Origin of the sequence: Streptomyces sp. NPDC055966 (genome assembly GCF_042269865.1) — a bacterium.
Classification (GTDB): domain Bacteria; phylum Actinomycetota; class Actinomycetes; order Streptomycetales; family Streptomycetaceae; genus Streptomyces.
In genome coordinates this window covers 225949-281962 of sequence record NZ_JBHJYK010000011.1, presented here as the reverse complement: position 1 = coordinate 281962, position 56014 = coordinate 225949, and the positions used below count along the sequence as shown (strand labels likewise).

Genomic DNA, 56014 nt, shown 5'->3' with positions numbered 1-56014 from the left:
CCATGAGCGTCTCGCCGACCTTCTCGGCGTCGAACACCCTGGAATCCGGGATCAGTTGCTGGACGAGTGCACTGGTCGTCGTCTTGCCCACACCGTGGGTGCCGTTGATCCATACGATCATGGGTCCCGACGCTAGCGCTGTCCGGGCCGTGAGGCCAGGCGGAGCAGCGGGTCGCCCACGGCTGCTCGGACTGTCCCTTCTCGGCGCCGGTCAGCAGCATGGTCACCAGCCGGGTTAGCCGGGGCGCGAACTCGGAGGCCGCGTGGACGAGGAGCGGGTCCTCGGCGTGGCGGCGACCAGGGCTCCCGGCGGGTTCGACGTCTGCCTGCCGCTGCTGGGCGTCCATCGCGGTCGTACCGGCTATGACGTCGACGGCTTGTCCGGGGGTCATCCCCTGGCGGGGCTGTAGCAGGTCGTAGAGCAGATCGGGGTGGGCAGACCAAGGGGATCATTCGCCTCACGAAGGGAGCTTTGCGATGTCTGCACAGACCATCGTCATCACCGGCTCCGCCGGCGGCCTTGAGGAGCTCTTCGAAATGGGCGGGAGCACCGACGACATGACGCTGGCCGCACACGAACGCGTCGTAGGCGCGATATTGCCCCGCAAACCCGACCGCGCCGAGGAGGCGATGGCGGAGCACCTTACTGAGTGGGCACCGTTGAGGGTCGACTGGAGCAGATGCGCGAGCGGCACTTCGGCGCGGCCGACGATGGCCAACCGGGAAGCCACCTGCGGCCGAGACGTCGTAGCGCCATGAGGCGGGCGCCCATGTTTCCGGCGACCAGAGCGGTCACCGGATCGACACCGTGCAGTGCCGTGTTCAGCGCCGTGACCACCCGTACGGAAAAGATTTGAGCGAGGCAGAGCCTCGCTGCTACTTTCGGGGTGGACCGTGAAGTCGTCGTATGGAGGTGAGACCCGTGAACACAGTTACCCATGGGTGCTCCCTCAACCCGTCACGGTCCGGCGGCTGACATTCGGTGTCGCCAGGAGCGCCTGAGATCGAGGCACTCCTGGGAGGAGACTCCGATGAACACGAAGCCTTTCACATCTGGTCCGGGCGAGAACGCGGTGATGATCACGCGCGTCGCGGACAGGCAATGGCACGCACTGGATGACGACCTGGTGGTCGGCCGCGGGCTTGCGGTGCGCCGGCCAGACGGACGCTTGTTCGTCAGTATCGACGCCTGGCACGACGCCACCTTCGACCGGCTCGCCGAGGCGATGCTGCCGGAGCTGCCGGCGCCGCTGTACACGGTGGTCGACGAATCCGACGTCGAGCTGACGGCCGCCTGGCAGCGAGCCGGTTTCACGATCCGGCGCCGCGAGTGGGAGTACGTTGTCCCGACCGACCCGCAGATCACAGGGCTCGAAGCAGTCCTGCCGCCTTCGGGCGTGACGATCGTGCCCGCCGGTCAGGCGGACGAGACTCTGCTGCGGGCGGTGGACCGCGCGATCCGTGACGAAGTCGAGGCGACCGACGGGTGGTGGCAGTCGATGCCCGCGGAGGTAATTCCCCGCCCCGAAGGCGACACCATCGTCGACCCGTCGAAGTACGCGGTGGCCGCGGCGCCGGACCGCTACCTGGGTCTGATCCGGGTGGTGACGGTGAACCGGCCGCGCATCGGGCTGGTCGCGGTCCGGGCCGGCGAGCAGCGCCGCGGCATCGCGCGGGCGCTGCTGGCCCACGCGCTGGGGACGCTGCACCGCTCAGGGTTCGCCGCGGCCTGGACCGAAGTCCACGAGTCCAACCAAGCAGCCTCGACGCTGTTCGAGGGCATCGGCGCCCGGCCGATGAGCAGCAACCTGGAGCTGGTGCGATGACCAAGAACAAGAACGTCATCGAAGTCGAGGGCAAGGTCGTCGAGTGCCTGCGCAGCGCCATGTTCACCGTGGAGCTGGAGAACGGCCACCAGGTGCTCGCGCACATCAGCGGGAAGATCCGCAAGAACTACATCAAGATCATGCTGGAAGACCGGGTGCTGGTGGAACTCCCGCCGTATGACCTGACGCGCGGCCGGATCGTGTTCCGGTACCGGAACTAGCGGCGGTCGGCGGCTCGGCCCCTTTGTCGGCGGCCGTTGCACCCGCTCCATACTCGTGCGGCAGCCGGGCTGGTTCCCGAATCCCTTGGGAACCAGCCCGGTTCGATGCTTCCGGGCGTGGGCGATGGCGGCTGAGGACCGCTCGGTCACTCGGCTGATCTTGGTGGCAGTAGGCGTCCTCTGCCGCCGAACCGTTGTCGCTGGGGCTGCGAAGCGCACCGGCATCCTCTGCGGCGTCCACCTCAGGCTGTTGGGGCTGGAGGGCTCCGAGCCGGGAGGATGCGGATGACGCGGAAGACGCGGGAGTGCGCGACGGCCGGGGCGCGGCGGTGGTGTTGCCGAAGTGTCCGGCCGCCTTGACGGCTTCGGCGCCGAGTTGGTGCCAGGTCGCGGCGCTGGACCAGGCCGCCGACTTGGAGGTGAGCTGAACGGGACGCCGACGAGGCGCAACCCCCGGTACGCCGAGTCCAGCCACCGGCATCGACGCCGGTTCCGTCGCTGAGCAGGAGGAGGGCCTCAAGCCGCACCGGGTGGCTGCACGGGCGATGTGCTCGGCGGCTGGGGAAACTCACGCACGGCGTTGTGATGCGGGGGAACTCTCGTCCTGGACCGGACGAATGAAAGAGGCAGTAGAAAGGGGGCGGTCTTCTCGGAGAGGGGGGAAGCAGCCGCGTAGCAATTGCCTGTCGTGATCGCTGTTCGGATTCCACTCTGCGGATGAATCCCAGCCGTTGCCCGGCATCGGCGGCGTATTCCGTGCAGCGGCTGTGGCTGTGGCTGTGGCCGTGGCCGTGGGCGAGTGCGAGTGCGACGGGTCGACTCGACGTCGCAGGCGCTTTCGGTCCGGGGTCGTCCTCGGCAGCACGCGCCACAAGCTCGGCGACGCCTCCGTCCGGCTCCAGGTCCGCGCCGTCTACGACACCGTGACCTTCCTGCTGGAGAGCGTCGTCTTCGCCCTGATCGGCCTTGAGCTCCCCTCGGCCGTCCGTCATCTCGCGCGCGACGAGCACGGCTGGCCGCTGTGGGTGCCGGTGATCGCCTTCACCCTGCTGGCGATCCGCCTGCTGTGGATCTTCCCGCTGTCCGCCCTGATCCACCACCGGCACGGGCAGGGCGACAACCGCCTGTCGTGGCGGGTCCCGGCCGTCCTGTCCTGGGCGGGCACCCGAGGCGTCATGCCGCTGGCAGCCGCGCTGTCCATCCCGCTGGCCACGCACACGGGGGCGCCGCTGCCGCACCGGGCGCTCATCCTCACGCTCACCACGGGGACCGTCGCGGTCACTCTCGTCTTCCAGGGCTTCACCCTGGCCCCCGTCGTCCGCCGCTCCGGCATCGCGCTGGAACCCGAGCACACCGCCCGCGAGGAGGCCCGGACCCGCCGGCACATCGCCCGCGCCGCTCTCGACGAGCTCAAACTGCTCGGCGATCCGGAACACCTCGCCGATCTGGGTACCAATCGATCCTCGCGCGATGCCGCACCCCCACGCCAGGTGCCGGGCGAGTACGCCTCGGCGTCGTTCTTCGTCTTCTTCGAGCAGAAGCCCGAACCCGGCCCACTGATCCGTGGAGTCCACCCTCGGCACACGAGTGGTCGGAGGCTTCAGCCGCCGCCCCACTCTGTCGTCGGTGTAGCGCTGCGGATCTGATGGAGTCCCAGGGGACTTTCAGGGGCGGGATCTGCTCTGACAGCGAGGGCCGTGTGGTGACCTGTCCGTGCTCGACCGATCGCAACGGGTACGTCCTGGTAGGCGCAGGCCGCCTGACCGGCCGGGGCGAGTCCCGCGGCGCGTCGTCCGTATGGCCTTGAGCAGCCAATCGTCGCTGAACCCGGCGGCTGCGAGAGCGCGCAACGTGATCGTCCGCTTCCTGGGGACGGAGTTCAGGCGCTGGTTCACCGTGCCACCAGGCCGGGCAGCCGCGCACGTCGGGAGGGCCGACCACAGCTCTTCGGCCCTGGGGATGGACGGTTCAGGCTCGCGACGGCCTACGGTGGAGACATGAGCGAGATCGTCGTCTACGAACTCGAAAAGCCTGCGGCACCACGCTCCTCCGCCGGACCGCCGACTGGCACGGAGCGGCACGTGCGCAAGGTGCACGCGGCGCCCGTCGCCCCGGGGACGCGCACCGCCACCGGACCGAGGACCCTGTGCGGCAAGGACACCTTCGCCATGGAGGCGGCCGACTGGAACCCCTCCGAGCACCCCGGAGCACCGTGGTACCCGGCGGAATACGCATCCGTGGTCTGCCCCGACTGCGATGCCGTGATCGAAACCTGACCGCGGCGAACGGCCGACCGACTGCCTGACGTCGCCGCGCTCACCGTCTTCCTGCCGCTACCTCCGTTCCACGTACTCCTTGAAGTGCTCCAGGTCGCCGCGGGCGAGCCGTTCGATCGCGTTCGTCTGGGCGAACCCCTTGGGCCCGCCGAAGGTGTCCCGGACGGTGTCGGGGTCGTACTCCACGCGTGCCTGGATCCGGGTGTGGTTCTGGTCGATCGGCTCAAGGGAGAAGGAACCCGTCAGCTCGGGGGCGCCCACGCTCAGCCACTCCATCACGCGCTCGCCGCGGTCGGAAACCTCAGCCTCGACCTCCCGGGCTCCGCCCCTTGTCTCGACCTCCAGAAGCGCTCGGCCTCCGGCCCCCGTGCGCGCGCTCCGCACTCCTTGCACGAAGCGTGGATAGTTCTCCACCTGGTGAATGTTCTGCCAGGCCGTATCGATCGGAACGTCGACATCGACGTGCAGTTCGAGGGTGCTCATGGCTCACCTCCACGTGCAGTTCATGACGCACGGCCTTCTGCTCACAGTGTGCGCCCCGCAGGAACCGGGAGGGAAAGGTGGGGAGCTGGAATGGGGTGTCCCGCGTCCGTACTACTTGCACTGGCACTCGACATCGTTGTCTGCAGATCCTTGGAACGGGCCGGTCGGACATCACAGCATGACGTGCTTGATCTGCGTGTCGTCCAGCAGGCCGGTGAGGGAGATCTGACGGCCGTAGCCGGCAGCAGGTGTCGCAACGGATCCGACCCACGTGAAGCACAGCAGTGATGCCCGTTCGGAGTCGTCGAAGGTCCTGTCGACCCTCGGTGGTAGGCGACTCGACGGCCACCGGTACACCTGGCGTGATGGACCGGGGCAACGCGGTTCGCAAGCTCGTCACACGCGACGCCGACGGCTTCGTACCCGTGCATACGAACAGCTCGCGGTCTCGTACCGACGCGTCGGCGATGACGCCGAGGCCTGCACAGTCCAACTCGCCAAGCAGCGCCATCGGCGGATCACTCTGCCCTGGTAGGGCCAAGCGGTGGGGCCGGCGCATGGGCGGACGGTGGCGCAGCGCCCGCCGCACCGTCTATGACCGCATGGTCTCGACCATCGATCCCGAAGCCCGGCACGTGCCGTTCGGGGAGAGGCTGCAGGCTGAGCAGGGTTGCCTCGCCGGGTTCGCAGATTGGGGAGCAGTCCGCGATCACCGTTGTGACGGGACGAGTTGTCCGGTACACGCGTGAGGTGGCTGTGTTGCGGCTCGTGATCCGGGTCGACCCGCCCGTCGTGCCGGGGATCCTGGGCACTGATCCCATCGAACGGGTGCTGGTTCTTGAGTATTTGGACGATCAACCGGGGGCTGACGACTAGGTCATCGGCTATGCCGCCGAGGCGCTGGGCCGTCTCCACGCTGCCTCCGACACCGACGACGTCGTTGCCGGGGTCGTACAGCCGAGCGTCCATGCGTGTGCGGGATGGGTGCCTCAGGGCGATGGGCTGGTGGGGCGAGCTCGGGAATCTGGGACGGCTCGCCCTGTCGCCCTGACCATGCGCGACGCGATGCTCACCCGCCGGCCCCACGCTTGAGTCAGTGCCCCGGGTCGGTGCCGTCGTCCCGGCCTGCTTGCCTGTGGTGGCCTCGTCCCGGGGGAGCGTGGTTCGGGCGTCGCAGCGACCGGTCTACGCCTTGGCGGGTCGTAGGGAGGCCGGTGTACGCCCGATGAAGTCCCGTGCCGTCCGGGTGAGATGGGCCTGGTCGGCGAAGCCCGCGGTGGCTGCGGCCAGGGCGGCAGGTCCGGCCGGCAGGCCCGTGATCGCGGCACGGAGTCGGCCCCACCTCCGCAAGCCGGCGAGCGCGATCCCCACGTCCCGCCGGACCAACGCGCGCAACCGCGCTGCCGACCCGTCCCTTGGCGCCGTGCCGACGTACCCGAGACGCTTGGAGTGGTGGAGGATGGTGCGAGGTACTCGCCGCATCCAACGTCGGCCCGAGCGTGCTGGCCCGGCGGGTGACGGTGTTCATCGGGACGTCGGAGCGGAGGCATGGTGGGCGTGAATCGGCCGATGCCCGAGTCAGGTGAAGCGGACGACCGGCAGGCGAGGATGGGGCCGTGGCGGTTCGTCGTCTGGTTCGGCACGGTCAGCCTGCTCGCGGACGCCGTGTACGAGGGCGCCCGCTCGATCACCGGGCCCCTGCTGGCCTCACTGGGCGCATCCGCCCTGGTAGTCGGCGTCGTCACCGGTGCCGGAGAAGCGGCGGCGCTGGGGCTGCGGCTGGTCTCCGGCCCGCTGGCGGACCGCACCCGCCGCTTCTGGGGCCTGGCGATCGCCGGGTACGCCCTGACGGTCGTCTCGGTCCCGCTGCTGGGCGTGGCCGGGGTGCTGTGGGCCGCGTGCGTGCTGGTCGTCGCCGAGCGCGTCGGCAAGGCCGTGCGCTCACCCGCGAAGGACACCATGCTCTCGCACGCCACCGCCGCCACCGGACGGGGCCGCGGCTTCGCCGTGCACGAGGCGCTGGACCAGATCGGCGCCATCTCCGGCCCGCTGCTGGTGGCAGGCGTGCTCGCGCTCACCGGCAACGACTACGGCCCCGCACTCGGCGTCCTCGCCGCCCCCGGGATCGCCGTCCTGCTGCTGCTCTTCTGGCTGCGGGCCCGGGTACCGGACCCGGAGGCCTACGAACGCGAGGTGACCGCTTCGGTACCCGCGGAACCCAGTGCACCGGACGTGCAGGGCGGGCGGTTGCCGCGGACGTTCTGGACGTACGCCGCCTTCACGGCGGCCACCACGACCGGCTTCGCCACCTTCGGCGTGCTCTCCTACCACCTGGTTCAGCGCCACCTGCTGACCCCTGCCTGGGTGCCGGTGCTCTACGCGGCGGCGATGGCGGTGGACGCCGTCTCGGCGCTGGCCACGGGGTGGCTCTACGACCGGTACGGTCCGCGTGTGCTCGTCGCCCTGCCGGTGCTGACCGCGGGCGTGGTGGCACTGGCGTTCACGAGTACGGTCGCGATCGCCGTGGCCGGTTCGCTGCTGTGGGGCGCGGCCATGGGCATCCAGGAGTCCACCCTGCGCGCCACGGTCGCCGACCTGGTGCCCAGCGGGCGGCGGGCGACCGCGTACGGCCTCTTCGCCGGGGTGGTCGGCGTGGCGAGCCTGGCCGGCGGCGCACTGATCGGCGGGCTGTACGGCTACTCGATCCCCGTCCTGATCACGGTCGTCGTCGCCATCCAGGTGCTGGCCGGGGTGTTGCTGGCCGTCACAGGGGTCGGCCGACGCTGAGACCAGGCGCGCCGTCGGCCGGACTGGGGGGCAGGCCAGTTCAGTGCATCCCGACTCAGCTTGACGTGGGGTCGCACTACGGTGTGCGCCATGGGGAGAGAGCCCGGACGCGCGGCTCCCGGACCGCCGTAGGGGTGGCGCTGTTGTGGCGGCTCGATCTGAATGTCCGCACCGCGTCGATCGCGGATGACCGGCACGACGACGCGGGGAATCCGGTGGCGCTTGCCCGTGCAGACGCGGCCACGGGCTCTTCGGCCTGCGCCCCACCGTCGTCACCCCGCTGTCCGAAACACCGGCCTGCACACTCGCGCAACTGCGAGCCCGCTTCCGTTACATGACGGCGGCCCGGCAGATGACCTCTGACAGCTGCCGAAATGCCACAGTGCGGCACCCCGGGCTCAGGAGGACGGTGTGGGGCCCTCCATCTGCTCGCTGATCCATTGCGTGGGTCCCTCCATCTGCTTCAGGTAGGTGGCGCCGTTGTGGGTGCCGTTCGGTATCTCCCACAGTCTGGTGTGGACCGGGCCCTTTCCGTAGGTGGTCATGAAGTTCTTGATGGCGTTGATGGTCGCGGGGTTCTCCCTCGTGCCGACCTGGAACGCGACGTAGACGTCCGGTCCCTTGGCGGCCGTCAGCCGTTTGGCCAGCACCTTGGGGTTGTTCTCCCGCATCTCCTTCTCGTGGCCTCGCCACAGCGGGGAGTCAGGGACGATGTCAGGGCCGTTGGCGATGGCGGTCTTGAACTTGTCGGGGTGCTTCAGGACGGCCTTCAGGCTCGCGAAGCCACCGGTGGAGGAACCCATGTAACTCCAGCCCGCACGATCCTTGATGGTGCGGAAGTTGGCCTTCATCAGGTCCGGGACGTCCTCCGTCAGCCATGTGCCCATCTTCGGCTGGTTGGGTATGTCACTGGCGTCCCAGTAGATGCCGTGGGTGTCCGGTCCCGGATTGAGGATCGGCATGGCCAGCAGGAAGGGCTTGCTCCTGCCCTCTTCGTACCACTTGGAGATGCTCTTCTCCAGGGAGAGCCGGTCCGGGCCGAACTCGCCCACCGACCAGTAATTGCTGTCGTTGCCGGGGCCGCCGGGCAGGGCGATCATGACAGGGAAGCCGCTCGTGGCGAACTTCGCGTCCTGGTACTCCTTGGGCGCCCAGACCCACACCTTGCCCTTGAACCCGGACTTGGGTCCGTCCAGGGTGACGACGCTGACGTGGGTGCCGTCGCTGAGGGTCTTGACGTTCCTGAACTCGGCCTTGGGGCCTGTCGGCATCAGCGTCTTGGAGTCGGCGGCCTTGGCGCTCCTCCCGTGCTTCGCGCTGCCGGCCTGGTCGTAGTTGACGGGGTCGCCCTTGTCCGTGAACGGCGGGATCTCGTAGTGGCTCATCACCTGCCAGGCGACCAGTCCGAGCGTGGCCACGGACACCGCCGCGACGATCCAACGGCGGGCACGGGACGCGCGGCGCCGGCCACGGGACCGGTGGGCTCCGGCGGGTCGGTTTCTCATCTTGCGGCTCCGGCTGGTACTGCCCCAAAGGGGGCAAGAAGGTCAGTTCCGTCCCAGCTAGATGGGCGTCCCGGGCCAGAGGTTGCTCCATCAAGCCGTCCAGCAGGTCTTTGATACGAAACTACGACAACCGGACCGAGGTGTGATCGAGACGCTCCGCCCTATTCGTGGACGGACGTCGCCGAGTTCGCGCCGGGGGCCGGGTCCGGGGCCGGGGTTGAAGGAGCGGCCTGCCCGGAGTCGCACAACTCGGCGACGAGGCCACGTGCGTAGTCCTCGTTCGTTTCCGGAATCGAGAACACGACCCGGAAATAGAGGGGCGCGACCACGCGGTCCAGCACCCGCTCCAGCGGGGGTGTTCCCTCGCCCCGTCGGGCCGCGGCCTCCAGGGCGGCGTGGAACCGGGTGCTGACCCGTTCCAGGCACTCGCGCAATCCGGCTCGTCGCTCATCCACGTCCGGTGCCACTTCGGCACGGAAGAACGCCACGCCTCCCGGGCGGGACAGGTCGGTGAGCGTCCACACGGCGGCCCGTTCGAGGTCCTTGCGTAGATCACCGAGCAGCTCCGGCGTCCCCTCGTCCTGGTGCTGGGCGGCCACGTCCGCCAGGAGGGCGGAAGTTGTCCCCCAGCGGCGGTAGACGGAGCTGGGGTTGACGCCGGCGCGGCGCGCCACCGCTGGGATGGTCACCTTCTCGGTTCCGAGTTCCTGCACCAGTTCCACCGTCGCCCGGTGCACGGCGGCGCGTACACGGGCGCTCCGGCCTCCTGGGCGGCTGTCTTTGCTTTTGGCGGGCATTCCCTCATCTTAAAGCAATGAATTGCGCTTTAGTGGCCGGTCTGCCTAGAGTGCTTAAAGCGGAGATCACCGCTTTAAGCGTCTACCTGAGGAGAGCCCAATGCCCCGGTACGAGGTTCAGCACCAGCTCGGCAGGACGTTCCACGCCTGTCTCGCCGCCCGTGACTGGGAGGGCATCCGGGCCCTGCTCACCGACGACGTCACCTGGACACTCCCCGGCGACAACGCCGTCTCCGGTACGGCGGACGGCGCCGAGGCGGTCGTGGAACGGGCGAAGAAGATCGCCTCCTACGGTCTCGACTTCGAACTGCTGCACATCCTGGTCAGTCCCGAGAACATGGCCCTGTCCCTGCACAACACCGCCCGCCGGGGCGAGGTCCGGTTGGATGAGTACCTCTCCACCGTCTGCCGCCTTCGCGATGGCAAGATCGCGAGCATCGAGACCTACCTGTCCGACGTTCCCGGCATGGACGCATTCTTCGTCTTGGGTACACCGAACGGCAAGTAGCCCTTTCAGGCGGCGGCTCCCGCCGCCTGAAAGGTGGGGGGCCGTCGGGGCTTCCTGTGCGTGCGGCACGAGGCATTGGACTGCCGACCTGTTGACGCTGTGTCAGGGCCTGGCTGGGGTCGTGGTGCGGCGGGCGTGGAAGAGGCCCCAGCGCAGTAGCCGACGGCGGGTGATGTCTGTCCACAGGGGCAGGTTGGCCAGGAGATCGTCGAGGTAGGCGGGGCTGATGGTGCCGCGCAGCTCGGGTGTGCGGCGGCGCATCTCTTCCTCAAGGCGTGCGTAGTGAGTGGCCAGGTCCGGGGTGCGGTCTTCGAAGTCCGCTGGCAGGCCGAGTCTGGACAGACTCTGTCGGTAGAACGACGGCGTTGCCAGACTCTGCACGCCGAGGCGGGACAGCGCGGGCCGCAGGGCCTGGGCCGGTGCCTTCTCGTCCGCCATGATGTCCGAGAAGACGAGCGCTCCGCCCGGTCTGAGCACCCGCACCGCTTCGCCCAGAGCGCCGTCGCGGTCCGCCACATGGCAGAGGACTTCCAGGGACCAGACCACGTCGAAGCGTCCTGCCTCGTAGGGCAGATGGTTGAGCGAGCCTGTGACGACCTCGATCAGGCCGTCCAGGCCGCGTCGGGCGTTGGCCGCGCGATGGCGCCGGTTGTGCGCCTCGCTGAGGTCGAGGGCCACCACCCGGCAGCCGAAGCGCTCGGCGAGCGCGCGGGCTGAGCCGCCGTACCCGGAGCCGAGGTCGAGTACGGTGGCATCCGAGCCGAGCAGGTCCGAGACCTGGTCGGCTGCGTGCTCCACGGTGCGGTGCGAGGCGTCGGCGATCGCCTCCTGCGCGTCGGCGTACACACCGACGTGGATGTCCTCGCCGCCCCAGACAGCGTCGTAGAAGGCGTCGACGTCACTGCTCTCGTAGTAGTGGCGGGTCGATTCCTCGTGGTCCGGTGTGCTGCTGTCACCCTTGGCGGTATCGCTCATGGCGGCTGGATTCCCTGCATCGACAAGGGCGATGCGCACTGCTTGTAAATCGCCGGTGATTATCCGTCATCCGTGTGTCAGTGGTGCAGCAGCGCAGGGATGGAAGCCCAGGAGCTCACGTCTCACTCATACCCTGGCCGCCTACGGTGCGACCTCCTCCAGGCTGCGCCCGCTCGTCTCCTTAGCCCCGGCCGCTGCCGTCAGCGAGCCGACCAGGGCGAGGGCGGCCAGCGTCACGAAGACCGTGCCGATCGCATCGCCCGCGTACACGGCTCCCACCACGATCGGGCCGAGGACGATACCCAGGCGGTTCATGGCGCCGCCCACGCTGGTGCCCAACGCCCTGATCCGTGTGGGGAAGAGTTCCGGTGTGCAGAGGTAGAGACAGATGTTGCAGCCGAAGACGAAGACTGCCGCCAGGGACGTCCAGACCAGGACGCCGACCGACGTGCCGGCGGCCGACAGGCCGAGGAGGAGCAGGCAGAGGGCCGCGGCTGCGAGGCACCGGACCACCGTGTTGCGGCGGCCGACCCGGTCGACGGTGAGGGCGACGATCAGGCAGCCGAGCAGGCCCGCGCAGCTCGTCACCGTCGAGTAGAGGAGGGCGGTCGACAGGCCGAGGTGGAAGCGGGTTCCGTAGACGGTCGGAAGCCAGGACGTGATGCCGTAGTTCACGAAATGGCCGGTGAACCAGAGGAGCCCGACGACGAGCATCCGCTTGCGCTACCTGCCGCTGAGCAGCTCACGCAGACCGCCCTTGCCCTGGTGCGGCGTCACGGACGGGGCAGGGGTCGGTTCCGGCAGCGGGGCGCCGGTGAGCTTCTCGACCGCGGCCTCGATGGACGCCATCGTGGCAAGAGCCTGCTCGTGCCTGCCGTGGTCGGCGAGCCAGCGTGGTGATTCCGGTACGTAGCGGACGACGGCGAGGCACACGACGGCGGGCAGGGCCGCGAGGCCGAACATCCAGCGCCGGCCGAGCGTCGGCACCAGCCAGTAGGCGACGAGCGCACCGGCGGTGAGGCCGGCCGGGAAGACCAGTTCGAAGAGGAGCACGAAGCGGCCGCGCTGGTGGGCACGGGTGATCTCCGCGATGAAGGTGGCGGCGATCGGCACCTCACCGCCGGTGGCCATGCCCTGGACGAAGCGGATCGCCATGAACGGTTCGGGCGAGGTGCAGAGCGTCAGTGCCAGATTGCAGAGGCTGGCCAGCGCGATGCAGCCCGCGATGACCTTGACCCGGCCGATCCGGTCGGCGAGCCGGCCCGACACCAGCGCACCGACGAGCATGCCGACCGAGCCGACGGTCATCAGGGCGGTGGCGTGATCGGTGTCGAGGCTCCACTCGGTGCGCAGTTGGGGGAGTGCGTACGCGATCAGGAGCTGGTCGAAGGCCTCGAAGAAGGCGGCGGTGCCGACGATGAGCCGGACCATCACCTGCCAGCGGCACAGCGGCAGGCGTTCGAAGCGGGCGCCGATGTCTGCTGCCGGCGCGGATGCGTCGCCGTCGCCTGGTCGATCTGTGGCGGCGCGGTGTGCGTCGATCGTCATGGATGGCCTCCGGATCCGTACGGCGGTCGGGGGACGGGACCGTACGGGAGGGTTCGGGCCGCGAGGGCACGACGGTGTCCGTGCGCCGGGGCGGCTGTGAGAGCGGGGACGGGGGACGGCGGGCCGGGACGAGGGCCGTGCGGGCTGCGAGGTGCTGGTGTGCCGATCACGGCCGCCCCGCCGCCCCGCGCCCTCATCCCGGTCCGCCTCGTCCCCGCCATGCGACGGCGCCCGGCTGCGAAGGTCCGCACGACTTTGCCGATCCTTTACAACCTGGGTTGATCCTGTCTCGTCTCTCCGCTCGATCCGTCACGCAGCCCGCCCGGCCACCCGCCGGGCCGGCCGACGAAAGAGAGCGATTCATGCGCCGAACAGTCCTCAGCGCCACCGCAGCCGCGGGCGTCGCCGTGCTGGCGAGCACGGTGCCCGCGTTCGCCCACGGGACGAGCGCGTCCCCGACGCCGCGTCCCTCCGCCACCTCCGTGCCGTCGCCCCGGCCGAGCGTGCCGGGCAGCGCGGAGCCGAGCGCGGTACCCACCCGGGAGCCGAGCCGGGCGGCCACCCCCGTGCCGAGCGTCGTGCCGAGCTCCGTGCCGAGCGAGGGACGCGGCCAGGTCGGCGTCGTACCGAGTGGTGCTCCCGACACCGGCGTGACCACCGGCTCCAACGGCTCCGGTTCCAACGGCATGCTGATCGGCGGCGGTGCCGCCGGCGCCCTCGCGGTGGGCGGCGCGGCGGTCTTCCTCGTGCGCCGCCGACGGGCGACCGGGGCATGACTGACCTCTCCAGGCGCGCGTTCGTCACCGCGGTACTCGCCGCGCTGCTCGTGAGCTGTGCCGGCCACGGCGGCGAGGGGGTGCGGGCCGGCCGCCCCACCGGCACGCACGTGTCCGCCGGGTCCTTTGCGGACCCGGCGAACGCGCCGCACCCGCTGGGCCGTTCGGTCCCGGTGCGGCTGCGGATCCCCGGGATCGGCGTCGACACCCCGGTCATGCGACTCGGGCTGGCGCAGGACGGCAGCGTGCAGGTGCCCCCGGTCACCGCGCACGACCGGGCGGGCTGGTACCAGCACTCCCCGACGCCGGGCCAGACCGGTCCGTCGGTGATCCTCGGCCATGTCACGGTCGGCGCCCACGGGGACGGCGTCTTCCGCCACCTCGACCGGCTGCGCCGGGGCGACGGGATCACGGTGCGCCTGGAGAACGGCAGATCGGCCGGGTTCACCGTCACCTCCGTACGGACCGTCGCCAAGGCCGACTTTCCGACGAAGGCGGTCTACGGCGACGTCGACCGGCCCGAGCTGCGGCTCATCACGTGCGGCGGACCCCGCACCGGCAACGGCTATCTCGACAACGTGATCGTCTTCGCCGCGCTGAGCACCACGAGCCACTGACCGGCCGCCGCCCGCCCCGATCCCGGGCCGATGGAACGTACGCCGTCGGTCCGGGGTCTTTCCCCACGGGCGCCCCGCCCCGGGCGCGACGAGGGCCCTCACCCCCTATGGAGAGCGTTGAAACGGTCCCGCGAGAAGGCGGCAGCAGAGCTGTTCGCCGCTCTCTACCCGCGCCTGGCCGGCTGGTGCCGCCGTCTGGTCGACGACGACGAGACCGCCCACGAGATCGCCTCGGAGGCGTTCACCCGCCTCTGGGCCCGCTGGACGTCCGTGTCAGAGCCCCGGGGGTTCCTCTACGTCACGGCCGCCAACATCGTCCGGGACCACTGGCGCCGCCTGGAGCGCGAGCGCAAGGCCATGCGCCGCGCCACCGTCGAGGAATCCGTCCGCCCGCCCACCGAGCAGACCGACCCCTCGGTCCGCCTGCTCGTCCAGGCGCTCCCCGAACGACTGCGCATACCGACCCTTCTGCACTACTACGCTGACTTGCCGATCCGGGAGGTGGCCGTGCTGACCGGGCGCAAGGAAGGAACCGTCAAGGCCGACCTGCACGCGGCCCGCGAACTGCTCCGCGCCCACCTGAGGAGAAGCCTTGATCACATTCAATGACGACGGGCCGGACTCCGAACCCGACGACCCCCTCGCCCTCATCATGCGCCCGCCCTCCGAGCACCTCGCCCCGCCCCCCGGCCGGTACGAGGAGATCCGCCGTGGCGCCGCCCGCCGCCGCATCCTGCGCGCAGCCGTCACAACCGGCGTCACCTGCACGGTCGCCGCCCTCCTCGCCCTACCCCTGCTGCACACCACCCACCAGGCCCCCGCCTCCCCGACGGCCCCCCTCGCCCCGCCCCCCGCGACCAGCCCCACGGCCCCGCCGACTCCGGCCGAGTCGGGTCCCGTGAGTGCCACCCCTCGCCCCAGCCCCCGCCCCTCGACGGATACGACGGCTATTCCCACCCGCCCCCCGGCCACCACCGCCACGCCCTCAGCCGCCCCCTCCACAACCCTGACAGAACACCGGCCCTCGACCCCCACCCCACCCTCGCGCACGGTGGAGCCGTCGGCCGACCCGGCGCGTTCCGCGACCCCCTCCGCGGCCGGTACCCGCCCGTGACCCCGGGGACCTGCCCCTGCTGCGGTCCCTGCGGCGGCTGAGCGCGCGGCCGTGCCCGGCGTCGACGCGGCCCTCGCCACGCTCGACGATCGACGCAACAGGGGGACTGACGGACATGAGCGTGCACATCGGCGTGTGATGGGGCTCGGTGCATGGGCGGCGAAGCGGTCAGGGAAGCCCCGGCATCCGCCGACAGCCGCGGTGCACCGGACACGTCACCGGGCGGGCACCCCGCCGCCCGCATGTCCGTAGCCGCCCCCTCCGGGAGTGCGGATGACCAGGACGTCGCCGTCGGTGACGTCCGCGGTGTCGCAGCCGCGCAGCCGCTCGGTGCGGCCGTCGGCGCGTTCGATCAGGTTCTCGCCGAGGGCGCCGGGTGCGCCGCCGGCCATGCCGTAGGGCGGGACGCGACGGTGGCCGGAGACGACCGCCACCGTCATCGGCTCGGCGAACCGGATCCGGCGCTCCACTCCGCGGCCGCCGTGCCAGTGGCCCGCGCCGCCGCTGCCCTCGCGGATGCGGAACTCCTCCACGCGCACGGGGTAGCGCCACTCCAGGATCTCGGGGTCGGTGAGGCGGGAGTTGGTCATGTGGGTCTGCACGGCGTCCGCCCCGTCGAAGCCCTCGCCCGCGCCGGAGCCGGAGGCGACGGTTTCGTAGTACTGGACGCGGTCGTTGCCGAAGGAGACGTTGTTCATCGTGCCGGAGCCCTCGGCCTGGGTGCCCAGGACGGCGTACAGGGCGCCGGTGACGGCCTGAGAGGTTTCGACGTTCCCGGCGACGGTGGCGGCCGGGAAGGCGGGGGAGAGCATGGAACCGGCGGGGATGCGCACGTCGAGGGGCTTCAGGCAGCCGCTGTTGAGCGGGATGTCGTCGGCGACCAGGGTGCGGAAGACATACAGCACCGCCGCCATGACGACCGAGGTGGGCGCGTTCAGATTGCCGGGCTGTTGGGGTGAGGTACCGGTGAAGTCCAGGACGGCGCACCGCCGTTCACGGTCGACGCGCAGGGTGACCTGGATGACGGCGCCGTTGTCGGTCTCGTAGCGGTGTTCGCCGTCGTCGAGGGTCGCGATGATGCGCCGTACGCATTCCTCGGCGTTGTCCTGGACGTGCCGCATGTAGGCGTGGACGACGTCGAGGCCGAACTGGTCGATGACACGCCGCAGTTCGTGGATGCCCTTCTCGTTGGCGGCGATCTGGGCGCGCAGGTCGGCGAGGTTGGTGTCCGGGTCACGGGAGGGGTATCGGGCGCCGGTGAGGTGGCGACGGGTCTCGTCCTCGCGGAAGTGTCCGTCGCTGACCAGCGGCCAGTTGTCGAAGAGCACACCTTCCTCGTCGATGGTGGTGCTGAACGCGGGCATGGATCCGGGGCTGATGCCACCGATCTCGGCGTGGTGGCCGCGCGAGGCGACCAGGAAGAGGAGTGTGTCGCCGGCGTCGTCGAAGACCGGGGTGACCACGGTGATGTCGGGCAGATGGGTGCCGCCGTGGTACGGGTCGTTGACGGCGTAGACGTCGCCGGGCCGCAGTGAGCCTTCGTTACGACGTAGGATCTCCTTGATGGACTCGCCCATCGAGCCCAGATGCACCGGGATGTGCGGCGCGTTGGCGATGAGGTTGGCGTCCGGATCGAAGAGCGCGCAGGAGAAGTCGAGGCGCTCCTTGATGTTGACCGAGTGGGCGGTGCTCTCCAGCCGTACGCCCATCTGTTCGGCGACGGACATGAACAGGTTGTTGAAGACCTCCAGCAGCACCGGGTCGACGCTGGTGCCGGCCGCCGTCCGGGTCGGGCGGGGCCGGGAGCGGGTGAGGACGAGGTCGCCGTGCTCGTCGGCCGTGGCCTGCCAGCCGGGATCGACGACCGTGGTCCCGTCCGCCTCGGCGACGATCGCCGGGCCCTCGATCACGGCCTCCTCGCGGATGTCCTCGCGCCGGTACAGCCGCGTGGACTGCCGGCGGCCCTCCGTGAACATCAGTACCGTGGCGGCCGGTTGGAGTTGGCCGCTCCGCGGCGGCAGCACCGGCGCGGCGGGGGTGCGGGGGCCGGAGGAGCCGGTGGCCTCCACTGCGACGGCCTCCACCACCAGGGGCTTGGCCATGGTGAAGCCGTAACGGTCGCGGTGTTCGCGGGCGAAGTCGGCCCGCATGTCGTCCGCCGCGCCCAGCGGCACGGGCAGCGAAAAGTCGGTGCCCTCGTACCGCAGCAGGGCGCGTGCGGTGGTCCGTACGGTGTCCTCCGGTACGCCGTCCTCGTGCAGTTGGGTGCGTGCCTGCTCGGCCAGCTCGGCACGGACGGCCTCGACACGAGCCGCTGTGTCCGGGCGGTCGAGGGCGGCTTCGAGGGAGCGTTCGCGCAGGGCGACCGCGTCCGCCGTCCCGATGCCGTACGCGGAGAGCACCCCGGCGAGCGGCGGGATCAGGACGGTGTCGATGCCGAGCCGGTCGGCGACCGCGCAGCCGTGCTGGCCGCCCGCGCCGCCGAAGGCGACGAGCGCGTAGCGGGTGATGTCCCGGCCGCGCTGGACGGAGATCTTCTTCACCGCGTTCGCGATGTTGAGTACGGCGATGTCGAGGAAGCCCGCCGCGACCTCCTCCGGGGCACGGCGCCGCCCGGTCGCGGCGGCGGTCTCCTCGGCGAGCTCGGTGAAGCGGGCTCGGACCGCGCCCGCGTCCAGCGGCTGGTCGCCGGTCTCGCCGAACACCCGGGGGAAGAAGGCGGGTTGGATCCGGCCGAGCATGACGTTGGCGTCGGTGACGGTCAGTGGCCCGCCGCGCCGGTAACAGACGGGTCCGGGGTCGGCACCGGCCGAGTCGGGGCCGACGCGGTAGCGCATGCCGTCGAAGTGCAGGACCGAGCCGCCGCCCGCGGCGACGGTGTGGATGTCGGTCATCGGCGCCCGCATCCGCACCCCGGCCACCTGGGTGCCCAGGATCCGTTCGATCTCGCCCGCGTAGTGGGACACGTCGGTCGAGGTGCCGCCCATGTCGAAGCCGATGGCCCGGGTGTGCCCGGCCCGGCTCGCGGCGCGGGCCATGCCGACGACGCCGCCCGCCGGGCCGGAGAGCACGGCGTCCTTGCCGCGGAAGTGGCCCGCCTCGCGCAGCCCGCCCCCGGACTGCATGAACATCAGCCGCACGCCGCTCAGTTCGGCAGCCACCTGGTCGACGTAGCGGCGCAGGATGGGCGAGAGGTAGGCGTCGACCACGGTTGTGTCGCCCCGAGGCACCAGCTTGATCAGCGGGCTCACCTCGTGCGAGCAGCTGACCTGTGAGAAGCCGGTCGTGCGGGCCGCCTCGGCGACGGCGGCCTCGTGCTCCGGGTAGCGGTAGCCGTGCAGGAAGACGATCGCGGCGCACCGGAAACCGTCCGCGTACGCCGACTCCAGGGCTTCCCGCGCGGCGTCCGCGTCGAGCGGGCGGACGGGTTCACCGCGCGCACCGACCCGCTCGTCCACCTCGATCACCCGCTCGTACAGGGCCTCCGGGAGCAGGATGCGACGGTCGAAGATGCGCGGGCGGTTCTGGTAAGCGATGCGCAGGGCGTCCCGGAAGCCCCGGGTGGTGACCAGGACGGTCGGCTCGCCGTTGTGCGTCAGCAGCGCGTTGGTGGCGACGGTGGTGCCCATCTTCACGACCTCGATCCGGCCGGCCGGAATCGGCTCGTCCGCCTCCAGGCCCAGCACCAGCCGGATCCCGGCGACCGCCGCGTCCCGGTACACCTCCGGCCGCTCCGAGAGCAGCTTGCGGCTGACCACCTCGGAGTCCGGCGTCACCGCCACGACGTCGGTGAAGGTGCCGCCTCGGTCGATCCAGAACTGCCAGCGACCAGTCACAGTCATGCCTCCATTGTGGGCGTCCGGCCGCCCACCGGCCGGTCGGGTGACGTGCCGCCGCCCCGTGCGAGCCGTGGGTCGAGCGAGCATGCCGGGACGAACGGGTGAGACACGGATGCCTGCCTCGGTACGCACCCGAGGGTGGCATCCGGCCACGGTGGACACCGATCACGGCGGCAACACCAGGGCCGGTCCCTCAAGGGCGGTGAACAGCGGCGCTGTGGGTGGTGTGGAGACATGGGCGGCCTGCGGAGTCGGCGTCCGCAGGGGTGCTGCCGAGTTCCTGACGAGTGCGGCTCTCGGCACACCGGAGTCGCACGACGGCGTCGAGCCCGCCGCCGGGGGCTGCCTCCAGGGTGACCTCACCGCCGCTGGCGCGGCTGAGTTGCCGGACCATCGGCAGGCCGAGGCCGGTGCCGTCGTGGTCGGCGTCGGGGGCCCGCCAGAACCGGTCGAAGGCTCTGTGCCGTTCTGTCTCCGTCATGCCGGGGCCCTGGTCGACCACATGCAGTTCGGCCATGGCAGGGGTGCGGCTGCCTTCCCTCGCGGTCGTGGCGGCTGCGAGCGTGATGGAGGTGTCCGGCGGGGACACGCGCAGCGCGTTGGAGAGCAGGTTGTCGATGATCTGCTCCAGTGCTCCCGGGACGGCCCACACCCATACGGCTTCCGTCCCGGAGGCGATGATGTCGACGTGCTGTTCATCGGCGAAGGCCGCCCAGATGGCCGCGCGATCCGCGACGACGGCGTTGACGTCGACGGCCTCCGGCCTGGTCGCGGAGTTCTCCAGCCGGGCGAGCGCGAGCAGCCCCTGCACCATACGGCTGAGCCGCTCCAGCTCCCCGAGTGCTTTGTCGAGGCTGTCCTGGGCGCAAGGGGCGAGGTGCGGCTCGAAGTTCTCCAGGCGCAGACGGAGTGAGGTCAGGGGAGTCTTCAGCTGGTGGGAGGCTTCGGAGGCGAACGCCTGCTGGGCCTGGAGCAGGTGCTGGAGCCGGGTCGCGGTTCTCGTGAACGACGCGGCGAGCCTGCGCAGTTCCGGCGGCCCGTGATCGGCGGCCGGCGGATCGGTGATGCGGCCTTCCGCGAGTTGTGCGGTGGCGCGTTCCAGGGCCTGGACGGGACGGGTGATCGAGCGGGCGAGCGCGAAGCCGATCAGGGCGACGGCGGCCAGGACCCCGAGCCCGACGGCGGCGAGGACCAGCCAGGTGGCGTGGACCCTCGCCGTGAGCGGGCCCAGCGCATACACCGTGCGCACCACGCAGGCCACGGTGGCGTCGGAACCACCCGGCACGGTGACGATGAGGACCCCGCGGCCTGTGGACGGCTCGCTTCGGGTGCTGACGGCGGGTTGGTCGCGCAGTGCGGTGGAGATGTCCGGCTCGGCGGACAGGTCCCTGCCGACCGGGGCACGGGCAGCGGTGTCGGTCAGGACGGTGCCCCTGTTCCCGGCGACGAGCACCCGGCTGCCGGTGCGCTGCCCGTACGCGCGGGCCAGTTCGGGCAGGTCGGCCGTCAGCCCGTGCTCCATCTTGTCCTCGCAGACCTCGGCGAGCGTCATCGCCCCCTGCTGCGCCGCATGGGAGAAGCGGGACAGCTCGCTGCGGGCGTAGAGGATGCCGAAGGGAACTTCGAGCGCGAGCAGGACGAACAGCATGAGGCTCAGATGGCTGAGCAGCAGGCGACGGGTCACCGGGGCTCTCCGCCGCGCGCCGGTTCCGCAGAGGACGTGGCGTCGGTGTGCGCCGGGGGGACCAGGCGGAAGCCGATTCCGCGGATGTTCTCGATCCAGGCCGCGTCACCGAGTTTGCGGCGCAGCGCGGCGATGTGGACGTCGAGGGTCTTGGTGGGGCCGAAGAAGTTGGGTTCCCATGCCGTGTCGAGGATCTGCCGGCGGGAGCAGACCGCTCCGGGGTCCTCGGCGAGGCAGACGAGCAGGTCGAACTCCTTGGGCGCGAGGGCGATGGGCGCCTCGTGCAGGCGTACCTGACGGGTGCGATGGTCGATGGTCAGCGGGCCGATCCGGTGGATGCGGGACGTCCATGGTTGCCGTACCAGGTCAGCTGAGGGCGGCGGCTCCTCGCGCGGGGTGGCCGGCACGAGGGGCCGGGCGCGGCGTGTCACGGCACGGATCCGGGCGACGAGTTCCCGTACGCCGAACGGCTTGGAGACGTAGTCGTCCGCGCCCAGCTCAAGACCGAGTACCCGGTCCACCTCGTCGTCTCTGGCAGTGATCATGATGATCGGCACGGACGAGCGGGAGCGGAGGGCACGGCAGACGTCGATGCCGTCCATGTCGGGGAGCCCCAGGTCGAGCAGCACCATCTCCGCCTCCGGCACGGCGAGGCCGTCGGCCCCGTTTCTGGCGTGTTCGACGGTGAATCCGAAACGGCGCAGTCCCTCCGCCAACGGTCCGGCCACCCGGTCGTCGTCCTCGATCAGCAAGACATGCATGGCGAAAGGCTCACAGACCTGGGCCCATGGGTGTGGCGCAAACGCCGTAGTCTCCCTCAAGCCGGTGATCCTCCACGGTCGGCGTAACCGCCGAAGCGCGGCACGACGACGACATCCAGGACATGGACAGCGGAGAGTAAGCCCGGAGTTAAGGCCGCGAGTGGCAGCGTCTCATTCCCCCAGGTGACAGCCGAAAGACGGGGAAGGGCCGGGCCGCACGACGGGGAATCCCTCTCGGCGGAATCGGCTGGAGGTGAGGAAGGAAAAACGCCTCATCGGAGGATTCCGGGATCCCCGCTGCATGTGTCCTGGCAATGCGCTTGATCGTCTTCCCATAGTGTCGGTTGCCCGGCCGGTGCCACCGGAGCACCGCACGCCGAGCGCCCCGACCACCAGCACCTGGGATATCCATGTCCATGCCCCTTGATGAACTACGCCGCACACACCCGGACCTGGTGGCACCCTTCACGACCGCGCTGCCGGGAGCACGTGCCACCGTGCTCGCCCGCCTGTGGGGCGCTTTCGTACGGGAGCCGCTGCCCGGCGTGACCGGGCATCGCCGGGAGTCCGGCGCCCTCGTGGTCGAGTTGCGGCGGGGCGGTGCACTCTCGGCGGCCGAATCCAGCGCGCGGCCGTTCGCCGAGGTGCCCGACGACTTCGCCGTATCGGGTCCGAAGGGGCCGATCCATGGGCCGGCGGAGCTGCTGGCGCAACTGGGCCTGCGTACCCCCGCCGCGGAGCGACTGGCGGCCGAACTCGACAACAGCGTGGTCAACCTGGCCCTGGCCAGGGCCGCGAACGCCGGCGAAAGGATCCCGCCGAAGGACTCGGCGGATGCCGAGCAGACGGTGGTCGACGGTCACCCGCAGCATCCCTGCTGCCGGACACGCACCGGCATGTCGATCGACGACGTGCTGGCGTACGCTCCCGAGCACCACCCCGTCGTCCGGCTGGCGCTGCTCCGTGTCCCGGCCGACCGCTGGCAGGGGTCCGGCGACTGGCCGTGGCGACTGCGGGACGGCGACACGATCCTCCTCCCGCTGCACCCCTGGCAGCGGGACCACATGCTCGCGCACCATCCCGACCTGGCCGTCGTGGAGGAGACGATCCCAGCCCGGCCGTTGCTGTCGCTGCGTACCCTCGCCCCGCTGGACGTCCTGCCGGGCTGCCACATCAAGACGGCACTCGACGTGCAGGTCACCAACTACCGGCGCACCATCTCCCCGGCCGAGGTCGCCGACGGGCCCCTGCTGTCCGACCTGGTCGCGGCCGTCATCGACAAGGCCGGGTATCGCGGCAGCCTGCGCATCCTGCGGGAGCTGGGCGGCGGCGCGGTGCGCGTGGACGGACAGCCCTGCGAGAGCCTGGCCGCGATGATCCGGGAGTCGACCGAGTGCTACCTCGACGCCGGAGAGATCGCGGTTCCGCTCACCGCCGTCCACGCGACCGGAGCCGCTGTCGTGTCGGGTGACCCCGTGCGCTGGCTGGCGGACTTCGCTGGGCTCGTGTTGCCGCCCGCGCTGACGCTGCTGTCCATGGGCGTGGCGCTGGAGGCGCACGGCCAGAACACCCTGGTCGTACTGCGGGACGGGCGGCCGGTGCGGGTGCTGTACCGGGATCTCGACGGCGTGCGGGTCAGCCCGCGGCGCCTGGCCCGGTGCGGCTTCGTTCTGCCGCCGTTGCTGGGCACCCGCGCGGGAGACGACGTGGACGCGCTGCGTACCAAACTCTTCGGCGGCCTCGTCAGCGGAGTCTTCACCGAGTTGGTCGCCGTCCTCAGCCGGACACGGGCGGCCGACCCCCGGGCGCTGTGGGGCGCGGTGGCCGAGGTCGGCCACCGGGTGTACGCCGGCCTGCCGGACCGGGAGGACGCGGCGGCCTTCTTCGGCGACACGATGCCGCTGAAGGCGACCGTCGCGATGCGCCTGGCCCAGAACCCGGGCAAGGCCCAGTGGACGCCCGTCCCCAACCCCCTGGCGTCCTGCCGTTGATTCCCCGCACCGACCGCTGTCCCCCTGGAGCGACCGTATGAGCACCGGCACCGCCACCCACGCCACCCCGATCGGCGCAAGCACGCCGGTGACGACAGCCGACACCGTCACCGCCCACACGCTGCTCAACTGCCTGATCCGCGAGGTGTCGGCCCCCGAGCATCAGGTGACGGTCGACGACGACCACCTCCTGCTACGTCTGCCCCGCCGGGGCATCCTGCTGCGCTCCCCGCTGCGCAGGGTCTCGCTGATCGGAGCCCACCGCTTCCAAGGGCCGGTGCAGCGGCTCGACGACGACGCCTGGGTGACAGTCGGCTGGAAGGAGCTGGCCGGATACATCCAGGAAGAACTGGAACTGCGTACGGGTGTCGCCAACGAGGAGTTCCTGAGCCAGGTCGCCGACAGCCGCGAGACGATCCGCACCGCGCTCGAAGAGCGGGCGGACGCCTCGCCGCACCCGGATCCGTACGTTGCGTCGGAACAGTCCCTCGTCTTCGGCCATCGCTTCCACCCCACCCCCAAGTCCCGCACCGGCGACCCGGCCGACTGGCTGGCGTACGGCCCGGAGACCGGCGCGCGCTTCCGCCTGCACCACCTGGCCGTGCGCCGCCATCTCGTGCGTGAGGAGGGCGAGCTGCGGGAGATGGAGGCGCTGTGCCCGGCGTCCGATCCGGGATTCGCGATACTGCCGGTGCATCCCTGGCAGTACCGGCTGCTGCAGGGCCACGACCGGCTACGGGAGGCAGTGGCCGTCGGCGATGTCGTCGACACCGGAGTGAGCGGACCGGAGCTGGTGCCGACCGCATCGGTGCGCACGCTGTACGAGCCCGACAGCGACACCTTCCTGAAGTTCAGCCTGAACGTCCGCCTCACCAACTGTCTGCGCAAACACGCCAGTTACGAGCTGCCCGGCGCCGTCTCCCTCAACCGCCTGCTCCAGCCCGTCTTCGCCGAACTCGCCGGCCGCTTCCCCGGATGTGCGCTGCTGGCCGAGCCCGGCTACCGCACGCTCGCTGCCGAGAGGGAACTCCTGGAGGGCCTCGGCGTCATCGTCCGCTCCGGACTGCGCCAGCATCTGCGTCCCGGAGTGACACCCCTGCTCGCCGCCGCGGTGGCGGACGAGTACCCGACCAGCACAGCCCACGTCTCCCATCTGCTCGCCCGCGGCGACGGGAACGTCCTGGCCTGGTGGGACGCGTACCTACGACTGCTGCTGCCACCGGTGCTGGCCGCCTACTTCGAACACGGCGTCGTCCTGGAACCCCACCTGCAGAACGTCGTCGTGGGCGTGCACCCCGACGGCACCCCCGCACAGATGCTCTTCCGCGACCTGGAGGGCACCAAGCTCCTGGCCGAACACCACCGGCACACCCTTGCCGATCTGCCCGAGGACGTCCGGGGCCCCCTCACCTACGATCCCGAGCGCGGCTGGAACCGGGTCGCGTACTGCCTCCTGGTCAACCACACCGCCGAAGTCCTCAGCGCCCTGGCCGACCTCGAACCGACGCTGGAACCCGCACTCTGGGGTCTGGTCCGCGACCACCTGGCCACCTACGCCCGCACCGCCGCCGAACCGCCGCGCCTGCGCGCCCTGCTGTCGGGCGTACCGCTTCCCGCCAAGGCCAACCTCCTGCTGCGCTGGGCCCGCCAGGCCGACCGGCATGCCACCTACGTTCCTCTGCCCAGCCTGCTCGGCGCGGACTTTCCCCGGGAGGTGATCCGGTGAGGCCCGTACTGCTCGACCACGTCGGCCGGCTGACCGACGACGACCTGCCCGCGTACGTCTACGACCTCCCGGCCCTGCGCGAGCACGTGCACGCCATCCGGGCCGCGCTGCCCGAACGCGCCGAGCTGCTGTACGCGGCCAAGGCCAACTCCGATCCCCGGATCCTGCGCGCCCTGGCCGCGCACGTCGACGGATTCGAGGTGGCCTCCGGTGGCGAACTGAGCCACGTCAGCGGGCTCGTCCCCGATGCGCCGCTCGCCTTCGGAGGCCCCGGCAAGACGCAGACAGAGCTGGCCCGGGCACTGGAAGCCGGAGTGGAGCGCCTGCACATCGAGAGCGAACACGAACTACGCCTTCTCACCGCCCTGCTGGGCGACCGGAGCGCCGACGTCCTCCTGCGCGTCAACCTGCCCGTCGACCTGGGCCATGTCGCCCTCGCCATGGGCGGACACCCGAGCCCGTTCGGCATGGATCCCGCGCAACTGGACGGCTGCCGGGGGCTGATCGCCGACGACCCGCGCATCCGCCTGCGCGGCCTGCACCTCCACCTTGCCAGCGGACTCCAGTCCCAGGCCCAACTGGCCCTGATCGACAAGATCCTGACCTGGGCCGAAGGCTGGGCCCACGAACGGGGAGTCGACCTGGCCGAGGTGAACGTCGGAGGGGGCATGGGCGTCGACTACGCCCACCCCCACAGGGTGTTCGACTGGTCCGCGTTCGGCGCGGGACTGGTCCGGATCCTGGCCCGCCACCCTCGCCTCACGCTGCGGATCGAGCCCGGCCGTTCGGTCACCGCGTACTGCGGCTGGTACGTCACCCAGGTCCTGGACATCAAGTCCAGCCACGGGGAGGCGTTCGCCGTGCTGCGCGGAGGCACCCACCATCTGCGCACTCCGGCCGCCAAACAGCACGACCAGCCCTTCGAGGTGATTCCCGACGACGTGTGGCCGCGGCCCTGGGACCGGCCGGAGGCCCGTGACGAGCCGGTGACCCTGGTCGGACAGCTGTGCACGCCGAAGGACGTCCTGGCTCGCCGCGTCATGGTGGAGCGGCTGCGCGTCGGCGACCGAGTCGCCTTCGCCATGGCCGGCGCCTACGCCTGGAACATCTCGCACCACGCGTTCCTCATGCACCCTCACCCGACCTTCCATCACCTCGACGATGCCGAGGTGTCCGCCGTCGGCGGCACCTACGCCCCTCACATGTCATGAGCGCGGGCTCCCGCATGCCGGTGAGGGCCACACTCGCCGTCCGTAACTTCCGCCGCTACCTGCTCGGGCAGTTGACCTCGAACATCGGCACGTGGATGCAGCGTGCCGCCCAGGACCTGCTCGTCCTCCACATCACCGGCGACAGCGGCAGCGCGGTCGGCATCGTGACCGCACTGCAGTTCCTGCCGCAGACCCTGTTCGGCCTGACCGGAGGCATCCTCGCCGACCGCTACCCCAAGCGACGGATCCTGCTGGTGACCCAGACGGCCATGGGAGTGCAGTCACTCCTGCTCGGACTGCTGACCGTCACCGGCGCAGTGAACCTGCTGTCCGTCTACGTGCTGGCCTTCGCCCTCGGCACCGCCACCGCAGCGGACAGCCCCGCCCGCAACGCCTACATCTCCGAACTGGTCGACCGGGAGCGCGTGGCCACCGCGATCAGACTGAACTCCGCCCAGTTCAACGTGGCCCGCAGCGTCGGCCCCGCCCTCGCCGGCCTGACCGTCGCCGCCTTCGGCACCGGCCCGGTGTTCCTCGTGAACGCGGCCTCTTACCTGGCTGTCCTCTACGGCCTGATCACCATCCGAACGGACGACCCACCGGGCCCCCGCCGGCCCCGGGCACCCGGCCGTACCCGACTGCGCGACGCCTTCCGCCACATCACCTCGACCCCGGAACTGCTCCTGCCGATCAGTCTCGTCGCCTTCGTCGGCACCTTCGGACTCAACTTCCAGGTCACCACCTCGCTCGTCGCCATCACGGCCTTCCACACGGGCGCCGCGGCCTTCGGCTACCTCTCCGCCGCGTACGCCCTGGGCAGCCTCATCGGCGCGATCTACGGGGCAAGCCGTGACAAGCCCCCCACCGCACGCCGTCTGATCTCCACCACGATCGTCTTCGGGGCGCTGGAAGCCGCGCAGGGCCTGATGCCGGACTGCGGCTCGTTCATGGCCCTGCTGATCCCCACTGGTTTCGCCGCGGTGATCGTGACCACCACCGCCAACGCACTGACCCAGCTCCACGCCGACCCACATCTGCGGGGCCGCGTCATGTCCGTGTACTTCCTGGTCCTCCTCGGCGGCACCCCCATCGGTGCCCCGCTGGTCGGCCTGGTGTCGGACACCTTCGGCGCCCGCTCCACCCTGGTCCTGGGCGGCCTCGTCTCGGCGTCCTCCGCGCTCGCGCTCTCCGTCTTGGTCAAGGGCCGAATCCAACGGCCCATCCGCATCACAGCAACGGCCCCCGTCACCAGCTCACCTTTCGCCGCAGCCCGGCCGGCGGGGGATCGGCAGCCCGATTCCTGAAACGCGCTTCGTGAAGGGCGTCGGTCGGGCCAGGACAGAGAGCAACGCCCTTCTCCATGAGGCGTGTTCGCCGACCGGGAGATCGTGCCTGGTCGGTGACCGGATGCTCCGCCCGCGCGCGGGAACACGGCCGGCCGGAGCACGCAGACCGATTGTCATCTGGACTGGATGCTGGTCTGGGTTGAGCAGGCGGTTGTGCTGGTGGCCGTCGGGCGGGCCGGTAGGGGGTTCAGGGGGGTGCAGACGGGTGTGGCGACGCCGATGAGTTCGACCAGGCCGTTGCCGCCGGTGGGTGGGACGACCTTGGACCAGTTGTTGGCCAGCCAGACGTTGCCGGACTGGTCGAGCTGGACGGCGGTGAGGTGCTGGATGGACCTGCTGCGGTAGCCGTCGGGTGGCGACAGCGCAGACCCTGTGGAAGAGCCGGGCGGGCACGCGCTGGTGTTGACGCCGCACAGGACGGAGACAGAAGGGGCGCCGAAGCCGGCCACCCACACGCGGTCGGAACCGTCGATGGCAACGGACCAGGGAGCGACGGCCGTGGGCAGTTTGTGTACGCCGGAGACCTTTCCGTCTGGCCCGAGTTCGGTGACCGAGTTGCTGACGAAGCTCGGCACCCACACGTTGTTCTTGGAGTCGACGGCGAGTGCGAGCGGCCAGTCGAGTGAGGCGTCCTTGATGGGGGAGAACGAAGTCGGCTTGAAGTCAGGACCGATGACGGTGATGCTTCCGCCCGCATGGCCCTTCGGTACACGCGTGTCCAGGAGTTTCGCCCCGTTGAAGCGGGCGTTCGAGACCCAGGCCCGGCCGTAGCCGTCGATCTGGAGGGAGAACGGGTGGTCGAGTCCGCCGCCGGTGATGGTGATCGCCTTGGAGGGGTCACCGTGGGGGTAGACGACCACGCTTCCCTTACCGCGATTGCCCTTGAGGCCGTAGAAGTTCGCGACCCAGATGTTTCCCCTCTGGTCGACCGCGGTGCCCTGGGGGTGGTTGAGGTCGCTGTTCTTGAATCCTGTGCTGGGCGACAGGACCTTCCCCGTCGACGAGTACTTCGCCATGGCATCACCGGCGTAGCTCGGTGCCCAGAGAGAGCCCTGGTGGTCGATGGCGAGGCCCCAGGCGCCCGCCTTCATGCCACCGCCGCTGATGGGGCTGTTGAAGGCGGGTTTGCCCACCGGGTCCTGCACGGTGAAGTAGGGGCTGGGGTTTCGCGTTCCGGGCAACCAGTTGACGGTGGCCCACACGTTGCCCTTGGCGTCGACGGCGATCCGGCCGGGTGCGTAGACCTCGGGCGCGGTGTAGTGGAGGGCCAGGACCCAGGCTGACGGGGCTGCGGTGAGCGCGGGGCCGTACGTGTGTGCCCTTCCGGCCAGGGCATACAGCTTGGTAGGGGTCAGATTCGGGTCGCGGGCAAGATTGAGCACCGCTTGAGCCGTGTCCCCCGGTGTGCTGTCGCCCTGCGGCGTGGCCAGGAGCAGCATGTCCTTGCAATTCCCGGTGTTCGCTCCCGGCGCGCAGAGCGAGATGAGGTTCGCCAGGGTGCCGAGGGTGGCCAGGGTGTCGTTCTTGCTGCCGTTGTTCTGGTCGGTGACGACCTTGCCGGGCTTGCCCGTTGCCGGGTCGGCGAGGTTGTAGGACGTGGCTGCGGCGTTCTCCAGGCCGGGGCTCGGCCCGGTGATGCCGTGCTGGTCGGTGAACTGGGCCAATGCGTAGGCAGCGGCGACGGTGGTGAACTCGTTGACTGTGACCGCGGATTCGGAGCGCGGGGCGACCGCGCCGCCGGGGCCGAATCCCACGACGGAGCGCAGACGCAACGACCGGTCGCCCGTGGGTGCGGCTTCGACATACAGCACAGAGCCCGAGCGCTGTCCGGGTCGGATCTGGAAGGCCCCGTGGGCGTCGGTCGTGGCGTGCCCCAACGTCCGGACGCCTTGCAGGTCTCCGGCGAAGAGGGTGACGGTGGCGTGGGACAGCGGCTTTCCCGCGCTGGTGACGGTTCCGTGCAACGGGGCCGGAGTGCCGGGGGTTGTGGCTGCGGGAAGCCCCGTCAGAGCCAGAGCCATGGTGCCCGATGCCGCAACGGCGATGCCTGAACGGTGCCGTGAGAACTCCGTCCTTCCAACGCCGCACGAGAATCGCCGCGTTGCTCTGCCGAGGCGCATGGTGAGGGGAAGCAAGATCGGGGCCTTTCGTCGTGTCGGCGCGATGCAGAACCTCCGCCCTCAGGCCGGATGTCTGACGCTCCGACGGGTCTTGCCGAGCGTTCGCAGTGAGCCGCGCTGTCGACGGCGGGGCGCTCTGTGCGATCGTGACCAGGGCGCCGAGGCGTCGGCAGCGATCGGCCCTAAGCGTCGGCGTCGTTCGGGTCGCGCAGCGTGAACCATCCGACCTTGCGGCCGGACAGCCAGATCAGACCCAAGTACAGATGCGGGCCGACCTGACGGATCTCATCGCGCACGCCCCCGAAGACCAGGGACGTGTTGGAGTAGTCGATGACGATGCACTCCTGCTCGTCCAGAAGGCTCGGGCCGGGAGCGACCATGGCGACGATGGACAGAATGTCCATCGGCGTGAGGCGGTTGCTGAGGTAGCCGTCCGGGCTGAAGACCTTGCCGCGCCACGCGAACAGATGCACCAGACCGGCGAGCAGCCACGCCCCTTCAGGGCCTGCATCGGGGAAGATCGCCCGGCCCTCCATCGGGCCCTTGGGAATCTCGCCGGCCGGACTCGCGCGAAACAGTTCCTCAAGCCTCTGATCGTCGGTCTTGAGAAGTTCAGCCTCTGTAGTCATCACGATCTTCCTCGGCCCGGCAACCCTGTGGCCGTGGACTGGTCTCAGTGATCGTCTGCTCGGGACGCGCCCAGCGGGGGAACCAGCTCAGGCAGTGGGGAAGGCGCCAGAAAAATGTGACGATGACCAGTCCAACCACATGATCACCGTTTAGCGTGTCATTCCGCTGTCATCTCCATCGTGGACCCTTTCGGCGCGACTCACCATCGCTGGCAGCGGCCGTGACGTGTACGCATGACAAGCGCCGTACCCCGGGACCGACTTTCGCGCAGCGGCGTGCGGCCATCACAGCGCTCGGTGTCTTCGGCCACCGGTGGACGTCTTGGTGAGCATGAGCTGACGCAAGCCCGCCCCAGCGGCCCGGTTCGTGGACACGTAGTGGGTCGGCTGCACCCATGCCACATCGTGGGCCATCGCGCACCTCCCGTGGTCCTCCTGACGCCACTCACCGCACTGGCGGACCTGGCGGCTCAGGGAGGATGGTGTGTGTGCGGAGGGGATCAGGCCCAGATCGCCTGGGCGAACGCGGCTCCGGTGAAGGCCGCGCCCAGGCCGGCGACGATGCTGCCGACCGCGTTGGCCGCGGCGAAGAAGCGGGCGCCCTCCTCGGCCAGCCGCAGGGTCTCGTACGACAGGGTCGAGTACGTCGTGAGCGCTCCGCACAGCCCCGGGCCCAGCAGGAGCTGGACGTGCGACGAGACACCGCCCGCCGCGACGGCGCCGGTGATCAGGCCGAGGATGAGGCAGCCGACCATGTTGACCGTGAAGGTGCCCCAGGGGAAGACGGTGTCGTGCCTGGACTGCACGGTGCGGTCGGTCAGGTAGCGCAGCGGGGCCCCGACCATGGCGCCGATGATGACCAGCAGCCAGTTCACGCGGTGTCCTTCCGGTCGCGGCCGACGTAGCGGATGACCTCGCACTCGTCGAGGATCACCAGGCCCTCGGTGACCAGTTCGTCGAGCTGGGGCAGGAAGGCGCGGACGCGGTCCTCGGTGTCGACGATGACGATCGCGACGGGCAGGTCCTCGCTCAGCGACAGCAGGCGGCTGGTGTGGATCAGGGAGGTGGCGCCGAAGCCCTCGATGCCCCGGAAGACGGACGCGCCGGCCAGTCCGGCCCGGTGGGCGCGGTGCACGATCTCGGAGAAGACCGGCTTGTGGTGCCAGGTGTCGTTCTCGCCGATGAAGATCGTCACCCGCAGTGCGGTGCCGGTGAGCCTCGTCATGACTGCCTCCGCTCGATCACGCGGCGGGTCAGGTTCGCCGTGGTCCACACGGCTGCCAGGGCGCAGAGCATGGTGGCTGCCAGATAGGCCAGCCCGGTCGTGGCGTGACCCTGGTCGACCAGGCGCTGGATGTCCACCGCGTACGTGGAGAAGGTGGTGAAGCCGCCCAGGACCCCGGTGCCGAAGAAGGGGCGCACCAGCCGGTGAGCGGCCCACACGTCGGTGATGATCACCATGAACACGCCGATGACGCCGCAGCCGATCACGTTCACGAGGCAGGTCGTCCAGGGGAAGGTGCCGGCAGGCGTCGGCCACAGCAAGGCCGCACCGTAGCGGGCCGAGGCTCCGACGGCGCCGCCGACGGACACCGCGGCGATGATCGGCCACTGCCCGCGCCGCCGCTCACGGCGCTGTGCGGGCACGTGAAGGTCGATGCCGGGATCGGTGGGTTCGCCTAGCACTCGGGATTGGGCCTCTCCCATGTGGTTCCCCCGCTCGCACGGCGCCCGGCCGATGTCGGGCGCACTGATGTGACGAGCAGGGACCGTTGGCGGCGCCGTTGTCGCGCTTGGGGTACGCCGGGCCCCACCGCCGCGCGGCGACTCGGGTTGCCGCAGACACCCAGCGTAGCGCGATGACCTCGCCGGCTCTCGATGAGAGCGGTCCGGGCGGTACCGCGTTGAGGCGAAGGTGCGGGCGCGGGACACTGGTCCCGTGCGGCGATGGGGCTCGCCACAACCGCACCTCGACGGTGCTGATGGCCTCTGAGTGGAACAAGCAACCTGGCGGCATGGAGGTGGCGTCGATGCCCAGGATCGCGATCGAGGTCGAAGCGACCGTCGGCAGCACGATCAAGCGCGACGACGGACCCGACAGGCTTTCGCCGGAGGGACAGCCCGAGGCGCGTGGTGCCGGCGGCTGGCCGGTGGGACGAGGACACGTCACGGACACGCTTGGGGACGACGGCCGTCTCCTTGAGGCACTGGTCCTGATGCGTGAGCCCGCCGTGCCGGGGGACGTCGTTCCCGCCTGGCCGGTGGCCGTGTTGCATCTCGCGGCGGAGGACCGCCCGGTCGACGAGGTGCTGTGCGTCGCCGAGGAGCCATGCTTCGTCGACCTGGTGGACATGGGTGATCTGCCGCGGTGGCACGCGGAGCCCGACGTGTGGGCACAGGTCTTCGCGCGGCTCTCGTCGGGTGGCGAGTACCGGGTCACGGGCTGCGGGCCCGTGCGAGAAGCCGACGAACTGCTGTCCTCGGCTCATCACGCGTACCTCCAGCTCACCGGGTGCATGGAATGAGCGCCGGGACGCGGCCGCTCCAGGTGGTCCCGGCAACGGGCGCGAGCGGCCGCGAGCGGCCTCGCGCACACGCTGCGTGTGACGGACGGACCGACCCGCCGCCCGGCGGACATCCGGCCTCCCTTCTGCACCGGGTGGCAAGCGCGCAGTAGGAATCCGTCCACCCGGCGACCAGCCTCCCCTCACGGCACCGATACGGACGTCCACGTGCCGCGCCGGCGCCGCAAGGCGTGGGGATCGGGATGTGGATCGAGATCGATACGGTTCCCGAGCAGACGGCTCAGGACCCGTCGGCGGCCGGAGAAGACACGCACGGGCGACGCGGACCCGCTGGCCACCGGCTGGCTCTCCGGCGCAGCCCTCACGCACAGACCGTGGCGATGACGCCCGCGCACACTCGCCGACGCCTTGGGAACGCCGGCCCTCCTCCGGGTGCTGCGCCACGTGGAAGCCGACGAGAGCGTCCCGGACGGCGCCAAGTCCACCGCCCTGAAGGGGTCGCCCGACTGAGCCCCACCGGCAGCAGGGACGAGACCTCGCAGGACCCCGGCGCCGAAGACCGGGCGCCGACAGGTGAGCAACGGTGACGCTCGGTGCCGAGCCGCCGGCCCCGCACGCCTCAACGACGAAGGGCTCAGGGCGTACGGCTCGCCTGCCGCGCCCCCGTCGACCGCCCGGCCGTGCGCTGCGGGCCGATCCGTGCGGCGCCCGGCACCGGTCGGTGCAGGTGGTGGCGGGCGATGAGTTCGAGGGTCACCGCCACTGCGATCGACTGCACGGCCATCAACGCGATCAGGACGAACAACTGCACCGCTCCGGCCATCAACGGGCTGGCCCCGCCCAGGAGCATGCCGACGAATGCGCCCGGGAGCGTGACCAGTCCGACGGTGCGGGTCTGGTCGAGGCCGGGCAGGAGAGCGTCGGAGGCCGCGGGGCGGGCGATCTCCATCCGTGCGTCACGGTCCAGGAACCCCAGCGCCATTGCGGCTTCCACCTCACCGCGACGCTGAGCCAGTTCGTCCAGGGCACGGCGTCCGGCCATGACGGTCACGGTGAGGGCGCCGCCGATGAGCTGGCCGGTGACGGGAATCAGGGCGATGCCCTTCAGGGGGACGAGTCCTGTCAGCAGCAGCGCCGCGACGACCGGTACCACACCGGCGGCGATCGGGGCGGCCGTCACCCACCAGGTGCGGTTGCCGGTGATTCTCCGTCCCGCAGTCCGGACGGCCACCCCGAACATGACGACGAGGAACGCCAACAGCCCTGGCACGGACTTGACGGCCCAGGTGACGATCACGGAGACCAGGGCGAGCTGGACGGCGGCGCGAAGCCCGGCGAAGAGGATCTCCCGGGCCCGGTCCTTGTAGGGGTGCGGATTGAGGTGGAACCAGCCCGCGACCGCCGCCGCCACCAAGAGCAGAACGGCGAGCAGGACGCCGAGGGTTGTGTTGACCGGTAGGAGAGATGCCGCTCTCGACGTCACGTGATCCACCTCAAGAAGCGCTGCCCGGCCGATTGGTGCACGGCCCCCGGCCAACGCCGAGCCCCCGGTTGCCGCCAGCGCAGTGTATGCCGACGTCGGCCGACTCCGGTCAGGCCCTCGCGCCCATGCCTGCCAGCCCCTGTCACCCGCGCCCCCCCCGTCGCGCCGATGGCACCGGTCAGGTGGACGGTGAGCGGTCGAAGAGCACCGGGGCGGGCAGCGGGTTCGCGTCGGTCGCGGCCGGCGTGTGCTAGCAGCTCACCGTGATCGAGGTGTGGCCGCCCGGTACGAGGCCGGGGTCGACGTCGAAGGCCGCGAAGCCCCGAAGTACCGAGTGGCCGAACGGAGTTGTCGGACCTGCACGCTACGTTGATCGCATGACCTATGCAGAGGGCAGGATCGAGCGCATCAGGCCGCAGCAGTTCCACGAGACCATCGGCCTCGCCGACTGGCGTGTGCTGGGCGAGGGGGCGTGCGCGTACTACCGCACAGGATCATTCACGGTCGGCGCCCGGCTCGTGCAGGCGATCAGCGAGTTGCCGGGCGTGGGGGACGGGCACCCGGACGTCGACCTGCGGCACGAGGGCGTGACCGTACGGCTGATCACGATCACGGACGACTACTACGGGCTGACCGAGCGGCACATCGAGCTGGCCCGGCAGATCTCGGCGGTGGCACGCACGTTGGACATTCCAGCCGACCCGTCCGCCGTGCAGACCGTCCAGGTCACTGTTGACGCCCTCGCCGTTCCCGGCGTGGTGCCCTTCTGGCGCGCTCTGCTCGGCTACCAGGACCGTGCGAACAGCGGTGAGGACCTGGTCGACCCGCACCGCCGCGGGGCACCGTTCTACTTCCAGCAGATGGACGCACCACGCCCGCAGCGCAACCGGGTTCACATCGACGTCTGGGTGCCGTACGACCAGGCCGAGGCACGGATAGCCGCGGCGCTCGCTGCTGGGGGCCGCCTGGTGAACGATGCCGACGCGCCGTCGAACTGGGTGCTGGCCGACCCTGAAGGGAATGAAGCGTGTGTCGGCGTGGCGGGCTGGACTGCGCCAGACGGCGGCCACCCGTAGCCCTGCCCGACGAGACCATGTCGCTGGTTGAGCACGGGCAAGGTTGCGTGGCGGTCAGTGATCGAATGCGGTCAGTGATCTTAGAACGGGAGCGTCGGTCTTGTGGTTGTGCCAGATCGCGGCAGCCATCGCGAGGTCGTCCTCGAACTCCTTGGAGGCGAAGCCCTTGTCCGCGATGACCAACAGCCCCGGCCGACCGTTGGCCAGATCCGGCTCGCGGTCCCGCATCGCGTCCAGCACTTCCCGCTCGTCGATCTTCGGGTTCGCGAGTTCCCACGTGATGGGCATGCCGGTCGGGGAGGACATGCCGCATGGCACCGGCGTGGAGTGGCCGAACCAGTGGTTGTCGCACCAGAAGCCGTTGGTCCCGCGCCCCTAACGAAGCCCGCGTGCACCTCTGGTACGAACGGAAGCTCGGTGTGCCCTGTCCGCTGCACGAGTCCACCGAGGCCGCGATCGGCTGCTTCGCCGCGACGACATGCTGTCTGGGTGTCCGGCTGGAGCCCGATGCAGGGTGGCGTGTATATGCGCCTCACGGGCTGTCCGACGTGTTCAACCTGGTCGTGCGCCCCAACTCGGTTCTTGCTCCGCGGGAGGTCTATGAGACCAAGGCTGCGCGTTGGAAGGACGAGTGGCCGGAGCTCACTGCCCTGCCGTTGCCGAACTGATGGGTGATCTGTCTACCCGGCTTCAACGCAAACTGCGAGCGGTGCCCCTTCTCAAAGATCCTCATCACGCAGGCGCCGGCTGTCCTTCCGGATGAGGCGGCCCCTGACAACTGCCCCTGAATGCCGGTCGTGTACCCGGGTCAGTTGCGGCGGGCGCGTGCGGGCCAGATGCGCTCTTGTGCCGGTGCCGTGCGTCGCCGGGTCTCAGGCAGGGAGATGGCCTGCGCGAGGGCGTGATCGGCCGTGAAGCCCCAGCGACGGCGGAAGCAGATGTGGCTGTGGTGGGCGGTGAGGATCTCCGGGGGTGTTGCCCAAGTCGGAATACTCGGCGGGGGCAGTTGGGTGCTGACAAAGGTGTGGCGGCGGGGTTTCCAGGTGTGGTGGCGGTGGCAGACGAGGCGGCTGGCGGGCAGGTACTGCGAGACGGGGTGCTTGTTCGACTCCGGCGTAGCCGGCTCAGCGAGGCATCGCCCGCGTCGGCCGCTTCACCGGCCGCCGACGCGGGTCGGAGCCCGGTACTGAACCAGGGGGTGTCTTTTGTATCAGGCCGGCCGGGACGAACGGTGCGGGTCGGCCGGCCCGAGCGGGGTCATAGGGGGCCCGCGTGAGCGAGGTCGGGCGTGGGGGAGTCGGCGGGTGACGACAACGCCGCTGGGGGTGCTCCCACTGGGGGAGTGCGTGCCAGGGCCCGTGACGCCGGGATAATTCGAACGGCACGCGCGACTTCCTCACTGGGTCGCGAGCGCCGCCGCGATGAAGTCGTTGCGGAACGCGGCGCGCGGGTCCAGGGCGGTCATCAGCCGACGGAAGTCGTCAGCCCGCTCGTACAGCGCGCCCACGGCCTCGGCGCGGAGCGCGAACAGCTTGCCCCAGTGCGGACGGGCGCCCAGCGGCAGCAGCTCTGCCTCGATCAGGGTGATCGCCTGCCGCACGGGCTCCTCTACCGGGTGCCAGGTGCAGTGGACGGCGACGGAGTCACGGCCGTAACAAGGGCTGAGCCACAGGTCGTCGGCCGCCACGGTGCGGATCTCGGAGGTCAGCAGCAGCGGTGCGATGCGCGGACCGAGCGCGCGCAGGGCCGCGACGGCCGCCGGTGCCGCCTCGCGGGGCAGCAGGAGTTCCGACTGGAGCTCGTCGCCGGCGCTCGGGGTGAAGTCGGGCCGGAAGTGCGGCAGCCGCTCGTGCCAGGGGCCGGGGAGGCCGAGCTGCTCGGTGCAGTGCGCCGGGGACAGGCCCGGAACCGGGTGCCGGGGACCGTCGGCGAGGCGTCCGTTCAGCCACCGCTTCCCCGGGTGCGCCCCGCCCTCGCGATCCGTCCGGCGCTTGACCCACACGTTCGCGGTGTCCCCTCCCCAGTCCGTGAACGCGCTGACGCTGTAGGCGGCGCCGAACACCTCGTCGAACCGGTCGGCGATCCGGTCCAGCGGCACGTCGTCGTAGACCCACTGGGCCACCTCGAAGGCGGGCTCGACCGCGAGCGTGAGGCCGACGACCGCGCCGAGCGCGCCCAGGCCCACGACTGATCCGGCGAAGCGGTCGGGGTCCTCGGCCCGGCTGAGGTCGAGCAGCTCCCCGTCCGAGGTGATGAGCCGCAGCGCCGTCACGGCCGAGGCGAGACCCGGCTGGCCGTCCCCCGAACCGTGCGTTCCGGTGGCGCAGGATCCGGCGACGGAGATGTGCGGCAGTGACGCCAGGTTGGCCAGCGCCAGGCCGTGAGGCTGCAATTCCCGGGCGAGTTGGGCGTAGCGCATCGAGCCGGTGACGGTGACGGTGCGCCGGTCGGCGGAAACGTCCAGCCCGCGCGGCAGGCCGTCGAGCATGAGCAGCTCACCCGGGGTGTCTGCGATGCGGTTGAAGGAGTGGCCGCTGCCCAGCACTTTGACCTGGCCGGCGCCGGCGATGATCCGGCGGGCCTCGTCCACGGTAGTGGGCCGCTGGACTCGCGCCGGTCTGAAGTCGATGTTGCCTGCCCAGTTGTGCATGTGTGCGCCTCTCTCATTTCCACCCCCGTCGGCGCGCAGATTTGGCGAAAGTTTCGATGACGTCCGACGAGGACCCGGAGACGCTAAACGTGCATGTACAGCTGTGTCAACGATGCGTGGGGCCATGTGATTCGTCGGGCCTCGGAGGCTTCGAGGAGCTACTCATGATTGGGCGGGCAGGGAATATTTCGATATCGCGTCCGACCTATTGCGATGGCCGGGATCATGGTCCACATTCGTCAAGCCGAAAACCAAACTCCCAGAGGCACCTACTCCGAAGGAGCACATGAGGCATGGACCGCCCTTCCGCCCGGCGCCCATCCCGCAGGAGCGTCCTCGGCATCGGCGTCGCCGCTGCCTCGGCCCTGGCCACCACACCGCTCGGTTCCCCCCTCGGCCTCTCCGCGACCGCGTGGGCCGCGACCCCCACGGGTCCTGTCCACGCCGCCGATGTCGGCGGCCCGGAGGCAACGGACCCCGGCGCCTACATCTCCGCCGTCCCGCGCCGCGGAAGTCTCGCCCTCGTCGCCGGCGGACACGCCCTGCCCATCGTGGTGTGCGCCGCCGACCACCCAGGTGTCCTCCGCGCGGTCGACGACCTGAGGTCCGACCTGGAGAGCGTGACCGGTGTCCGGCCCGCGCTGACCGTCCTCGCTCCGGGCGCGGCGCTGCCGCGCGCCCGGGAATGCGTGGTGATCGGAACCATCGGCCGCAGTCCTCTGGTCGACCGGCTCGTCGGCGTGGGGAAGCTCGACGGCACCGGTGTCCGGGGCGCGTGGGAGACCACGGTCGAGACGATCGTGGAGGCTCCCTTCCCCGGCGTGGACCGTGCCTTCGTCATCGCGGGGAGCGATCAGCGCGGCACCATCTACGGCGTCTACGACGTCTCCAGGGGGATCGGGGTGTCACCCTGGTCCTGGTGGGACGACATCGTGCCGCAGCGTCGGACCGGGCTCCATGTCCTTCCCGGACGGCACACCCAGGGCACTCCGGCGGTGAAGTACCGCGGCTTCTTCATCAACGACGAGAACCCCGCCCTCGGCGGCTGGGCGCCCGCCTACTTCGGTCCGGGCAAGGCGCCCGGCTACCCGGGGGGATTCAACGCCGCGTTCTACGCCAAGGTCTTCGAGCTGATGCTGCGGCTCAAGGCCAACTACCTCTGGCCGGCCGTCTGGGGGCGTGCCTTCGCCCTGGACGATCCGGCGAACCACGCCACCGCCAAGGCCTACGGCATCGTGATGGGCACCTCCCAGGAGGCGCCGATGATGCGCGGCATCGAGGAGTGGAACAGGTTCGCCGTCCCGGCGCAGCGCGACGCGAACGGCACCGTCACGGTTCCCGGCAGCGACCCGTACGGCGGCACCGGTGAGTGGAGCTTCCGCCACAACGCCGACGCCCTGAAGAAGTACTGGACCGCCGGTATCCAGCGAATGGTCGACGAGGACTTCGAGGGGGTCGTCACCCTCGGCATGCGTGGGAACGGCGACACCGGCCTGGCCGACGGCGACGGCATCGACCTGATGCAGCAGATCATCGCCACCCAGCGCCAGATCCTGGCCGACGTCACGGGCCGCGACGTGACCACGATTCCGCAGGTGTGGACGCTCTACAAGGAGGTCGAGCGCTACTGGAAGCGCGGCCTGCGCGTCCCCGACGACGTCACCGTCGTCTTCACGGACGACAACTGGGCCAACACCCGCATGCTGCCGGACCCCGCAGAGCCGGTCCGCAGCGGCAACTACGGCCTGTACTACCACTTCGACTACGTGGGCTCGGGCCGCGACTACAAATGGGTGGACACCGCCTCCCTGCCGAACGTGTGGGACCAGCTGAACCAGAGTCACACCTACGGCAACCATGGTGTGTGGGTCGCCAACGTCGGTGACCTCAAGGGCAACGAGCTGCCGACGCAGTTCTTCCTGGACTACGCCTGGAACCCCGACCGCTGGGGACCGGACCGGCTCGACGAGTGGCTGTTCGTCTACTCCCGGCAGAACTTCGGTGCGGCCCAGGCTGCCGCCGTCGCCGACATCCTTGCCCGGTACGGGCAGTTGCAGTCCCGGCGCAAGCCGGAGCTGCTGAACCGCAGCATCACCCTGGACCCCGGCAAGGACCTGGCCACGGACCCGTCCGCGGTCGTGTACGACGACCAGGCAAGCGCCTTCAGCGTGATCAACCACCGCGAGCTGGAACGCGTGACGGCCGAGTGGCGCGATCTGGCGAACAGCGCCCAGACGGTCGCGGACGCGCTGCCGCCGGCGGCTCAGGACGGCTACTTCGAGCTCGTGGGGTACGAGGTGCTGGCGACCGCCAACGTCTACGCCCTGCGGCAGGCCGAGTTCGCCAACATCCTCCACGCGGGCCAGGGCCGCGCGGACACAAACCGTCTGGCCGAGCAGGCGGAGCACTGCCTGGCCACCGACTTCGCCCTGGCCGACCGCTTCAACAGCAAGGTGGCCGGCGGCAAGTGGAAGGGCTTCCAGACCCAGCCGCACATCGACTACGGGGACGTCGCCCGCTACGGCCCGAACGCGCCCTGGCAGGAGCCCGAGCTGAACAACTGGGCCATACCCGACGTGATCTTCCCGCCGGTCCGGCGCCTGACCGCCGCCGACCGGCCGGCACTGGGTCTGGCCCTGGAGGGGTCCGCCGCATCGTGGCCAGGCTCCGGGGAGGCCGCCGTCCTGCCCTCGATCAGCCCGTATCAGACCGCTGAGGCGGCCCCGTTCTTCGAGATCTTCAACCGTGGCGGACGGCCCTTCACCTACCGGGTCACCACCGGTGCGCCCTGGCTGTCGGCCTCGCGGCCGCGCGGCCTGGTGACCGACCAGGTGCGACTCGGCCTGGTCGCGGACTGGTCCCGGGCGCCACAGGGCACGTGCCGGGTGCCGGTCTCCGTGACGGGGTCCGAGGGGACCGAGGCCACCTTCACCGCCGTGGTGGAGAATCCGGGCCTGTCCCGCTCCCAGGTGGCGGGCTTCGTCGAAGCGGGCGGACACCTGTCCATCGGCGCGGAGCAGTTCGACCGGGCTGTCGGCGCTGGCGCGGTCCAGTGGCAGCGCGTCCCGCGCATCGGGCGGACGGGCGACGGGATGGAGCCCTTCCCGGTCACCGCGGACCGGCAGGTCCCGGGCGGTGCGAGCCCGCGCCTTGAGTACACCACGACCCTGTTCACCACCGGACCGGTCGTGGTCTGGGCGCATCTGTCGCCGCGCAACCCGGCGTTGGCGCGCGCTGGGCTCCACTACGCCGTCTCCTTCGACGACGAGCAGCCGCAGGTGGTGGACATCATCGCCGCCACGGGGACGGACGACGGCGTGATGAACATGCAGTGGCAGCGCAACACCTCCGACAACGTCAACCGCACGTCCACGACCCACACCATCACCCGGCCCGGGGTGCACACCCTGAAGTTCTGGATGGTGGACCCGACCGTCGTGCTGCAGGAGTTGGTGGTGGACACCGGCGGTCTGCGGTCCTCGCTCCTCGCGCCGCCGCGGAGTCTACGTGTGGGCTGACGCGCGGGCCTGACGACGACACGGCCCAGCCGAGAAGGGAGGGCTCAGGGATGGACGGTGGACGGTGGCGGGGCCGTGCTGCTGCGCTCGACCAGCGTGGTGGCCAGGTCCACGCGCAGCGCGGAGGGCTGGTTGCCGCGGGCGATGTCTATCACCATGCGCGTGGCGACCTCGGCCATCTCGGTGAGCGGCTGGCGCACGGTGGTCAGCGGCGGGCAGGCCCACAGGGCGACGGGCAGGTCGTCGAAGCCGACGACGCTCAGGTCGTCAGGGATGCGCAGGCCCAACTCCCCTGCGGCCTTGTAGAGTCCGAGCGCCTGAAGGTCGTTGCCGGTGTAGATCGCGGTTGGCGGGTCCGGGAGACGCAGCAGTGCGAGGCCCTCCCGGTACCCGGCCTCATGGTGGAAGTCGCCCTCGCGGATCAGGGCCGGGTCGACGGCGACGCCGGCCGCGTCCAGGGCCGCCCGGTAGCCGTCGACGCGGGCGCGGCTGCACATCATCCGGAGCGGTCCGGCAATGACGGCGATCCGCCGGTGGCCGAGGTCGAGGAGGTGGCGGGTGGCGGCGAGGCCGCCGTTCCAGTTGGTCGTCCCCACCGCCGGCACCTCCTGACCGGGGTCGCCGGCCGGGTCCATGACGACGAACGGGATGTCCCGGCTGGTCAGTTGGGCCTGTTGGGCCTTGTCGAGCCCGGACAGCACCAGGACCACGCCGGTGGGCCGACGGGCGAGAACGCCGTCCATCCACGACTGTCCGGGGCTGAGCCGCCCGGAGGACTCGGACAGGACGACGCTGAGCCCCTCCTCGCGGACGACGTTCTCGACGCCGCGGATGACCTCCATCGCCCACGCGCTCTCCAGCTCGTGGAAGACCAGTTCCAGCAGCGGGCTCGGGCTGCTGCTACGTCGCCGCTGGTATCCGTGCTCGTGCAGCAGCTCTTCTACCCGCTCCCGGGTGGACGGTGCGACGTCCGCACGACCGTTGAGGACCTTCGAAACAGTCGGTGTGGACACCCCCGCCTCACGTGCGATTTCGGCGAGTGTCGCCACTCTGGTCACGAGCTCCTCCTGTGCTGCCCTGATGCGCTGGTCTGCCGTCGCTGCGTCCGTACTGCACGGATGCTAGCTGGTCAGGGCTCGGCCGGTACATCCGAATCGAGATCTTCCAGGCCCTTGACGGTGTCCGAGGTTACGCCTAGGTTTCCCGCATTGTTCGACAATCTCTTCGAAACTATCGACGGAGTCGTCAAGCCATGAATTACTTCTCTGCGAGACTTCGCAGCGGTGCGTCCCGCAACAGATTCGCCGCGGTCGCGGCAACGACCGGGCTGGTGCTCGGTCTGACCGCCGCGTGCGGGTCCAGCGGCGGTTCCGCGTCGTCCTCCGCCGGCTCCGGCGTGATCCACGTGCTGGTCTACGGTGACGCCGGCAACACGGTCGAGAAGCAGATCGTCGATACGTTCAACAAGACCTCGAAGGTCAAGGCGGTGCTGGACACCATCCCCGGCGCCGACTACCAGTCGAAGCTCAACACGATCATCAACACCCCGCAGGCCCCGGACGTCTTCTTCAACTGGGGCGGCGGCAGCATCGCGCCCTACGTCAAGCACAACCTGCTGCTGCCGCTGGACGACATGATCGCCAAGGACCCGGGGCTGAAGAGCAACTTCCTTCCCTCGGTGTTCAACACCGCGGTGATCGACGGCAAGTCCTACGGTGTCCCGATGCGCGGCACGCAGCCGGTGCTGCTCTTCAACAACAAGAAGGTCCTGGCGAGCGCCGGCCTGAGCGTCCCGAAGACCTGGGACGACCTGATCAACGACGTCAAGGTGCTCAAGGGCAAGGGGATCACGCCGATCGCGCTCGGCGGCGGCGACCAGTGGCCCACCCAGATGTGGTTCGAGTACATCTACGACCGCGTCGCCGGACCGGGCCTGTTCGAGAAGGCGCTCGCCGGTGACAAGAGCGCCTGGTCCGGCGCGGACAGCGGCAAGGCTCTCGGCATGCTCAAGCAGCTGATCGACGCCGGTGCCTTCGGCAGCAACTTCGACTCGGTGAAGTTCACCGACGGCGGTTCCCCGGCGCTGCTGGCCAAGGGCAAGGCGGCCTTCGAGCTGATGGGCTCGTGGGAGTACTCCACCCAGCAGTCCGGCAACCCCGACTTCGCCAAGAACGACCTCGGCTACAGCGCCTTCCCGTCCGTCCAGGGCGGCAAGGGCGACCCGAAGGACGTCGTCGGCAACACGAACAACTTCTACTCCGTGCTGAAGAAGACCAAGCACCCCGACGCGGTGGCGGCGTTCCTCAAGCTCATGTACTCCGACGAGTTCGTGAAGGCTCAACTCGGCATCGGCAACCTGCCGACCACCACCAACACCGCCAACTTCCTGTCCACCTCGGCCAGCCCGGACTACTCGCAGTTCCAGTTCAACCTGGTCAAGCAGGCGCCCTCGTTCCAGCTGTCCTGGGACCAGGCCTACCCGCCGGCGGCGACCACGACCATCCACACGGCCGTCCAGGAGTTCTTCGACGGCAAGACCGACGCCAACGGCTTCATCCAGCAGATGCAGTCGCTGTCCACCTCCTGAGTAGGGACATCATGAGCGCCCTCTCCTTCACTGCAGTGCTCGGCCGCCGTCGCCTCAAGGCGCGCCGGGCCGGCGTCGGGGTGACCCGCCCGGGCTTCGTCTGGGCGGTACCCGCGACCGTCTTCTTCCTGTTGTTCGCGATCCTCCCGCTGGTGCTGGTCGCGGTGCTGTCCTTCACCAGCTGGGACGGCATCACCTCACCGCACTTCAACGGGACGGCGAACTGGACCAAGCTGATCCATGACCCGGTGATGACCCAGAGCATCTGGCTCACCCTGGTCCTCACCGTGCTCGGAGTCGTCACGCAGACGCCCGTCAGCATCCTGCTGGGCGTCTGGGCGGCCGGACCCCAGCGCAACCGGGCCGTGCTGTCGGCGATCTTCTTCGTCCCCCTGCTGCTCTCCGCGACCGCGGTCTCGGTGCTGTGGCGCGCCCTGCTCGACCCCAACTTCGGCCTCCCGGGACAGCTGCCCTGGCTGTTCGGCAACGGCAACCTGCTCGGCAGCCAAGCAGGTTCGATCGCAGTGCTGACCTTCGTCGGGATGTGGCAGTTCACGCCCCTGCACGCGCTGCTCTACCAGGGCGGCGCCCGCGCCATCCCCCAGGTGCTCTACCAGGCCGCGTCGATCGACGGCGCCGGCACGGTGCGGCAGTTCTTCCACATCACCCTGCCGCAGCTGCGCAACACCATGATCACCTCGATGATCCTCATGGTCGTCGGCGGCCTGACCACCTTCGACACGGTGCTGATCCTCACCCAGGGCGGACCCGGCACGGACACCACGGTCAGCGCCTACTACATGTACGAGCAGAGCTTCAAGAACTTCGACTTCGGCGCCGGCTCGGCCATCGCGCTGGTCCTGGTCGTCGTCGCCACCCTCATCTCCCTGGCCGTGGTACGGCTCTCCGGCTACGACAAGATGCGCGGCACGGCGGAGGGGATCTCATGAGGCAGCGGCCCAACTACCTGGCCGGGTTCGGCTCCCTGATCTGGCTCTTCCTGATCGGCCTGCCGCTCTACCTGCTGCTGACCGCGACCCTGCGCACCACCTCCGACTACTCCACCCAGGGCCCGCTGACCTGGCCGTCGCATCTGACGTTCAGCAACTACCGGAACGCCTTCTCCAACGGCTTCGGCCAGGACTTCCTCAACACGCTGATCGCCACCGTCAGCGTCGTCGGCATCGTGCTGCTGGTGGTCCCCCCGCTCGCCTACGCCATCGTGCGGGCCAGGGGCCGGACCATCGGCGTCGTGTTCCGGGTGTTCCTGCTGGGACTCGCGATCCCCGCGCAGGCGGTGATCGTGCCGATGTTCTACGTGATCAACCAGGCCGGGCTCTACGACCACCTGATCGGCGTCATCCTGCCGACCGCCGCGTTCTCGATGCCCGTGTGCACCCTGGTGCTGACCGGGGCGATGCGCGACATCAGCCCCGAGCTGTACGAGGCGATGGCGATGGACGGGGCCGCCCCGTGGCGGGTCTTCCTGCAGCTGGTGCTGCCGCTGTCGAAGGGCGGGCTCTCCTCCATCGTCGTCTTCTCGGCCCTCCAGGCCTGGAACGGCTTCCTCTTCCCGCTCATCCTCACCCAGTCGGACTCGACCAAGGTGATCACCCTCGGTCTGTACAACTTCCAGACCGAACACGGCGTCGACGTCCCCGGGCTGCTCGCCGCCGTGGTCCTGTCCATGCTCCCCATCTTCGTCGTCTACCTGTTCGCCCGCCGCGCCCTGGTCCAGGGCCTCATGGGGGTCGGAGGAAAGTGACCGGCAACATGAACCCCGCCCTCACCACCGAGCTCGACAACGCCGTCTGGCAGGACGCCTCCCTCGATCCCGAGACCAGGGCCGACGCCCTCATCGCGGCGATGACCCTGCGGGAGAAGACAGCCCAGCTCGTCGGCGTCTGGGTGGGCGCCTCCGACGAGGGCGACGAAGTCGCCCCGCACCAGCACGAGATGGAAGAACCGCCCGACCTCGACGAGCTGCTGCCACACGGCCTGGGCCAGCTCACCCGGCCCTTCGGCACCCTGCCCGTCGACGCCGCCGTCGGAGCGCTCTCACTCGCCCGCACCCAGCAGCGGATCACCGCCGCCAACCGGTTCGGCATACCCGCGATCGCCCACGAGGAGTGCCTGGCCGGCTTCGCCGCCTGGGGCGCGACCGCCTATCCCGTCCCGCTGTCCTGGGGGGCGGCCTTCAACCCCGAGCTCGTGCGTGCCATGGCCGCCGCCATCGGCGCCGACATGCGCTCCGTCGGCGTCCACCAGGGCCTCGCCCCCGTGCTCGACGTGGTGCGCGACGCCCGCTGGGGACGCGTCGAGGAGACCATCGGCGAGGACCCCTACCTGGTCGGCACCCTCGCCACCGCCTACGTGCAGGGCCTGGAATCCGCCGGGATCGTCGCCACCCTCAAGCACTTCGCCGGCTACTCCGCCTCGCGGGCCGGACGCAACCTCGCCCCCGTCGCCATGGGCCCGCGGGAGCGCGCCGACGTCATCCTGCCGCCGTTCGAGATGGCGGTCCGCGAGGGCCGGCCCCGCTCGGTCATGCACGCCTACACCGACACCGACGGCATCCCCTCCGCCGCCGACCCGGAACTGCTCACCGGTCTGCTCCGGGACACCTGGGGCTTCGACGGCACCGTCGTCGCGGACTACTTCGGCATCGCCTTCCTCAAGCTCCTGCACGGCGTCGCGGGGAGCTGGGCCGAGGCCGCGGGTCTGGCCCTCGCCGGCGGCGTCGACGTCGAGCTGCCGACCGTCAAGACCTTCGGCCGGCCGCTGCTCGACGCGATCGAGGCCGGGTCCGTTCCCGAGGAGCTGATCGACCGTGCACTGCGCCGGATCCTCGTTCAGAAGGCACAACTCGGCCTGCTCGACCCCGACTGGAGCCCGGTCCCGCAGGCGCTCGCCGACGCGGACCTCGACGCGCCGGAGGCGCTGCGCGGCAGCGTGGACCTGGACCGCCCCGAGAACCGGCGCCTCGCCCGGGAACTGGCGGAACAGGCCGTCGTGCTGCTGCGTAACGACGGCACGCTGCCGCTCGGCCGCCCCCGCCGGATCGCGCTGATCGGCCCCAACGCAGACACCCCGACGGCAGTGCTGGGCTGCTACTCCTTCCCCGTCCACGTCGGCTCGCAGCACCCCGAGGTCCCGGTCGGCATCGAACTGCCCACGCTTCGGGAGACGTTGGCGGCAGAGTTCCCCGACGCCGCGATCGTGTCCGCTCTCGGGGCGACGGTCGACGGTGACAGCACGGAGGGCTTCGCCGAGGCGATCGCCGCGGCGCGCATGGCCGATGTCGTGGTGCTGGCCCTGGGCGACCGGGCGGGCCTGTTCGGCCGCGGGACCAGTGGTGAGGGCTGCGACACCGAGTCACTGCAACTGCCTGGCGTACAGCAGGAGTTGCTCGACGCACTGCTGGACGCGGGCACACCGGTGGTGCTGGTCATGCTGGCGGGCCGCCCGTACGCGCTGGGGCGCGCCCAGGGCGAGGCGGCGGCGATCGTGCAGTCCTTCTTCCCCGGGGAGGCCGGTACCGAGGCCATCGCCGGTGTGCTCAGCGGCCGGGTGAATCCCTCCGGACGGCTGCCCGTGAGCGTGCCGCGCCACAAGGGTGTCCAGCCTTCCACCTACCTGGCCGCCCGGCTGGCTCAGGACAGCGACGTGTCCAGCACCAGCACCAGCCCGGCCTACGGGTTCGGACACGGGCTCGGCTACACCGACTTCGAGTGGTCCGCGCTCGATGTCACCGTCGCGGAGACCGGCACCGACGGCAGTTTCCGGTTCGCCTTCGAGGTCCGCAACACCGGCGAGCGCCCCGGCTGCGAGGTGGTGCAGTTCTACCTGCACGACCCGGTGGCCTCCGTCGTCCAGCCGGTGCAGCGCCTCGTCGGCTACCGGCGCCTCCCGCTCGACGCCGGGGAAAGATTCCGGGTCCTCGTGGAACTGCCCGCGGATCTGGCCTCCTTCACCGGGCGCGACGGCCGGCGCATCGTCGAACCCGGCGAGCTGGAGCTGCGGATCTCCGCCAGCAGCACCGACCACCGCATCACGGTCCCGCTGCGCCTGACCGGCCCGGTCCGCGAGGTCGACCACACCCGCCGCCTGCACCCCGTCATCACCGTCGAGCGCCGCTGACGCCGAGGAGACGGAGGCACGTGCACACCGACCTGCCCGAGGCCGAACCGCGGCGTCACCGCAGCAGCCGGACCGAACGCCGCTTCTGGTTGCAGACGCTCACTTGCTGCGGATGACCCACGCCCGGGGTCGGCCTTCCGATCCCGGGCGTGCAGCTGTCCGAGGGCTCACGCGGGCAGCTCCGCGGTGCCCGCTTCCTCGGGGCCATGTGAGTCAGATCGGTCAATCTGGGACGACACCTGACACCGATAGTCGCCATACGAACACATTGCATCCAGGGGAATTGATGAGTTCCGCCCGGAATGATGCAAGGTCCGGGGCGATGATTCGGTACCGCTCGGCCGATCGGCCCATGATGCCGCTCCAGAGTTGCCAGGTGTGCGGGAAGCCGTTCAGCAGGAGATCCGCAGGTCCGTCCCGGGCGATCTGTTCGATCCCCATTGCCCGACGCGGCAGTTGCTGGACCGCATCGGTACGAAGTGGACGTCCATGGCCGTCAGGACGCTCGCCCATGCCGCACCGGACGAGGTGCGCTTCGCGGAGCTGAGACGCCGGATGCCCGGTGCGTCTCGCCGAAGATGCTGTCCGTGACCCTGCGAAGCCTGACCCGCCACGGGTCTTGTACCGACTCACCGGACTCGTGCTGTCCCCGCAAGCCGCGCTTGCGGAGCTCCCGGGCGGAGGAGCACATGGTTCAGCACTGGTGGCTGGGGCACTCGACGTAGCCGGTGTCGCCGCCCTGTTGCTTCGTCAGGTCGACGCCGGAGGAGGACTTCGCCGCTGCTGCCCAAGGCCGAGCGTCGGACCAGGCACCCGGGACGCAAGCGGCATCCGGACCGGCTGGTGTTCCAAGGCAGCCTGTTCGTCCTGCACGCCGGGATCCCCAGGGAGCATCTGCCGCAGGAACTCGGCTTCGGCTCGGGCATGACCTGCTGGCGCCGCCCGGCCGAATGGAGGACGGGATACGAAGTCCTGATCACCGACGCCACCGGCATCCCGCCCGCCGCCACGCTGACCGGCGGCAACCACAGCGATGTCACCCAGCTCAGATGCCGCCACATGGTCTGGGATCTCGGCGTGAAGCCGCTGATCCCCCGCGGGGCACCCAGTACGGCTCCGGGTCTGGGCACCCAACGCTGGGTCGTGGAGCGGGCGTTCGCCCACCGGCACTGGTTCCGCTGCCTGCGGAGCCGCTGGGAGATCCCCCCCATGCGCCGACGGTGTCGACGAGCGCCAGCAAGGTCCGGCCCAGAGCGGTGAGTTGGTACTCGACCCGTGAGCCGTCGTAGAGCTGGAAGACTCCTACCCGATCGTCAGGACGGTGCGTCAACTGCGGGGCCGGCCCCGCGAGGGCCGCCGGCTCGATCCTCCGCGCGTCTCACATGACGGCATCGGTGTGGAGCGGGCCGGCGGTGATGTGGATGGTGCGGATCCTTCCGCTGTCGTCAAGGCGGTACAGGTGCATGAACGGAGCCCGTACGGTGGTGTCCGGGTCGGTCTTCTTCGCCATGGTGGCCTCCCCGCGCAGGAACAGGACCCCGTCGGGAGTGTCCCAGCACTCCAGGACGGTGTGAGCGATGTGCAGCGGCTCATCGATCTTGACGAAGAACGCTTTGATGGCCTCGGCACCTACCACGTGGGCGGTGCCGAAGAACATCTCGGTGTCGTCGCTCGTCCGGGCAAAACCCTCGCCGAAATCGAGGGTGTCGATCTCGCACATGAGCTGTCCGACCCAACTCGGCACAGGAACGGGAGTGGCACGGTGCGTCATCGTCCTTCTCCTTCCTCTGATCCTCCGGCGTCGCCGTCAGGTCAGGCGATGGGACTGGCTGCGAGGAAGGCGTCGATCGCCGCGTTGACCTCGTCCGGGTTCTCCCGCGCGGCCAGGTGGCCGGTGCGCAGCAGGACGCGGAAGGTGCTGCCCTTGATGACGTCGGCCATTCTCCGGACGGCGTGCACGGGGAACTGGCTGTCCTCCTCACCGGCGATGACCAGGACAGGGATGCCGACGGGAATGGTCGCCAGCAGCCGGTGCTCGTCCCTGCGCCCGATGAGGATGCTGCGAAGCGCCCAGGCCACAGACTTGGGGTCGTTGTCCAGCACGACGTCGATGTACTCCAGGAAATCGGGGTTCTCGGCCTCTGCGGTCGGTCCGGCGAACGCCGAGCGCGCGGCCCTGGCGGCCAGTCGCGGCATTCGCGCGTGCACCGCGAGACAGGCGGCCAGTCCGGTCGCCCACACGCTCTCGAACGTCGTGGGCAGCGAGGCCGTGCAGTTGATGCCGACGGCGGCGGCGGTGCGCTCCGGGTGGTACGCGGGGAACACCCCGGCCAGCATGCCGCCCCAGCTGTTGCCCACCAGCACACACCTGTCGATGCCGAGCGCGTCCAGGACCTCGACCAGCGCGTCGGCGCATTCCTTGAGGTCGATGATCCGCCGTAGCGCGTCGGACCTGCCGTGTCCGGGGCTGTCGACGAGCACCACGCGGTGCGTGGGGGCGAAGTGCTCGTACTGGAAGCGCCACATGGTGCCGTCCATCATCAGGCTCGGCCAGAAGACCATGGCCGGGCCGTCCGTCCGACCGCCCACCCGCACGTTCATCAAGCCGAGGGATGTCGGTATCAGCTTCTCGGTGACGTCGTTGAGCCAGTCCGTCCGTGACATGGTCACTCCTCACCCGAGGTTCGAGTAGAGCCGGTACTGGTAGCGTACTGCAAGTAGTAGTAAATGATGACTACTTGAGACCGGTTTCCCCTGGCACCTCCTCTGCGCTCACTCCCGCCTTCGCCGGGAGCGGATGCAAATCGGCCGCTTCGATGGGCTGGTGACAATGACTACAGGCGAGATAGGGCTCAGTCTCGTATCCGCAGGAGGTGTGCAGCAGGGGCCGTGCCGGCAACGCCTCGCCGTCGGCATGGCTCTCCGCCCAGCGGGTGACCGCCACGATGGCAGGCACCACCAACTCCCGCGCACCCTCGGTCAGCCGGTACTCGTACCAGGGCTTGTCCTCCCGATACGCGTGCTTCTCCAGCAGGCCCAACTCGGTGAGGTGGTTCAGCCGCGCCGTGAGCATCGTCGCCGAGATGCCCAGCCCGCGCTTGAGTTCGCCGAACCGGTGGATGCCGAAGAAGACCTCACGCAGGATCTGGTAGTTCCAGCGTTCCGAGACCGCCGCCAGGAACGCTTGCCCATGCTGGAAGACGACCGGCCGTGCTTTCTCCGCCACAGGGACTCCTCCTGGTATGGATCCAAAACTAGTATCAACATGATACTGAGGCGTCCCTCGGAGTGGGCCCATGGACTCGGCGACGCCCAGCCCGACCATCGCCAGCAGTGAAGTCGCCGTGAAGTACGCGATCTCAGGAGTCCGCCTACCGCACGGGCTATACCGCACCGCGGGCGGGGAGGCGAACTGATCCTGCACCGCACGGACGACGGCCGCCATCGCCGCCGTCGGCCGCCCCGGCAGCCGGGCCGGATGCAGCCGGCGGACGTCTGAGGGCGAGCCCTCCACCCGCAACCTCACCCCGGGCGGTGAGTCCTGGCAAAAGCAACTTGCAGAAAGTGGCCGTGTCCATCCCGCTGACCGACGACGAACAGGCAGCCATCGAGGACGGCCAGGCAGCCCTGGACCGGCTACTCGACCGCCTCGCCGACACACCCACTCCGGCCGGCCCGACACCACGCGAACTGGACGTGCCGGAGACGGCCCGCCTTCTGCCGCCCGGCGACGTCCGACAGGGCGGGATGGGTTGCGCATCGCGCTGACATCGGAGTGCGCACGGGCGGGGGAGAGTGTCACAGTCACTGCCGTGACCTTGATGAACGTGCTCGTCGACTTCGCCCGAACCGGCCGGATCGGGCCGCTTCACTGCGGAATGCCCCTGACCGAGGCCGAGGATCTCCTCGGTCACGGGCGCCCCCACCCCGCCATCCTCATGAAGGGCCCCGACATCGACGGCTATCCCTATGCGTGGGGAGGCCTTCGACTGGTCGTCACCCAGAGGGCCGTCAGCGGCATCTGGATCAACCTCTGGCCCGGATCAACGGCGAGTCTCCCGCCGCTCGTCCTGCCTGATTCCGAGTCGTTCGAGGCCACTGTGCTCCGCGAGGAACTGATCACGGCCCTCGACACCGCAGGCTGCCACAACGAGGTCAACCCCGTCCTCACCTTCGGTGAGCAGTCGAGCATCCTCACCCGGCCCGCCGAGGTCTGCGCTGTCTTCAGCCTGCCCGGCCGGGACCACCATGTTCGGCACCGCGATCGGCACTACCTCGACGTGATGCACAAGCACACGGCTTGACATCGCTGGTTCCACAGAATGATGCGGTCGACGTGGCCTTCGACGACGCCGGAGCTCCGGGGCAGGGGCAGGCCAGCGGTGACGGCGGCGAGGTCCCGTTCGAGGCTGTTGGCGAAGGCGTGGAGGCTGGGCAGGTCGTCGGCGCGGACCGCTTTGATCCACTGCGGAAGCCGGTCGCCTTCGAGGTGGGTGAGCATCCTCCCGAATGCGCGGACGTGGGCGGTGAGGGCTGCCAGTTCAGGGCAGTGCGCGAGGACGTATTCCATCTTGAGTCGCTCGCTCTCCGGCAGGGTGCCGGGGTGGGTCAGGATCCACCCGGCGACGGTCCGGGGCGAGGGCGGGCGGGCCGCCGGTGCGTTCGGGATTGTGCGGAACGGACGGAGGTAGGCGCACACGGCTCCGTAGCCGCCGCGGTAGCCATGCGTCTTGGTCTCCTCGCCCAGAGGGTCCAGGCGTTCGTGCAGCTCTCAGCCCACCGCTTGCGCAAGTACGGCTTGAAGTCGTCGAGCTTGGTCCTGCGGCCCCGCCACTGCCCACGGAACAGGTCTTCCGGGGCCGCGGCGTTCGCCAGCCGTTGGACGGTGCGGTAGGTCATTCCGAGTTGACGTTGGATCGCGCGTCGGCTGTGTCCGGCGGCCGGCAACGCGCGGACAGTGGCGTGCTTCACGCGCGTGCGGTCGGCGAACCGGTGCCCGGTGGGCCATGGCGACCTGCTGGCCGGCGGTGCAGGAGTCTCAGCCTGAGGAGCGGGATCGGCGAAGGTCGCGCGCAGACACGGGCGGTGGCGGGAGACGCATCCCTCGCCTGCTTCGCCGAGGTTGCCCCACAGATGGAACCGGTCCGCGACCTGGCCGGCGGTGGGCGCTCCGATGCTGGCGCCCTCAGCGAAGAACGGGGCCCGGTCGCGGCAGATGACTGCGATCCCCGGGTGTTCGGCCAGCCAGGCCGCGAGAGTGCTCGCCTCGCGATCCGGGAGTAGGTCCACCGGTCTGCGGGTCTCGACATCGACCAGCACGGTCCCGTAGACACGTCCTTTGCCCATCGCATACTCATCGACGCCGACCACTCGCGGGATCCGCGACTGGAGTTCTGGGACAGCGTCGACCAGCCGCGGGACCGTGTTCCGGCTGACCCGCACCCCGAATATGTCGGCAAGCCGGGTGCCGGGCGCGACCAGCCAACGCGAGGCCGACCTCGGTCGGCGTCGACCGCAGCCGTTCGGTCCGCCGGCTGTACCGGCGGGTCAGGCCCGCGACCTGCTCGACGAACGTCCGCTGCCCGCAGGAGACTTCCTCGCACCTGAACCACCGGACACGCAGACACAGCACCACCCGTCGTCCCGCATAGCAGGGACGTCGGCGCCCTGCACATGGGCAACCTCGATGAACCCGCATCCCGCAGCACGTTGCGAGCCTCAGGGACGCCTTCACCTGCGTGCCACCCTCCAGGCCCGCAGTCAGTCACCGGCGTCCGGGCCGTTCGGGCGGGATCCGGTTCGAGGGCGGTGCGGGAAGTGTGCCGTACGGGTCGTCTCAAGATTCCCCCGCTGGCGCGACGGTTTTTTGTCCTCCCGCTGGTCTTTATTGGCGACCGAACCTGACCAGCATGTGGAGCCTCCGATGTCAGATCACCTCCAGACCGCCGTCGTCACCGGTGCGAGCCGCGGCTTCGGGCGCGCGATCGCCGCCGCGCTCGTGGCCCGTGGCACCCGTGTCATGGGTATCGCCCGCAACGAACAGGAGCTGGGCGCCGTACGCGACGAGCTCGGTTCGGCGTTCACGCCCCTCGTAGCCGATGCCACCGCCGAAGCCCTCGCCGAGGAGGTGATCCGTACCCACCGGCCCGGTCTGCTCGTACTCAACGCCGGGGCAACGCCCCACATGGCGCCCGTGCATGAGCAGAGCTGGAAGACCTTCAGCCGCAATTGGGAGGTCGACACGCGGCACGTCTTCGCCTGGACGGGGGCTGCCCTGCGAGCGCCGCTGGCTCCGGGCAGCGTCGTGATCTCGATGTCCAGCGGAGCCGCGCTGGGCGGCTCCCCGCTCGGCGGCGGATACGCCAGCGCCAAGGCCGCCATCCGGTACCTGCGCCAGTACGGCGCCGAGGAGTCGCAGCGGGCCGGGCTGGGCATCCGGTTCATCACGCTCCTGCCGGACATGACTCCGGTCGGCGGGGTGGGCGATGCCGGGGTCACGGGCTACGCCGCGCGTACAGGCGTCGACCGGGAGACCTTCATCGAAGGGCGGCAGCCAATCCTCACCCTGGAACAGATCGGCACGGCCGTGGTGGAGCTCGCCGGGGCCCCGGACAGCGGCCCGGAGTACCGGGTCCGCGGCGCCGGGCTGAATCCGATCGACTGATCCACCGCTTACGGTGGCCCCCGCCGCTACTCCGAGGAGAACCCACGATGCCGTCGAACCCCGAGTTCACCGCTCTGGCCGAGCAGTTCCGGCCGGAACTGCTCGCGCACTGCTACCGGCTGCTCGGCTCGGTCCACGACGCCGAAGACCTGGTCCAGGAGACCTATTTGCGGGCGTGGCGCGCGTTCGACGGCTTCGAAGGCCGTTCCTCGGTGCGGCGGTGGCTGTACAAGATCGCCACCATGGCCTGCCTGACGGCCTTGGAAACGCGGTCCCGGCGGCCTCTGCCATCGGGACTGGGCGCGCCGTCGGACGATCACCGTGTGGCGGTGGCTCCCCGCGAGCCCACAGTGCCCTGGCTCCAGCCGGCGCCGGACACACGGTTCGGCGCCGGTGACCCCGCGGCGATCGTGGCCACGCGGACGGGAGTACGCCTCGCATTCATCGCCGCACTCCAGCTCCTGTCCGCCCGCCAGCGCGCCGTGCTGACGTTGCGCGACGTGCTCGGGTTCCGGACGGCCGAGGTGGCCGAGATGCTGGGCACGACGACTGCTGCCGTGGACAGCGCGCTCCGCCGCGCCCGGGCCCGCCTGGCCGATGCCGGACCGGTCGCCGACGACCTGGCCGAGCC

Annotated in this window: 50 protein-coding genes, 5 pseudogenes and 1 riboswitch (2 of these 56 running past the window's edge); of the genes and pseudogenes, 30 read left to right on the top strand and 25 right to left on the bottom strand. The window is 70.1% G+C overall.

The window, feature by feature from the left end; all coding sequences use genetic code 11:
* A protein-coding gene (locus tag ACFC8N_RS24715; protein ID WP_356040336.1) for an ATP-binding protein crosses the window boundary here: on the bottom strand, positions 1–121 show its 5' portion. It extends 401 nt beyond the left edge of the window; 121 of the gene's 522 nt are visible here — the first part of the coding sequence; it begins with the start codon at positions 119–121; its stop codon lies beyond the left edge, outside the window.
* A 142-nt stretch (positions 122–263) separates the two neighbouring features.
* On the opposite strand from ACFC8N_RS24715, the gene ACFC8N_RS24710 reads away from it, so the two are divergent.
* The 6 genes from ACFC8N_RS24710 (at position 264) to ACFC8N_RS24685 (ending at position 4323) form a co-directional block, all read left to right on the top strand.
* A complete protein-coding gene (locus ACFC8N_RS24710; RefSeq protein ID WP_376289766.1) occupies positions 264–410 on the top strand; it encodes a hypothetical protein in 147 nt (48 codons plus the stop codon).
* 67 nt (positions 411–477) lie between these two features.
* Entirely contained in the window at positions 478–759 is a 282-nt protein-coding gene (locus ACFC8N_RS24705; protein ID WP_376289764.1) for a hypothetical protein, read from the top strand.
* A 272-nt stretch (positions 760–1031) separates the two neighbouring features.
* The gene (locus ACFC8N_RS24700) at positions 1032–1826 is read left to right on the top strand and encodes a GNAT family N-acetyltransferase (protein ID WP_376289762.1); all 795 of its coding nucleotides are present in this window, start codon (positions 1032–1034) and stop codon (positions 1824–1826) included.
* A complete protein-coding gene (gene infA / locus ACFC8N_RS24695; protein ID WP_010981942.1) occupies positions 1823–2047 on the top strand; it encodes a translation initiation factor IF-1 in 225 nt (74 codons plus the stop codon). The genes ACFC8N_RS24700 and infA overlap by 4 nt, the downstream gene beginning before the upstream one ends.
* Before the next feature lie 767 nt (positions 2048–2814).
* Positions 2815–3693 carry a cation:proton antiporter gene (locus tag ACFC8N_RS24690; protein WP_376289760.1) on the top strand — a complete coding sequence of 293 codons (879 nt, stop codon included), beginning with the start codon at positions 2815–2817 and terminating at the stop codon, positions 3691–3693.
* A gap of 351 nt (positions 3694–4044) precedes the next feature.
* Positions 4045–4323: a hypothetical protein gene (locus ACFC8N_RS24685; protein WP_362823441.1), complete on the top strand. Its 279-nt coding sequence runs from the start codon at positions 4045–4047 to the stop codon at positions 4321–4323.
* 57 nt (positions 4324–4380) lie between these two features.
* Here ACFC8N_RS24685 and ACFC8N_RS24680 read toward each other — a convergent pair whose 3' ends face one another.
* Together ACFC8N_RS24680 and ACFC8N_RS24675 are read right to left on the bottom strand one after the other, a co-directional pair.
* The gene (locus ACFC8N_RS24680; protein WP_376289758.1) at positions 4381–4806 is read right to left on the bottom strand and encodes an SRPBCC family protein; all 426 of its coding nucleotides are present in this window, start codon (positions 4804–4806) and stop codon (positions 4381–4383) included.
* 1185 nt (positions 4807–5991) lie between these two features.
* The gene (locus ACFC8N_RS24675) at positions 5992–6288 is read right to left on the bottom strand and encodes a helix-turn-helix domain-containing protein (protein WP_376289756.1); all 297 of its coding nucleotides are present in this window, start codon (positions 6286–6288) and stop codon (positions 5992–5994) included.
* 87 nt (positions 6289–6375) lie between these two features.
* Between ACFC8N_RS24675 and ACFC8N_RS24670 the strand changes: the two genes are divergently transcribed.
* Complete coding sequence (locus ACFC8N_RS24670; RefSeq protein ID WP_376289754.1) at positions 6376–7593, top strand: MFS transporter; 1218 nt, start codon at positions 6376–6378, stop codon at positions 7591–7593.
* Positions 7594–7991: 398 nt separating this feature from the next.
* Here the strand turns inward: ACFC8N_RS24670 and ACFC8N_RS24665 are convergent, their stop codons facing one another.
* Complete coding sequence (locus ACFC8N_RS24665; protein WP_356025093.1) at positions 7992–9017, bottom strand: alpha/beta hydrolase-fold protein; 1026 nt, start codon at positions 9015–9017, stop codon at positions 7992–7994.
* Positions 9018–9259: 242 nt separating this feature from the next.
* Entirely contained in the window at positions 9260–9895 is a 636-nt protein-coding gene (locus tag ACFC8N_RS24660; protein WP_362823445.1) for a TetR/AcrR family transcriptional regulator, read from the bottom strand.
* Between the two features lie 100 nt (positions 9896–9995).
* On the opposite strand from ACFC8N_RS24660, the gene ACFC8N_RS24655 reads away from it, so the two are divergent.
* Complete coding sequence (locus ACFC8N_RS24655) at positions 9996–10403, top strand: nuclear transport factor 2 family protein (RefSeq protein ID WP_376289751.1); 408 nt, start codon at positions 9996–9998, stop codon at positions 10401–10403.
* A 102-nt stretch (positions 10404–10505) separates the two neighbouring features.
* On the opposite strand, the gene ACFC8N_RS24650 is transcribed toward ACFC8N_RS24655, so the two are convergent.
* Positions 10506–11378 (bottom strand): SAM-dependent methyltransferase, encoded by an 873-nt coding sequence (locus ACFC8N_RS24650; protein WP_376289750.1) that lies wholly within the window; start codon positions 11376–11378, stop codon positions 10506–10508.
* A 141-nt stretch (positions 11379–11519) separates the two neighbouring features.
* Positions 11520–12926, bottom strand: a pseudogene (locus ACFC8N_RS24645) (MFS transporter).
* Between the two features lie 362 nt (positions 12927–13288).
* Between ACFC8N_RS24645 and ACFC8N_RS24640 the strand changes: the two are divergent.
* The 4 genes from ACFC8N_RS24640 to ACFC8N_RS24625 all read left to right on the top strand — a co-directional run bounded on the left by ACFC8N_RS24640 (position 13289) and on the right by ACFC8N_RS24625 (position 15433).
* The gene (locus ACFC8N_RS24640; RefSeq protein ID WP_376289748.1) at positions 13289–13702 is read left to right on the top strand and encodes a sortase-dependent protein; all 414 of its coding nucleotides are present in this window, start codon (positions 13289–13291) and stop codon (positions 13700–13702) included.
* Positions 13699–14319 carry a class F sortase gene (locus tag ACFC8N_RS24635; protein WP_376289746.1) on the top strand — a complete coding sequence of 207 codons (621 nt, stop codon included), beginning with the start codon at positions 13699–13701 and terminating at the stop codon, positions 14317–14319. The genes ACFC8N_RS24640 and ACFC8N_RS24635 overlap by 4 nt, the downstream gene beginning before the upstream one ends.
* A gap of 117 nt (positions 14320–14436) precedes the next feature.
* Positions 14437–14928: an RNA polymerase sigma factor gene (locus ACFC8N_RS24630; protein WP_356025076.1), complete on the top strand. Its 492-nt coding sequence runs from the start codon at positions 14437–14439 to the stop codon at positions 14926–14928.
* Positions 14912–15433, top strand: a complete 522-nt coding sequence (locus ACFC8N_RS24625; protein ID WP_376289744.1) for a hypothetical protein — start codon at positions 14912–14914, stop codon at positions 15431–15433. The genes ACFC8N_RS24630 and ACFC8N_RS24625 overlap by 17 nt, the downstream gene beginning before the upstream one ends.
* Before the next feature lie 215 nt (positions 15434–15648).
* On the opposite strand, the gene ACFC8N_RS24620 is transcribed toward ACFC8N_RS24625, so the two are convergent.
* From ACFC8N_RS24620 to ACFC8N_RS24610, 3 genes are all read right to left on the bottom strand, one after another.
* Positions 15649–19269 (bottom strand): hydantoinase B/oxoprolinase family protein, encoded by a 3621-nt coding sequence (locus ACFC8N_RS24620; protein WP_376289847.1) that lies wholly within the window; start codon positions 19267–19269, stop codon positions 15649–15651.
* A 196-nt stretch (positions 19270–19465) separates the two neighbouring features.
* Positions 19466–20956 (bottom strand): HAMP domain-containing sensor histidine kinase, encoded by a 1491-nt coding sequence (locus ACFC8N_RS24615; protein ID WP_356025071.1) that lies wholly within the window; start codon positions 20954–20956, stop codon positions 19466–19468.
* Positions 20953–21717, bottom strand: a complete 765-nt coding sequence (locus tag ACFC8N_RS24610; RefSeq protein ID WP_376289742.1) for a response regulator transcription factor — start codon at positions 21715–21717, stop codon at positions 20953–20955. The genes ACFC8N_RS24615 and ACFC8N_RS24610 overlap by 4 nt, the downstream gene beginning before the upstream one ends.
* Before the next feature lie 455 nt (positions 21718–22172).
* Here ACFC8N_RS24610 and ACFC8N_RS24605 point away from each other — a divergent pair, with 455 nt between their 5' ends.
* From ACFC8N_RS24605 to ACFC8N_RS24590, 4 genes are read left to right on the top strand one after another with little or no spacing between them, the layout of a single operon-like run.
* Positions 22173–23708 (top strand): IucA/IucC family protein, encoded by a 1536-nt coding sequence (locus ACFC8N_RS24605; RefSeq protein ID WP_356025066.1) that lies wholly within the window; start codon positions 22173–22175, stop codon positions 23706–23708.
* A 37-nt stretch (positions 23709–23745) separates the two neighbouring features.
* Entirely contained in the window at positions 23746–25434 is a 1689-nt protein-coding gene (locus ACFC8N_RS24600) for an IucA/IucC family protein (protein WP_376289739.1), read from the top strand.
* The gene (locus ACFC8N_RS24595) at positions 25431–26645 is read left to right on the top strand and encodes a type III PLP-dependent enzyme (RefSeq protein WP_376289738.1); all 1215 of its coding nucleotides are present in this window, start codon (positions 25431–25433) and stop codon (positions 26643–26645) included. The genes ACFC8N_RS24600 and ACFC8N_RS24595 overlap by 4 nt, the downstream gene beginning before the upstream one ends.
* Entirely contained in the window at positions 26642–27949 is a 1308-nt protein-coding gene (locus tag ACFC8N_RS24590; protein WP_376289736.1) for an MFS transporter, read from the top strand. Before ACFC8N_RS24595 ends, ACFC8N_RS24590 begins: the two co-directional genes overlap by 4 nt.
* 155 nt (positions 27950–28104) lie before the next feature.
* On the opposite strand, the gene ACFC8N_RS24585 is transcribed toward ACFC8N_RS24590, so the two are convergent.
* From ACFC8N_RS24585 to ACFC8N_RS24565, 5 genes are all read right to left on the bottom strand, one after another.
* Positions 28105–29955 carry a hypothetical protein gene (locus ACFC8N_RS24585; protein WP_376289734.1) on the bottom strand — a complete coding sequence of 617 codons (1851 nt, stop codon included), beginning with the start codon at positions 29953–29955 and terminating at the stop codon, positions 28105–28107.
* A gap of 338 nt (positions 29956–30293) precedes the next feature.
* Positions 30294–30740: a hypothetical protein gene (locus ACFC8N_RS24580; protein ID WP_356025123.1), complete on the bottom strand. Its 447-nt coding sequence runs from the start codon at positions 30738–30740 to the stop codon at positions 30294–30296.
* Between the two features lie 500 nt (positions 30741–31240).
* Entirely contained in the window at positions 31241–31615 is a 375-nt protein-coding gene (gene crcB / locus ACFC8N_RS24575; protein WP_362823456.1) for a fluoride efflux transporter CrcB, read from the bottom strand.
* On the bottom strand, positions 31612–31965 hold the full coding sequence (locus tag ACFC8N_RS24570) for a DUF190 domain-containing protein (protein WP_356025051.1): 354 nt from the start codon (positions 31963–31965) through the stop codon (positions 31612–31614). The genes crcB and ACFC8N_RS24570 overlap by 4 nt, the downstream gene beginning before the upstream one ends.
* Complete coding sequence (locus tag ACFC8N_RS24565) at positions 31962–32447, bottom strand: fluoride efflux transporter FluC (protein ID WP_376289731.1); 486 nt, start codon at positions 32445–32447, stop codon at positions 31962–31964. The genes ACFC8N_RS24570 and ACFC8N_RS24565 overlap by 4 nt, the downstream gene beginning before the upstream one ends.
* A gap of 227 nt (positions 32448–32674) precedes the next feature.
* Positions 32675–32739: riboswitch (Fluoride riboswitch) on the top strand.
* Between the two features lie 31 nt (positions 32740–32770).
* Here ACFC8N_RS24565 and ACFC8N_RS24560 point away from each other — a divergent pair.
* Entirely contained in the window at positions 32771–33265 is a 495-nt protein-coding gene (locus ACFC8N_RS24560) for an inorganic diphosphatase (protein WP_376289730.1), read from the top strand.
* A gap of 634 nt (positions 33266–33899) precedes the next feature.
* On the opposite strand, the gene ACFC8N_RS24555 is transcribed toward ACFC8N_RS24560, so the two are convergent.
* Complete coding sequence (locus tag ACFC8N_RS24555; RefSeq protein WP_376289728.1) at positions 33900–34748, bottom strand: ABC transporter permease; 849 nt, start codon at positions 34746–34748, stop codon at positions 33900–33902.
* A 377-nt stretch (positions 34749–35125) separates the two neighbouring features.
* Between ACFC8N_RS24555 and ACFC8N_RS24550 the strand changes: the two genes are divergently transcribed.
* Positions 35126–35824 (top strand): VOC family protein, encoded by a 699-nt coding sequence (locus ACFC8N_RS24550; protein WP_376289726.1) that lies wholly within the window; start codon positions 35126–35128, stop codon positions 35822–35824.
* Positions 35825–35878: 54 nt separating this feature from the next.
* On the opposite strand, the gene ACFC8N_RS24545 is transcribed toward ACFC8N_RS24550, so the two are convergent.
* Positions 35879–36112 (bottom strand): hypothetical protein, encoded by a 234-nt coding sequence (locus tag ACFC8N_RS24545; protein WP_376289724.1) that lies wholly within the window; start codon positions 36110–36112, stop codon positions 35879–35881.
* 89 nt (positions 36113–36201) lie between these two features.
* On the opposite strand from ACFC8N_RS24545, the pseudogene ACFC8N_RS24540 reads away from it, so the two are divergent.
* Positions 36202–36492, top strand: a pseudogene (locus ACFC8N_RS24540) (nucleotidyltransferase family protein); the annotation flags it as partial.
* Positions 36493–37220: 728 nt separating this feature from the next.
* Here ACFC8N_RS24540 and ACFC8N_RS24535 read toward each other — a convergent pair.
* Complete coding sequence (locus ACFC8N_RS24535) at positions 37221–38474, bottom strand: FAD-binding protein (protein WP_376289722.1); 1254 nt, start codon at positions 38472–38474, stop codon at positions 37221–37223.
* 293 nt (positions 38475–38767) lie between these two features.
* Between ACFC8N_RS24535 and ACFC8N_RS24530 the strand changes: the two genes are divergently transcribed.
* Entirely contained in the window at positions 38768–41992 is a 3225-nt protein-coding gene (locus ACFC8N_RS24530) for a glycosyl hydrolase 115 family protein (protein WP_376289720.1), read from the top strand.
* Between the two features lie 44 nt (positions 41993–42036).
* On the opposite strand, the gene ACFC8N_RS24525 is transcribed toward ACFC8N_RS24530, so the two are convergent.
* A complete protein-coding gene (locus ACFC8N_RS24525; protein ID WP_356025032.1) occupies positions 42037–43050 on the bottom strand; it encodes a LacI family DNA-binding transcriptional regulator in 1014 nt (337 codons plus the stop codon).
* 194 nt (positions 43051–43244) lie between these two features.
* Between ACFC8N_RS24525 and ACFC8N_RS24520 the strand changes: the two genes are divergently transcribed.
* The 4 genes from ACFC8N_RS24520 (at position 43245) to ACFC8N_RS24505 (ending at position 48719) form a co-directional block, all read left to right on the top strand.
* A complete protein-coding gene (locus ACFC8N_RS24520; protein ID WP_376289718.1) occupies positions 43245–44579 on the top strand; it encodes an extracellular solute-binding protein in 1335 nt (444 codons plus the stop codon).
* Between the two features lie 11 nt (positions 44580–44590).
* The gene (locus ACFC8N_RS24515) at positions 44591–45529 is read left to right on the top strand and encodes a carbohydrate ABC transporter permease (RefSeq protein ID WP_376289716.1); all 939 of its coding nucleotides are present in this window, start codon (positions 44591–44593) and stop codon (positions 45527–45529) included.
* Positions 45526–46344, top strand: coding sequence for a carbohydrate ABC transporter permease (locus tag ACFC8N_RS24510; RefSeq protein WP_356025026.1), 819 nt, complete (start codon positions 45526–45528; stop codon positions 46342–46344). The genes ACFC8N_RS24515 and ACFC8N_RS24510 overlap by 4 nt, the downstream gene beginning before the upstream one ends.
* A 101-nt stretch (positions 46345–46445) precedes the next feature.
* Positions 46446–48719: a glycoside hydrolase family 3 N-terminal domain-containing protein gene (locus tag ACFC8N_RS24505; protein WP_362823302.1), complete on the top strand. Its 2274-nt coding sequence runs from the start codon at positions 46446–46448 to the stop codon at positions 48717–48719.
* 294 nt (positions 48720–49013) lie between these two features.
* Here ACFC8N_RS24505 and ACFC8N_RS24500 read toward each other — a convergent pair.
* Positions 49014–49160: pseudogene (locus ACFC8N_RS24500) on the bottom strand (alpha/beta fold hydrolase); the annotation flags it as partial.
* Here ACFC8N_RS24500 and ACFC8N_RS24495 point away from each other — a divergent pair.
* Both ACFC8N_RS24495 and ACFC8N_RS24490 read left to right on the top strand, forming a co-directional pair.
* Positions 49122–49336, top strand: a pseudogene (locus tag ACFC8N_RS24495) (winged helix-turn-helix transcriptional regulator); the annotation flags it as partial. The pseudogenes ACFC8N_RS24500 and ACFC8N_RS24495 sit on opposite strands and share 39 nt — an antisense overlap.
* A gap of 163 nt (positions 49337–49499) precedes the next feature.
* Positions 49500–49673 (top strand): annotated as a pseudogene (locus tag ACFC8N_RS24490) (transposase); the annotation flags it as partial.
* Positions 49674–50097: 424 nt separating this feature from the next.
* Here the strand turns inward: ACFC8N_RS24490 and ACFC8N_RS24485 are convergent.
* From ACFC8N_RS24485 to ACFC8N_RS24475, 3 genes are all read right to left on the bottom strand, one after another.
* Positions 50098–50490, bottom strand: a complete 393-nt coding sequence (locus tag ACFC8N_RS24485; protein WP_376289714.1) for a nuclear transport factor 2 family protein — start codon at positions 50488–50490, stop codon at positions 50098–50100.
* Between the two features lie 41 nt (positions 50491–50531).
* Positions 50532–51383: an alpha/beta fold hydrolase gene (locus ACFC8N_RS24480; protein ID WP_356025019.1), complete on the bottom strand. Its 852-nt coding sequence runs from the start codon at positions 51381–51383 to the stop codon at positions 50532–50534.
* Positions 51384–51453: 70 nt separating this feature from the next.
* A complete protein-coding gene (locus ACFC8N_RS24475) occupies positions 51454–51945 on the bottom strand; it encodes a winged helix-turn-helix transcriptional regulator (protein ID WP_376289712.1) in 492 nt (163 codons plus the stop codon).
* A gap of 338 nt (positions 51946–52283) precedes the next feature.
* Between ACFC8N_RS24475 and ACFC8N_RS24470 the strand changes: the two genes are divergently transcribed.
* Positions 52284–52487 (top strand): hypothetical protein, encoded by a 204-nt coding sequence (locus ACFC8N_RS24470; RefSeq protein ID WP_376289710.1) that lies wholly within the window; start codon positions 52284–52286, stop codon positions 52485–52487.
* A gap of 44 nt (positions 52488–52531) precedes the next feature.
* Positions 52532–53023 carry a hypothetical protein gene (locus ACFC8N_RS24465; protein ID WP_356025013.1) on the top strand — a complete coding sequence of 164 codons (492 nt, stop codon included), beginning with the start codon at positions 52532–52534 and terminating at the stop codon, positions 53021–53023.
* Here the strand turns inward: ACFC8N_RS24465 and ACFC8N_RS24460 are convergent.
* Together ACFC8N_RS24460 and ACFC8N_RS24455 are read right to left on the bottom strand one after the other, a co-directional pair.
* Entirely contained in the window at positions 52990–53418 is a 429-nt protein-coding gene (locus tag ACFC8N_RS24460) for a hypothetical protein (RefSeq protein ID WP_376289863.1), read from the bottom strand. The genes ACFC8N_RS24465 and ACFC8N_RS24460 overlap by 34 nt on opposite strands.
* Complete coding sequence (locus ACFC8N_RS24455) at positions 53328–54065, bottom strand: transposase (protein WP_376289844.1); 738 nt, start codon at positions 54063–54065, stop codon at positions 53328–53330. The genes ACFC8N_RS24460 and ACFC8N_RS24455 overlap by 91 nt, the downstream gene beginning before the upstream one ends.
* Before the next feature lie 577 nt (positions 54066–54642).
* Here ACFC8N_RS24455 and ACFC8N_RS24450 point away from each other — a divergent pair.
* Positions 54643–55383: an SDR family oxidoreductase gene (locus tag ACFC8N_RS24450; RefSeq protein WP_376289708.1), complete on the top strand. Its 741-nt coding sequence runs from the start codon at positions 54643–54645 to the stop codon at positions 55381–55383.
* A gap of 47 nt (positions 55384–55430) precedes the next feature.
* Positions 55431–56014 carry the 5' portion of an RNA polymerase subunit sigma-70 gene (locus ACFC8N_RS24445; RefSeq protein WP_362823292.1) on the top strand. Its footprint extends 376 nt past the window's final position, so only the first 584 of its 960 coding nucleotides appear in the window; its start codon is at positions 55431–55433; its stop codon lies off the right edge, out of view.

Bases quoted from the DNA above. Each gene is read 5' to 3' on its own strand.
- ACFC8N_RS24580 (WP_356025123.1), bottom strand. From the start codon at position 30,740: ATGACTACAGAGGCTGAACTTCTCAAGACCGACGATCAGAGGCTTGAG.
- ACFC8N_RS24560 (WP_376289730.1), top strand. From the start codon at position 32,771: ATGCCCAGGATCGCGATCGAGGTCGAAGCGACCGTCGGCAGCACGATC.
- ACFC8N_RS24485 (WP_376289714.1), bottom strand. From the start codon at position 50,490: ATGACGCACCGTGCCACTCCCGTTCCTGTGCCGAGTTGGGTCGGACAG.
- ACFC8N_RS24450 (WP_376289708.1), top strand. From the start codon at position 54,643: ATGTCAGATCACCTCCAGACCGCCGTCGTCACCGGTGCGAGCCGCGGC.
- ACFC8N_RS24655 (WP_376289751.1), top strand. From the start codon at position 9,996: ATGCCCCGGTACGAGGTTCAGCACCAGCTCGGCAGGACGTTCCACGCC.
- ACFC8N_RS24685 (WP_362823441.1), top strand. From the start codon at position 4,045: ATGAGCGAGATCGTCGTCTACGAACTCGAAAAGCCTGCGGCACCACGC.
- ACFC8N_RS24650 (WP_376289750.1), bottom strand. From the start codon at position 11,378: ATGAGCGATACCGCCAAGGGTGACAGCAGCACACCGGACCACGAGGAA.
- ACFC8N_RS24705 (WP_376289764.1), top strand. From the start codon at position 478: ATGTCTGCACAGACCATCGTCATCACCGGCTCCGCCGGCGGCCTTGAG.
- ACFC8N_RS24660 (WP_362823445.1), bottom strand. From the start codon at position 9,895: ATGCCCGCCAAAAGCAAAGACAGCCGCCCAGGAGGCCGGAGCGCCCGT.
- ACFC8N_RS24545 (WP_376289724.1), bottom strand. From the start codon at position 36,112: ATGCCCATCACGTGGGAACTCGCGAACCCGAAGATCGACGAGCGGGAA.
- ACFC8N_RS24635 (WP_376289746.1), top strand. From the start codon at position 13,699: ATGACTGACCTCTCCAGGCGCGCGTTCGTCACCGCGGTACTCGCCGCG.
- ACFC8N_RS24455 (WP_376289844.1), bottom strand. From the start codon at position 54,065: ATGGGCAAAGGACGTGTCTACGGGACCGTGCTGGTCGATGTCGAGACC.
- ACFC8N_RS24590 (WP_376289736.1), top strand. From the start codon at position 26,642: ATGAGCGCGGGCTCCCGCATGCCGGTGAGGGCCACACTCGCCGTCCGT.
- ACFC8N_RS24680 (WP_376289758.1), bottom strand. From the start codon at position 4,806: ATGAGCACCCTCGAACTGCACGTCGATGTCGACGTTCCGATCGATACG.
- ACFC8N_RS24520 (WP_376289718.1), top strand. From the start codon at position 43,245: ATGAATTACTTCTCTGCGAGACTTCGCAGCGGTGCGTCCCGCAACAGA.
- ACFC8N_RS24505 (WP_362823302.1), top strand. From the start codon at position 46,446: ATGACCCTGCGGGAGAAGACAGCCCAGCTCGTCGGCGTCTGGGTGGGC.
- infA (WP_010981942.1), top strand. From the start codon at position 1,823: ATGACCAAGAACAAGAACGTCATCGAAGTCGAGGGCAAGGTCGTCGAG.
- ACFC8N_RS24550 (WP_376289726.1), top strand. From the start codon at position 35,126: ATGACCTATGCAGAGGGCAGGATCGAGCGCATCAGGCCGCAGCAGTTC.
- ACFC8N_RS24510 (WP_356025026.1), top strand. From the start codon at position 45,526: ATGAGGCAGCGGCCCAACTACCTGGCCGGGTTCGGCTCCCTGATCTGG.
- ACFC8N_RS24570 (WP_356025051.1), bottom strand. From the start codon at position 31,965: ATGACGAGGCTCACCGGCACCGCACTGCGGGTGACGATCTTCATCGGC.
- ACFC8N_RS24670 (WP_376289754.1), top strand. From the start codon at position 6,376: ATGCCCGAGTCAGGTGAAGCGGACGACCGGCAGGCGAGGATGGGGCCG.
- ACFC8N_RS24530 (WP_376289720.1), top strand. From the start codon at position 38,768: ATGGACCGCCCTTCCGCCCGGCGCCCATCCCGCAGGAGCGTCCTCGGC.
- ACFC8N_RS24480 (WP_356025019.1), bottom strand. From the start codon at position 51,383: ATGTCACGGACGGACTGGCTCAACGACGTCACCGAGAAGCTGATACCG.
- ACFC8N_RS24515 (WP_376289716.1), top strand. From the start codon at position 44,591: ATGAGCGCCCTCTCCTTCACTGCAGTGCTCGGCCGCCGTCGCCTCAAG.
- ACFC8N_RS24565 (WP_376289731.1), bottom strand. From the start codon at position 32,447: ATGGGAGAGGCCCAATCCCGAGTGCTAGGCGAACCCACCGATCCCGGC.
- ACFC8N_RS24610 (WP_376289742.1), bottom strand. From the start codon at position 21,717: ATGCATGTCTTGCTGATCGAGGACGACGACCGGGTGGCCGGACCGTTG.
- ACFC8N_RS24535 (WP_376289722.1), bottom strand. From the start codon at position 38,474: ATGCACAACTGGGCAGGCAACATCGACTTCAGACCGGCGCGAGTCCAG.
- ACFC8N_RS24640 (WP_376289748.1), top strand. From the start codon at position 13,289: ATGCGCCGAACAGTCCTCAGCGCCACCGCAGCCGCGGGCGTCGCCGTG.
- ACFC8N_RS24600 (WP_376289739.1), top strand. From the start codon at position 23,746: ATGAGCACCGGCACCGCCACCCACGCCACCCCGATCGGCGCAAGCACG.
- ACFC8N_RS24675 (WP_376289756.1), bottom strand. From the start codon at position 6,288: ATGCGGCGAGTACCTCGCACCATCCTCCACCACTCCAAGCGTCTCGGG.
- ACFC8N_RS24700 (WP_376289762.1), top strand. From the start codon at position 1,032: ATGAACACGAAGCCTTTCACATCTGGTCCGGGCGAGAACGCGGTGATG.